Consider the following 52,705-nt stretch of genomic DNA (forward strand, 5'->3'; position numbering starts at 1 on the left):
ATATTATATCCAAAAGAATAAAATTTTTCTTCTTTTATCGATCCATTTTCATAGAAATGAATAAATGGCCCCATCGTCGTCCCTTCATGAGCAATAGCTATTTCTTTTATATTTTTATTTCTATAAAAATCTACCATTTGCCCATCTATAAATCCATTTTTATAACCTCTATACTCTTCTATTTCATTATTTTCATTCTCATCCCAAAACTCATATACCGTACCATTAACTGGTAATTTTTCATCATTTATAAGCATTAACTGCTGATCATAGAGACCACCATAGGTAACCTGATCCCATTGCAATCCATTGACTTCAGGATCAAACATAAGATCTTCCTTTGTAAGAATTTTTTGCGTTTCATACCATTCTTTAAAAATCATTTTTTTTCCTATGGTTTTGGAAGATAGCCTGATGGGCAGTTAATACCACGTAATATTGATTCGCAATGTGGACATTGAACAAAAGGAGTATCCGACAATTTAACAGAACCTGTATGAATAACATCTACTGTAATATCATCTTTTTTCGCACCAGGATCATCATTTAAAGCAGCATTTACAGCATAAATTTCAGCATGTGATCCGGCACCCTTAGTATATGTATAACCATCTAAAATGTTTTTTTCATTATTTTCTAAATTATTCATTCTCTCTAAAATATAATTATTAGATTCTTCTGGAATACTCCCTTTTTTATGGTTTATTCCTGTGTAAGTTTTTCCATTTCTCCTATTAAATGCTATAGCATGGGCTGGACCAATTTTATCTTTTATTGATTTTTTAGAATTAGACCCTAATTTTTCTTTTAATTCGTTAAGTTTTTTTATATTTTCTTTTCTTAAATCATCATCTGATATTGTATAGTAAGGTTTCTCACTTTCAAAAGGAAGACGTTTTACTGCTTCATTACAGTTATAACATTCTTCTAATGGTGCTTTCAGGGTTTCCCCGTTATCAGGAACAACAGCTATGACATCATGCTCCTGACTTATTATCGATGATGACTGACCATGAGCAATGTTCAATCCTGGTAAAGAAGACGAACCAGAAACTGTAATTTTTTTAGACAGAGCTGATGCTGGCAGAGATTTGTCGTGACCACTTGCATCCTGCATTACTCGGGTAAGATCAGCGTTTTTCTCCGTAGCAGATGATGCTGACTCTGCCTGTGGTGTAAACCATTTTGAATTATCTGCGTTATCTGAATCACCGCTCATTTCTCCAGCTCCTTCTGAAGATCGTGCCGGGCGGCGTCTCTTATAGATTTTACCAGACGCTCATCTGGTGTCATATGAGATGTACTCTCATCTCCATGCATGATATGTTTTTTAAACGCCTCATCTTTCATGAAGGCCGTGTCTCCAACGATAACGCTTCGGCAAAAAAAGATCAGACACGGCGTTGTCGTCAGTCCCCATGATGCTCCATGCCGAATTTCCTCCTCCACCAGAGTGTGCATCTCCACATCTGTCACAGAGGCTGTTTTATCGGGCCATGACGCCCGTAAATAGGTAATAAATCTTCTTATATTCTGCTCATAACGGGCATTTTCAAGCTGTGTCGTTTGTTCTGGTGAGAGGGTCAGAACACCGGGATGAGGAGCAGGCCACCTGAGATTACGCCTGACTATTTTCACCCCATCTGGCACCGCAATGAGCAGAGCATTTGCCGGACCAAAAAATCGAGCACGCTGAGCTGGGGTGAATATTGGAAAGATACGTTCTGTGACCCATGGATCCTGAAAACGAAACATAGCGGTCCTCATTTTTTGACCACTGCCATCATCAAGTGATGAGGGTATACTGACTTTGGTCAGTTTACGCAGGTGAGACCAGAAAACATGTCCGCTGATTTCTGATGTATGCCAGAATATAGCGTTGCGAATGATGCCTGGTATAGAAAGCAGATTATCCAGCTGTTTTTGTTCAGCCTGAATCAGAAAAGGACCCGTTCGTAAAATGTCAGGGTCACATGGCTCCCGGAATAACGAACCATAAATCAGACCATGAGCTTTCAATAAAGCCGGACAATCAGGATATGACGCACCTTCAATAACAGCGAAAACAGTCCCTGTTGTCAGCCATTCTGCCAGTCTGTTTTTAAGGTCTGAGAGAAGATCGCTCATTTTCGGTCAGAAAAAAAAGCTGTCTCTTTCTGAGCGGCCTGTACCGGACACAAAGCCGGAGAAACTCGACCACCACGATCTCCGATAAACACATTCAGGCTACCAGCTGTGATTACTCCACCATGCGCTGTTTTATCACCCATCCGGGCAGCAGGTTTACCATTAATAAAAACGGTAGGAGAGCCCTGAGCCACAGAATCTGACGGACCATTACAAAGTGCTGTATCGCCTGTACGGGCAGCAGGCATACCGTTAATAGTAACATCTGGAGAACCCTGTACAACAGGGCCTCCGACATGCGGCACAAGACCTGAAAATTGCGGACAGGTATGAAGGTCTGTAATACGGGCGGCGGGTTTACCTGCCATTTTCTTTCTCCCATTTCCGGAAGAAAGATTACTATCATTTAATCTTTAAATTGGAAACTTTTGCTTAAATTATTTAAGGCATTAAGCTGTGCTTCTGAGAATTTCTTCTGAACAGTCGCTATAAATGTCAGAACCTGCATATTATTCTGTATATAAATACGACGCTGTTCAGAGGGATGCTTTTCGTTTCCTATGAGAGTAGCAAGAATAAAGCATGGCCTCTCCTGAATCGTGTAAGAGCGTTTCCATAAGAGTTTAAAAAAATTCTCTTCCGTTTCAGTATTTATAATAGTACAGGCGACATAGGCTGGCAGTGTTTCGGAATCTATAAGAACGCTGCGGGTTATCATCAGACTGAACGGCTCACCATTTTCAGGCGTAATGGTCAGAACATTGATGCTTTGATCGACAAAACCAGCTGGCAGATCAAAACTTGCTTCCTGTATATGATAATCCATATTTTTCCTTTTAAATATCTGCTTTCACAGTCTCAATAAATTAACAGGCCCTGAGGCTAAGCTGATAAATAACCCGGTAAAATACTAAACAACATATTGTTGCAGCTGCTTTGCCCGCCCGATGACAGCCGGCACATCGAACCCACGTAGAGAGGCCGCAGTATGGTTGTCCCCCTCCACACCTGTTTCAATCAGGTCGCCCCAGTATAACAATCCCATCTGAGTGGTGAGAGCCAGTGTGCAGGGATTTTGATGGTGTGCCGGCACAAGCTCATATACGACTGTACCGGGGTGACACCAGGCAACATTTGCCATAGCAGCACCCAGTGAACCCACGACCATACGTGCCCGCGCAAAAAAACGCATCTGCCCGGCAACGCTTAACGTCTCTGGCCGGATAACCGTAAAACCAGCTTCCCTCATAGCGTCAGTCAGTTCAGCCTCATTTGGCATAGCCCTGTTAGACGCGCTGCCACGCTCAATAAAAATAAACAAATCACGCTCATCCGGCTTACAGCCACCGGCTTCAGCCACGAGAGTGCGATAGGCACGCGCTGAAAGAGGCGACACCGAAAAATCAGCAAGGCCTCTCACATAATCAGTATAAATAACCTGTTTAAAAGCATACTGATGACCATGATGCGTGGTGGCCTGAGGGGCATTCTCAAAACCATTCATTTTGAGCGTTTCAGCCTGCCATGGCTGCAGGTAAGGTAAAATAAAACCGCCTTTATACTGCGCCTCACGCAGGGTAAAAAAAGTCGGGACAGTATGCCTTACCCAGTGGAAAAAATTAATATCCCAGTGGTCAAAACTGGCAGCCATAACTGGCTCTTTCAGAAATTCTTTTGAAAGATCACCCGGGCGCACTGTCAGCGCTGCCACCGCATCAGGGGGCTGAAGGTAAGATGTCTCTGCAACAGGGTGGCCATTTTTGAGGAACACCATGAGAGAACGATCAAGAACAACTTTTGACAGAATATACTGACGCAGTGTCAGCGCCTTACTCTGCCAGCCATAAAAAACTGAGCGCGAACCGTCGGGCAGCACCCCACCCTCCACCATCAACGCCGGATATGATACTGGCGCCTCAAGCTCCGTCACCGCAGAAGAGGCCTGAGCGAGAGTAAGAGAAGACTGCTCTGACTGCCTTTTTAATTTCGACATTATAAATTTAAAAAATGTCATACCAGTCTTCTTTTTTCGCAATTTAAGTCAGGCTATTTCCATATCAGTAATGGTGACCATCATCATGAATTTCATCAAGGTTACCAAAACGCGTATATTCACCTTCAAAGAACAGATGCACCGTACCTGTCGGGCCATGTCTCTGCTTTTCAAGAATCAGTTCAGCTTTGTTATGAACCAGGCTCATTTTATGTTGCCAGTCATCAAGTGCCATTGAGTATTTTTCTTTAGAATCAAAAGAAACTTCCTTCGGCATACGCTGCTGAAGATAATATTCATCACGGTAAACAAACATCACGGCATCAGCATCCTGCTCAATCGAGCCTGATTCACGAAGATCTGACAGCATGGGGCGTTTATCTTCACGCGATTCAACCTGACGCGACAGCTGTGAGAGAGCAATAACCGGCACCTCAAGCTCTTTTGCTATCGCTTTCAGACCCTGTGTAATCATAGAAATTTCGAGCACACGACTTTCAGGCTTTGTCCCGACCGACGGACGCATAAGCTGAAGATAGTCAACAACTATCAGGCTCAGGCCCTTAGTGCGCTTTAGCCGGCGGCAGCGCGTACGCATGGCAGAGAGCGAAATAGCTGGTGTGTCATCAATGACCATAGGCAGGCGAGCCAGCTTCTGACTGACCCGAACAAAACTATCAAACTCTTTTTGCCTGATATCACCCCGACGGAGACGCTCACCCGAAACCTGAGCCTGCTCTGACAAAATACGGGTTGCGAGCTGCTCAGCCGACATCTCGAGGGAGAAAATAGCAACCGTACCTTTAGGCTTTGCACCTGTTGCCTCAGCTTCCTCAAGCAGGGAGCTCGCGGCAGAGAACGCCATTTTGGTCGCCAGCGCCGTTTTACCCATGGCCGGACGACCAGCGAGAATCAACAGATCAGAAGGATGAAAACCACCGGTTTTTTTATCAAAATCGACCAGACCAGAGGTCAGACCTGTAACGTGACCTTCATTCTGAAATGCTTTCTCCGCCGTCACAATAGCATCGGTCAAAGCACGACCAAACTCAACGAACCCGCCGTCCTGGCCTTTTTCTGTAGCCAGACGGAAAAGAGCCTCCTCACCAGCCGCGATCTGATCCGGGCCGGAAAGAGATGAGCTTTTACCAAATGCTTTGTTAACAACCTCTTCGCCGATATCAATCAGCTGCCGGCGAATCCAGGCATCGTAAATGGTGCGCCCGTAGTCTCCAGCATTAATGATGCCAACCATTGATGTCAGCAATTTACCCATATAGGCAATGCCACCAACCGGCTCGAGCACATCAGAGTTCACCAGCTCAGCACGCAGCGTTACCGGGTCTGCCAGCTGACCGCTTTCGATGCGGCGGGCGATGATATCAAACAACCGGCCATTTGCCTGGTTAGCAAAATGCATCCCACTCAAAAAATCAGAAACACGATCATAAGCACGGTTATTTGTCAGCAAAGCACCCAGCAATGCCTGCTCAGCCTCAATATTAGCCGGGGGGTGCCGAAGGGTAAGAGAAAGAGAAGAATCTTCAGTGGCGGTAAGCCCGGTATCTGCCTGTGCCATATTTATTGTGTCACCTCTGAACGAACTTTATTCAGCACATCATATGCCGTTATAATATGATAAAGAGAACTTGCCGGAATGGCCTTTGAAACCGGATAGGCTGCCTCATTCAGCTGATCATGCCATGTGCCAGCCGGACAGTCAGTGAAATATCGTTCAAGCAGGTTTGTAACGATACGGGCTGCCAGCCCGTCAGTATCCTGCGGATCAACCGTAAAGACTGCTCGCAGCGTTTCACCCTGAACCCACAGACGCGATGACGCTTTAAGCACTGAACCATCACGCCCCAGCGCATCACACACCAGGCCTGTCGCCGGGTCGGGACCATAGCGTTTTGCAAACTGATACAGTCTGTCAGCACGTGTTTTTGTGATAACACCTGTCAGGCGCTCATATTCTGACAACAGCCAGACCCACTCAAAATGATGGCCTGGCTCAAGCCAGTTCCCCTCATGCCCGGGCGCGGGAGCCCAGTCTGACGTGAAATATTCACCCAGTGTGCCAGTCGTTTCATCCTGTAAAAACTGACTGAACAAAGCGTACAGAGCGTGAGCCTGGGTCAGGTCTGCAATTTCACCGGTTGTTTCATACAAAGCCAGAATGGCCTCAAATAAATGCATGTGCGGGTTTTGCTGGCGTGGCTCATCACCCGCTGGCAGGGTATTAAAAAACCCACCCTGAGGGGTGCTCATATTTTCGCTGATCCAGCGTAATGCCTGACGCGCCAGAGCGAGCGCCTTACCACTTTGATCCAGCCGTTCATACCAGGCCAGAGCAAAGATAACAAAAGCAAGATCATAAAGGTCAGCCGTGGGGTCAAGAAGCTGACCTTCGGGTGTCAGGCTGCGGCCCCATTTACCCTGTTCATTATGGGCATTGCATAAAAAAGCAAAAATACCGTCGGCCCGGCTACGCCCTTCGGCCTGGCCCTGTAACGCGGCCCACGAAAATACAAAAAGCTGCCTGGCCTGCACTCTCACTCTTTTAAAAGGTGCCTGTGCTGAAACACCCTCCAGGGTCAGGCTTTCCTGCGCGCCGTACAGTGCAGGGTTCTCTGGTGTGCCATCACACCCTGCTGTCGCCCAGAAGGGCAAAGCCTCATCAAAAAGCCAGTTCGTAAAACGCTGGTGCATAATAAGCAGAGGCTCTGTTTTTTTTTCAGAAATATGCTGCATCATACACCTTTGATCCGTCCGATCGTAGCTGTTGTTGAATGCCCTTTGAGCAGATCGACCAGAACCAGACGCCCGCCGCCGGCTATTACCTCACGTGCTCCGACAACCTGCTCAGGTGTATAGTCTGCTCCCTTGACCAGTACATCAGGCTCAAGCGCCTGTATGATCTCCAGCGGGGTATCTTCATCAAAGGCTACAACAGCATCGACATGACGGATGGCAGAAATAACGCGGGCCCGTGCATCAAGTGTGTTAACCGGCCGCTCATCCCCCTTGAGACGACGAACACTCGCATCTGTATTTAAAGCGACGACAAGGCGGTCACAGGCAGCGCGTGCCTCAGCCAGAAGGTCAACGTGACCCGGGTGAATAATATCAAAACAGCCATTGGTAAAACCAACACTCAGCCCCCTGCTCTGCCATTTCTGTATCAGCGCATGCGCTGCTGAAGCAGACAGTAAATGTGGCATTTCATCCGGGCCTGACTGTTTCTCCAGCTCCTGAATGACTTCCTGTATATCTGCTGTGGCCGTACCCAGTCTGGCCACAACAACACCCGCTGCGGCATTTGCAACACGCATAGCCTGCTCAAGCGTACTGCCAGAACCTGTGACAACGGCCATGGCTGCAATAACGGTATCGCCCGCACCTGAAACGTCAAAGACTTCACGGGCACGCGTAGGCACAGACAAAACCGGGCCATTATGGCGCACCAGCATCATGCCTTTTTCAGAGCGTGTTGCGAGAATAGCATCTGCCCCGGCCGCAGCCATCACTTTACGGGCGGCGACTTCAGTCTGCTCTTCTGACGCAACAGGCAGGGCTGAAGCCGCTGCCAGTTCTTTTGCATTCGGTGTGATGCAGGTTGCCCCGCGATACAGACGGTAGTCAGGTGATTTCGGGTCAACAAACACCGGCACCTTACGCGCATGCGCCAGAGTAAAAACCTGCTGCAGCACCTGCGGGGAACACACGCCCTTACCGTAATCTGACACAACAACAGCCTGCACCTGGTCTATCCATTGTGCAATGGCAGCATTCAGCGCTTCAGCCTCTTCATTCTGCAGCGGCAGAGCACTCTCTTCATCAGCACGCACAACCTGCTGGTTAGCCGCAATAAAGCGTGTTTTACAAATAGTAGGGCGACAGGTGCTCTCAACCGTTGCATCAACAACATTAGCACGACCGGCAAGACTGTTACGCAATAACGCGCCCGCCTCATCGCGTCCGGCCAGCCCGATAAGAATAGCACGGGCACCAAGTGCTGTAACATTGCTGGCCACGTTACCCGCGCCGCCTGGCATTTCTCTTTTATTTTTCAGCAGCAACACCGGAACCGGTGCTTCCGGTGAGATCCGCTCCATACCACCGTATAAAAAACGGTCGAGCATAACATCACCAACGCAAAGCACTGAAACAGAAGAGAAATCCATAACCTATCAGACTCCAAACGTAGCCACAAAGTCTGCCAGACCCGTCTGACGACGCATGCGCAGACGACCAGCTGTCAGAACAGAGCGCGCCTCAAAAATCGCGCGGTCAAGGTCTTTATTAACGATAACATGGTCAAACTCAGACCAGTGTGAAATTTCATCCTGTGCAGCCGCCATACGACGGGCAATTTCATCAGGGTGGTCTGAAGCCCGGTTATCCAGACGTCTGCGAAGTTCTTCCAGAGAGGGGGGAAGAACAAACAGGCTGACCACATCATCCGGTAACGCCGTGCGAATTTGCTGGTGCCCCTGCCAGTCGATATCAAACACCATGTCATATCCGGCAGAAAGAGCCTCCTCTACCGGCGCACGCGGGGTGCCATAGCCACGCCCGAACACAGTTGCCCATTCGAGCAGCTCACCCGCTGCTGCCATAGTTTCAAACTGCTCCATAGAACGGAAGTGATAATGCACACCTTCTTTCTCACCCGGGCGCGGGGCGCGGGTAGTGACAGAAACAGAGTGGCGCAGCTGAGGTTCTGAGGCACGCAATGCATTTGCGATTGTTGATTTTCCGGCACCTGAGGGCGCTGAAATAACGAAACAAAGACCGCGACGCTTCATTTCTGTCCCTGCATTCGTCATTCTGTTCTGAACCATAATCCGCAAAACCCCTTAACTAAATCTGTCTGCGCAGGCACGATACAACAGTCACTGCACGAAACACAGGGGAGATAAGCAGAATACTCATTCTGTCACTAAAGGCAGATATCTGCTGAGAGTAAAAAACCTCAGAGCGGAGGTGATATACTGGTTGCAGACCCTGCTGGTGTTATTTTTGCACCCGGAACAAAGAGGCAGGGATTACTCTTATTTCGTGCGTCATTTTTATTGTGATATTATGGTGTTATATACCGGGCCACAGGCATACAGCGCTGACCGCTTACAGAGACACATCCCCTGCGCGGCAATAAAAATGATAATTGCACGCTGACAGTTTCCATAAAGCGAGTCAGTTTGTGCCCTCCAGAACAGACGGAGAAACAGAAGATATTATGACACAGCCCCTCCCTTCTCCGCACGCTTATCTGATGGAAGATTTATCAGCTGCCTCAGTACGCGAACCCGTGCCCGCCGCCCTTAAAACAATGCCGACTGACCGCGTGTTCTGGAGCCATTTTTCACCCAACCTTGGCCCGGGCGGATGGGTAACAGGCGCACTGCTGATCAGCATGGGACTGGATTTTTATACCGGTGTTCTGGCCATTATCGTGGGAAATATTATCGGCGCCCTGCCTGTAGCCTTTGCCGCCTCTATCGGACCAGAGACCGGACTCACCCAGATGGAGGCCTCACGACGGGCCCTTGGTCGCCTGGGGGTAAGACCTCCTGCCTTTCTCAACTGGATTTATTGTGTCGGGTGGGATGCCGTAAACAATGTACCCGCTGCCACAGCATTAATTGCTCTGCTCCTGGCGTGCGGCCTCTCAGCTCCCTTCTGGCTGGCACTGGGTCTGCTGGCCGCAGTGCAGATGATGGCTTCAGTTTACGGGCATCATGTCGTTCAGCTTTTACAAAAATATCTCGGTGCTCTGCTGCTTGTCACTTTTCTGATTATCGGAGGAGTCCAGATCAGCCACAGCACAGCACACCTCACAGCCACGCACCCTGTCAGCTGGCAGATTTTTTTGCTGGCAACCGGCATTCTGGTCAGCTTCAACCTGTCATGGGCCTCATACTCATCAGATTACACACGCTACCTGCCAGCCAGCACCAGCCCGACTAAAATTATCGGCCTCGCACTAACGGGGCTGCTCGGGTCTGCCATTCCATTCCAGATTCTTGGATTGCTGACTGCAAGCAGCATCGCTGAGCCATCGCCAACTGCTGTTATTGCCTCATTTCAGCATGCGATGGGGCCCGTTGGCATTGTGGCGCTGGCAGCCATTGCGCTCTCATCCATCACCGGCAACTCTTTTAACGATAATACGGCAAGCTACAGCCTCATCTCAGCCGGCCTGCATGTACCCCGCATTGCCGCTGCTGTTCTGACAGCCTCTCTGGGCTATGTTCTGGCTGTTGCGGGGGCCGGGCAGTACGCCAGCCTTTATACTGACTATCTGCTTGTCACGATGTACTGGATCGCCCCATGGATCGGCATTGTGCTGGCCGACTGGTATTTTGGAGACCGCACCCCAAAACCCGTGCCCCCTGGCTGGACCAGAGGGGCCACGATTTTTACCGTAACATCAGTGCTTACTATCGGGCTTTTTTCGACCAGCACAATTTATACCGGCCCCGTTGCGCGCTGGCTGGGCGGGGCAGATATTGGCTATTATATTGGCTTCTTTGTCGCAGCGTTATGGTACGCACTTGGTGCACGCTCACGCACCAGCTCATAAAGGCCAACAGCTGCTGCCACTGATACATTCAGGCTTTCCATATCGCCGGGCATATACAGCCCGGCAATCTCATCACAGCTCTCTCTGACCAGGCGGCGCAGGCCTTTACCTTCGGCCCCCAGGACCAGAGCCACGCGACGACCTGTCAGAGACGCACCTTCAAGCAGCCCTCCGCCGGCATCGAGCCCGATGGTCCAGAAATTTGCTTTCTGCAATGCTTCAATCGCACGCGAAATATTCACCTCACGCACTACCGGCACAACCTCAAGAGCTCCGGAGGCAGCCTTAGCCAGCACGGCTGTTTCCTCCGGGGCATTCCTGTCCTGAACCACAAGACAGGCTGCACCAAATGCTGCAGCAGAGCGCAAAATAGCCCCGACATTACGCGGATCAGTCACCTGGTCGAGCACAAGAACCGGGCCAGGCCGCTCAACAGCTTCAGCCAGAGAAAGATCAGGCAGTGTTTTAACAAGAGCAGCCACACCCTGATGCACAGCATCGGGGCCGAGCAGCTCATCTAACACTGAGCGCGCAACCAGTTCAGGCTCAGGGCGGTGTTTAACATCAGCTCCCTGTAAAATCGCGCTTTCCTGGTCAGTCAGTAATAAACGCTGAAAGACCCTGCGTGGATTGCACAACGCCGCAGAAACAGCATGTGTACCAAACAGCCAGACACACCCCGCAGGAGCGCTCCCCCCCTCTCTTGCAGAAGAATGTGCCGGTTTTGCACGACGTGACGGGCGGGCGGGACGAGTATTGCGCATCAGAACCTGTGTCTCTTTGTCATTATGCTCTGGCAGATGACAAAATAAATACCAGAAGGGAACCTGTTCTTAGCAGAAACATTATAATCCCGAAATGCTGCACCTGACACGTTCCCTGCCTTCAGCACCTGACAAAAGAACCCGGATGCCATTAAATCGCCGTTATGAGAGTGTAGCTGACACGAGAATTGGACAATTCCATCTCCCGGCTGTATCGCTTGCCGTCCTGACAGAAAAAAAATTATGGAGCGGGTCATGAACACCTCCCAGGCCCTGTCTCAGGGCGCTATTACTCTCCACCGTAATGATCTTCCTGATGATCTGACCTTTACGCACTCAATTGCCGTTGATACCGAGACAATGGGGCTTAACCCCCACCGTGACCGGCTCTGCCTTGTACAGATTTCATCAGGTGATGGCACAGCACATCTGGTGCAGCTCATTCCCGAATCTCTTGGTGGCACAGGCTATAACTGCCCCAACCTGAAAAAGCTGATGGCAAACCCTGACATCACCAAAATTATGCATTTTGCACGGTTTGACGTCGCTATTCTTCAGCATGCTCTGGGCATCAGAGTCAGCCCGGTTGTCTGCACAAAAATTGCAGCGCGTCTGGTACGCACCTTTACAGACCGTCATGGTCTTGCCGCCCTGTGTCGTGATATGCTGGGGGTCGAGCTGAGCAAACAGCAGCAGACATCTGACTGGGGCAAAACCGAACTCAGCCCTGAACAGATGACCTACGCAGCCTCTGACGTGCTGCACCTCCATGCTTTATGGGCGAAAATGGAAGAACTGCTCCGGCGCGAAAACCGCACCGAACTGGCACAAGCCTGCTTTGACTTTCTGCCGGCACGTGCTCAGCTTGATATCCTGGGCTACGAAACACCAGATATTTTCTCGCACCGTTCTTCCTGAGCCAGGTATCATCCCGGCATTCCACGCACTATATAGCAACCTGTAACAGCCAGAGGGCAAACTGACTTGCATCTCAAAACTTTTCACGCTCTGACAGCCAGCGCCATTGATGTCGTTCGTACAGAACAGGCCGGCCTGAAAGCGCTTGAAGAAGCTTTACAGGACTGCTCTGGCCTTGGCTCTGCGTTTACAGATGCCGTCACGCTGATAAGCGGGCTGACCGGGCGCCTGGTCGTAAGTGGCATTGGAAAATCAGGGCATATTGCACGTAAAATACAGGCTACTCTGTCATCAACCGGTACCCCGGCCCTGTTTGTACACCCGGCAGAAGCCTCTCATGGTGATCTGGGGATGATCCGTCCCGGGGATGCTGTTCTTGCTTTTTCCAACTCGGGAGAGACAACAGAGCTAGGCGATATTGCGGCACACACCCGCAGCAACAACCTGCCACTGCTGGCGGTAACAAGTCAGCCTGATTCAACCCTTGCCTGTGCTGCTGATATTGCTTTAATTATGCCTGCAATGAAAGAGGCATGTCCGATGGGCCTTGCTCCGACAACCAGCACCACAATACAACTTGCCTTTGGCGATGCGCTGGCTGTTGCTCTTCTGCAAAAGCGCGGCTTTACAGCCAGTGACTTTAGCTCATACCACCCTGGCGGGCGACTGGGCATGAGGTTACGCACTGTACGCGACCTGATGCGCACAGGTGATATGATGCCGCTGGGGCATCCTGACACGTCTATGCGTGATATTATTATGGAAATGACGCGCAAGGCGCTGGGCTGCATTGGCATAACAGACGAAAACGATACCCTGGTCGGGTTGATCACCGACGGAGACCTTCGTCGTGCGCTTGATCTTGACCTTGCCGTGACACAGGCAAAGGATGTGATGAACACAACCCCCCTGACAATTTCTCCTGATATCTTTGTGTCAGAAGCAGTAAGCCTCATGAACACCCGATCTCGTCCGGTCACTTCTCTTTTTGTGCTGGATGACCATAAAAAACCACTTGGCGTCGTTCATATGCACGACTTACTCAAGGCAGGTGGCCGATGACAAAACCCGTTACCCCACACCGGAGCGACTTTGCCCGTTCGGAAGAGACAACACGGCAGCAGCGCAACCAGCTTGCCTCGAACCTGAAGCGCCACAAAGCCCCGAATGAAGCTCTGCTGGCACGGCGCCGCACATTGCTGCGATGGGCTAAGTGGGTGCTGCCTGGCACAGCCCTGCTCCTGCTTGTCTCGATTGCTATATGGCCTGAAGTTGACCGCCTCATTCATGCTGGCAGTGCATCTCTGCGCGACCTGACAAAAATACACGTCGAAAACGGCAGCCTCGTTGGCGCCACCTACCGCAGCGTTGATGAACATAACCGCCCCTTTATGATTACCGCCCAGAGCGTGCATCAGATTGACCAGGAGAGAATGGATCTGGTCAGCCCGGTTGCTGATATTATAAACCAGGGGAATAACTGGGTTATTGTCAGTTCAAGAAAGGGGGTTTACATGCAACATGCTAACCTGCTTGATCTGACAGGAGAAGTAACCCTGTATCGTAATGATGGTCTCATGATTCGCAGCCCGGTCGCTGATATTAATTTAAAACAAGGCGTCATTGCCTCTGATATGTGGGTCAGGGCTGAGGGGCCGTTTGGCGTTCTGGATGCGAAGGGCTTTGTGCTGTCTCAGCATGACGGAATTGCACAGTTTCGCGGCCCCGGGCGTATCATTCTCAACGATGACCACAAAACGGACACCCCGGAAGGGAAATCCTCCTGACCATGCGCCTGCCGGTTTTTTCTGCCATAACTTTGCTGCGCCCTCTGTGCGCCGCATTTGTCATCCCGGTTTGTGTGGGAGCAGTCCTGCCTCATACAAATGCCCGGGCACAGGCCATTGATCTCTCTCACGGCGGGCAGATTACTGTCACCGCAGTCGGGGGGTTTGACTGGGACCAGAACCAGAAAAAAATTACTGCCTATAAAGACGCCCGGGCCGTACGGGGCGACGCAACGGTCACCGCAGATAAGCTTATCGCTTATTACCGGAAAAAAAGCGGCACAGATGACGCTAAAACGGGTGCAGCTCCGCTACAGACCGCACCTCAGAAAACAGCAGCGCCTCCGGCTGATGCTTCAGCCGGCCCGATGGATTCCTCAGGCTCAAACGAGATTTATCGTCTTGAAGCCATTGGTCACGTGCATATCTTTACACAGACCGATCAGGCATGGGGTGACAAAGCCGTTTATGACATGGACAAAGCCGTCCTGGTCATGACGGGAAAAAATATGAAAATGGTGACCCCGCAGGATCTCCTGACTGCCAGAGATTCAATGGAATATTACTCACAGGATCACATCTCCATCGGGCGGGGAAATGCAACTGTGACAACAAATGACCACAGGCAGATCAAAGCCGATGTTCTGGTCGGCTACAGCGCACCGGCTGATGAGCAGACAAAAGACCAGGATAAGGCAACAAAAGCTCAGAAAAGTCAGGGCGGACTGGCCGATGGCTCAGGCAAACTGAAGAAAGTTGACGCCTTTGGTCATGTATGGGTCAGAACACCGACTGAAGTCGTAACAGGCGAGCGCGGTGTTTATGTTCCTGACACCGGCATTGCCCGCATTGTAGGCAATGTTCATATCACCCGCGGCGCTAACCAGATTCAGGGTGCTGCGGCCATTATTAATCTGCATACAGGCATTGCCACTATGACCGAACAGCCCGGCAACCGGGTCAACGGTGTTGTCGTGCCAAACAGCAAAGACAGCACAGACAGGAAATAAGGATGACACAGGCACAAAGCCCATGGACATCACCCGAAGCCCCCGACGATAGTTTCCTCGGCTCTGAGTTCGTGTCTGACAACCCGCTTCACGTCCCTGGCCATGGGCTGTTTGCTCACGGCATCGGCAAATCTTATAAAAAGCGCGAAGTTGTTAAAAACGTCTCGATAGAAGTGCACCGCGGAGAAGCTGTTGGGCTTCTTGGTCCAAACGGCGCAGGTAAAACCACCAGCTTTTATATGATTGTTGGTCTGGTACAGCCAGATACCGGTTCTATTACACTTGATGGCGCGAATATTACCCAGCTGCCTATGTATCGCAGAGCACGCCTTGGCATTGGCTACCTCCCGCAGGAAGCCAGTATTTTCCGTGGCCTCAATGTTGAACAAAACATTATGGCGGCCCTGGAAGTCGTGGAGCACGACCCTGACAAACGGCAAATGATGCTGGATGGTCTGCTGGGTGAATTTGGTATTTCACACCTGCGCCGCTCCCCTTCTCTTGCGCTGTCAGGTGGTGAACGCCGGCGACTGGAGATTGCGCGTGCCCTTGCAAGTCAGCCCAATTATATCCTGCTCGATGAGCCGCTGGCTGGTATTGACCCTATTGCGGTCGGTGAGATCCGTGATCTGGTTTCACACCTGAAAGATCGTGGTATTGGCGTGCTGATTACCGATCATAACGTGCGTGAAACGCTGGAAGTTATTGACCGCGCCTATATTATGCACAGCGGACAGGTGCTCATGCAGGGTGTCCCTCATGAGATTGTCGCCAATGAAGATGTACGACGCGTTTACCTGGGGGAGAGCTTCTCGCTCTGACCTCTTCCCCTTTTTCTGTGCACTTCTGACAGAAGCAATACTGTCAGCGTGCCAGAGAAGGAACCGGCAGATGAATATCAGGTGGCGCGACCATAACGACAGGTGGCGCTGGTGGTGCCGCAGGTACTTTTACAACATGTGAAACGACCTTTGCGGGGATGATAACACGCTCCATCCGAACCGGTGGTTTTTTATGTGTAAAACTCCATACAAAAGCCCCGTAGCCAGCAACCAGCACGCACAGAACAACAACCTTAACACGCCAGCTACGACGCATTTTTGGCATATCAGCAGGCGGGTTAGACAGTAACAGCATAGCACTCACATACAAAATCGAAGAGGCACTTATCTCTATGCTGTGTGACTAAACCTGACAACCTCTTCTTTCACGCGACAGACTATTAATACTCTGCGCTCATAATTTATCAGAAATGTCATAAAAATATAGACAGACGCCGGCAACCATGGCCAAATCATAGATACGGGTGTTGCAGACTCCCTGCTCTGCAGCCTTAGCTCTGATACCAGAGGTAAAGTAGATTTTTTGCCATCAAGACAAAAAATAACTCCGGCAACAGGTTAGAAAAGGACTCACGAATGAATATTCATGTTTCCGGTAAACAGGTTACTCTTTCTGATGCACTAAAACACAGGGTTAATACCCACCTCAACACACTGACCGGCCGCTATTTTGATAAAGCGTTCGATGCTAAAGTTACTTTCAGTAAAATACGCTCGTTTTTTACGTGCGATATTAACGTCCATGCAGGACGTGGCGGTATTATCCTTCGTGGTGAAGGTGAAGGTGCTGACGCAAACGTCGCCTTTGATGATGCTGCTGAACATATTGCCAAACGACTGCGCCGCCATCACCAGCGTATAACCTCGCATACGCGTGCGGATAAGACTGAACAGCCGCCTGAAACAGGCCGCTCGTACATCCTCGATGCTGAAACCTCATTTAACGAAAGTAAGGATATCACCCCGCCATCGGAGGAAGCCTCCTTTCCGGTCATCATTGCTGAGCAGGCAACGGACATCCCTTTTCTGAGCGTAAGCGAAGCTGTTATGCGCCTTGACCTCGCCGGCTCAACACTCCTTCTGTTTCGTAACAGTAAAAATCAGGAAATTAATGTTATCTTCAGGCGCTCTGATGGTAATATTGGCTGGATTGATACAGGGCCAGCCTAATTTTTTCCCTTAAAAACGACAAAGGCCAGTGGCGTATCTTATGCCACTGGCCTTAACCGGATGTATTCTGGCATTCTTTACTGCAGCCCTGCTGTAACCATGTCGTTTTTCGAAATAATTCTCGAGGCGGCCTCAATATCATCAACGACTGAGAGCAACGCACCGTCTGCCGCATGAATAGCCCAGGCTGCATGTCCGTCTGCCGTTACAGAAGGACGCACATAAGCAACATTTGTTAACCCCATAATCAGAAACTGATGCTCTGATAAGTCATGAGTATTCAGCAGCATAGCTTGCTGATCCGGTGCCAGAACAATCTTTCCGTTATGGGTTGTGACCTTCATAATCCGCTCCATTTATTAAAATAAATTTATAAATAGCACGGTTTTGTTAACTTATCTCATCATTTTCAACTTTATGTAATATTCTTGACGACCGTTGCACAAAATCCCCGGAGGTCCGCCTCGCAGATGTCTTCTTCTGACCAGGCTGCATAATCTCAATACGCTTTACTCGCACCTCAGGCTGCGGACGGTATAAGTCTATATGCAGCAGACCATTATCAAGCCAGGCTCCCCCGGTCTCAATCCCTTCAGCAAGGACAAACGCTTTCTGGAACTGGCGCGAGGCAATGCCACGGTGCAGATAGACTTTTTCTTCTTCCTCTTCTGCCTGCCGCCCTCTTATGACAAGCTGATTATGCTCCTGCGTGATCTGCAGATCTTCCATCCGAAACCCTGCAACTGCCAGAATAATCCGCAGTTTATCAGAAGCAACCTGTTCAATATTATATGGCGGGTAACCATCACTGGCTCCCTTGCTGGCACGTTCAAGCATCTGCTCCAGATGATCGAACCCTAAAAACATAGGGGAGCCAAATACTCTGCCTGACATAAAAGCCTCCTCCCTCCTGAGCGAGACAAAGCCGGACCCAACATGGCATCCGGTCACTGCATAAAATATGGGGGGAGGATCAGAAAAACTCAAGACAAAGGCAGCTTTCAGCCGCGATGAAACTCTCAGAATATCTGTAAATCAAAAAGCAATATGAGCATTTTAAAGAAAAATGACTTATTTTCCTCTGGCATAGTCAGAAGGAGAAGGCTAAATCGGCTGATATGACACATGCGCTTCAGACTGATATCGCTATCGCCGCAACTGCAGCCGATGCGACCCCTATGCCTATTCTCATTGCCCCTCATGCTGTTCTGCGCCGCAAAACACGCGAAGTACGCCCTGAGGATATGGCTGACATTCGTCGCCTTCTGCCTGGCATGTTTTCTGCCATGTATAAAGCACCCGGCATTGGTCTGGCCGCTCCGCAGGTCGGTCTTGACCTGCGTTTTGCACTGGTTGACCTGGGTGAGCCCGAAGCCCGCGAACCTATTATTATGATTAACCCCGAAATTCTGAGCGAAACAGAAACGATGGCTGTGCGCGAGGAAGGCTGTCTGTCACTCCCCGATCAGTATGCTGAAGTTGTTCGCCCTGAAAAAGTACGGGTGCGCTGGCGCTCAGTTGATGGTGACACGATTGAACGCGAGGTTGATGACCTGATGGCAACCTGCATGCAGCATGAAATTGACCATCTTGAAGGCATTTTATTTATCGATCACCTTTCAGCTCTGCGCAAAAATATGATTATGCGCCGCCTGGCAAAACAACAAAAAGCAAAACGCTGATAACACTGACAGGGATACTCTGATTATGCGCCTCATTTTTATGGGAACACCGGAGTTCTCTGTCCCTGCCCTTCAGGCTTTGCATGATGCCGGCCATGAGATTGTTGCTGTCTACACTCAGCCGCCAAGACCGGCAGGGCGAGGCAAGGCTATCCGCCCCTCGCCTGTTCATAAAGCAGCTGATGCCTTAGGCATTCCTGTCAGGCACCCCCTCTCTTTGCGTAAGAATGAAGAAGAATGGGCTGCATTTGCGGCACTCAATGCTGATGCCGCAATCGTAGCCGCTTATGGCCTGATTCTCCCTCAGGTTATGCTTGATGCCCCCCGCCTTGGCTGCCTGAACATTCACGCCAGTCTGCTGCCGCGCTGGCGCGGTGCCTCGCCTATCCAGAGTTCTGTTCTGGCAGGCGACACAGAAAGCGGTGTCACGATTATGCAAATGGAAGCCGGGCTTGATACCGGCCCTATGCTGGTGCATGCCGCAACGCCCATCACACCGGCAACCACAGCGACAACATTACATGATGCTCTGAGTGCTCTTGGTGGTGAACTGGTCGTGTCAGTCCTGAGCAATCTGCCACAGGCAACCCCTCAGCCAGAAGACGGTGTTACCTACGCTCCCCGCCTGACAAAAGAGGATGGTCGCATTAACTGGCAGGACAGCGCCAGCGCCACAGACCGGCGTATTCGTGCCCTGACCCCCTGGCCAGGTACTTTTACCAGCACGGAAGATGGTACGATTCTTAAAATCGGGTCGGCTGAGCTTCTGGCAGATAAACAGCATTCCGCACCTCCGGGCACAGTGCTCGATGACACATTAACCATCGCCTGTGGCACCGGTGCACTGCGCCTGACACTCATACAAAAGCCTGGCGGACGTATGATGGATGCGCAAACCTTCCTGCGTGGCTTTTCCCTCCCTTCGGGCACACGCCTGGCCTGAACATACACACGCATTATAATTATGACTGAAACCAGTTCATTTACCCCTCAGGCTCATACCGGCTCTGATGACCTTAGCTCTTCCATTCAGCGCTGGGCTGTTAAAGTGGAGTATAACGGCACGGGCCTTGTTGGCTGGCAGCGCCAGACAAATGGCCCCTCGGTGCAGGAGTTTCTTGAACATGCAGCTTCCTGCATCGCAGGGAAACGAACCGTTAACAGCATTACGGCCGGACGCACTGATGCAGGCGTGCATGCTACAGGTCAGGTAGCGCATCTCGATTTTCCGGCTGATATTGCCCTAAAACCCCACCAGGTCAGGGACGGGCTAAGCTATTACCTGAAGCCGCATGCGATAGCTGTCATACAGGCTGCCCCCGTACCACCAGACTGGAGCGCGCGTTTCTCAGCGACCTGGCGTTCCTACCGCTACCGCATTCTTAATCGCCCGACACGGGCTGCTCTGGGTGCAGGTCTTTTATGGCATGTAAGAGGGCACCTCGATATTGACCTGATGCAGGAAGCAGGAAACCACCTTCTGGGTCTGCATGACTTCACCTCTTTCCGTGCTGCGGCATGCCAGGCGAACAGCCCTGTACGTTCGATTGATCATCTGCATGTCGCACGCCATGATGACGAGGTGCATGTTACGGTTAAAGCCCGCTCGTTCCTGCATCATCAGGTCAGAAACATTGTTGGCACCCTGGTTCTGACTGGCCACAAACGCTGGAAGCCAGAGCGCGTTGCTGAAGCTCTTGCTGCACGCAGACGCAGCGCTGCCGGACCAACCGCGCCACCTGATGGCCTTTACCTGACCGGAGTTGGCTATGACCCAGACCCCTTCGCCTGAGAACGATAAAACTGTTCGTATTTTTATTGATGCGGATGCCTGCCCTGTGCGTGACGAGGTCTACCGTGTAGCTGAGCGTTACGAGCTGCACACATTTGTTGTGGCAAACCAGCTTCTGGCTGTGCCTCCAACTCCGCGCATTGAGCGGGTCATCGTCTCTGAAGGCATGGATGTTGCTGACAACTGGATCGCTGACAATGTCAGAACCAATGATATCGTTATCTCAGCAGATATCCCTCTGGCAGCCCGCTGTGTCGCAAAAGGAGCCTGCACACTCGACCCGCGCGGCCGTATTCTGGATGAAAATGCCATTGGTATGGCCCTGGCCGTGCGCAACCTGATGGATGACCTTCGCTCAAACGGCGCCATCACACAGGGCGGGCGCAGTTTCGCAAAATCTGACCGCTCTGCCTTTTTGTCAGCGCTCGATACAGCTGTTGTTAAAGCCCGAAAAAATGCAGCTCTTCCGGCACAGCGGCGCCACCCGATTTCTTTTTCATAGTCCTCTGTGGCCCCGTCAATGCACACCGTACAGCGGGAAAAGCATCTGCATAAAACCGGCATATGTCAGGTCAGAGGCCGGGGGGCTGTAATAAGGTGGTAAAAACGAGCCTGCAACATGTACGGCAAGCATGGCCAGCGCGATATAGGCACAGAGCTGAGCCGCCCTTAAACCGCTGACTGCCAGAGCAACGCGCGCGATATACCACTGCACCCATAAAAAATTACCTGAAAATATCAGCAGCATAATCATCAGAAAAAGTGACGATGTCTTCAGGCCTGGAAACACCAGAATACCAAGCTGTGTCAGAATAAAAGCATCAATTACAACCGACCAGCCACACCATAAAGAGGCCACCATATAGCGCAGCCACATCTCGCCACGCTGCCAGTATTGCGCACAAAACTGAGAGACAACCAGCATCATAAGAGTGCCGCACAGATCGAGCAGAATATCACGCAGATCGTTTATTTTAGCGGGAGATACACAGACCAGAAACAGGCTGACAATATTAAACGCAAATGAGGGGGCTAACGCAGCCCACAGATCAGACTTTGTGTCACCAAAACAGGCAACACCTTCGCGCCTGCCTGTGCAGAGAAGGTACGTGCCCTGGAGGATTCTGCCTGTATTTCCTCCTTCGTCAGAACCCGCCATAATCACAAACCTCGTATTTCAGGTAACAGACAGGTAACCGCTATGCTGCTCCGGCACGATGAAAGAAGACTTTCATCAGATCATCAGGTGACGGATAATGTGGCGGCAAAATGTAAGCAACGACATACATTAACCCTGTAATAACCAGCACCGAGCCATATAACAAAGCGGCCTTAAAGCCACTGATAACCAGACCAACACGGGCAATATACCATTGCAGAACAACGTCACCAATAATACCCATCATCATGACAGCGGCGGTAAAATAGGGGTTGTCAGCAAATTCGGGGAATAAAAAATGACCCGCAACAATAACAATAACCACGCCAAATACAGCGATCCAGTTGCTCCAGGTTGCCGCAGTAATATAACGCAGCCATAAATTGCTACGCTGCCAGCGCCGCGCATAAAACTCTGACACAACAACCGGCAGCAGAATTTTACATAAAAACATTAAAACCTGGATCAGGCCTGTGATTTTTCCGGGTGAGGCCAGAACAGCAAACAGATTAATCAGCACAAATGCCAGCTGCGGTGCCAGTGCTGCACCAAAAGCATCTGTCGTGCCGGCAAAATTATTAATGCCTTCGCGCCGTCCGCTGGCCAGCAGAAACATACCCTGAATGATCTTATGCGCATTTCCCTGCCGGGTCGGCTGAGACATTATGCCAGCACCTCTTTAAGAAAAATGTGATAGATCTGCGTCAGCGTTTCCAGGTCCTGCACACTGGTGTGCTCGTCAACCTGGTGAATGCTGGCACCAACCAGACCAAACTCTACCGCCGGGCAATAACGCGCGATAAAGCGGGCGTCTGATGTCCCGCCTCCGGTATCCTGCTTCGGATCACGTCCCGTCACCTGCCTGATGGCAGAGATCAGAGCCTGTGTCTCTGCCCCCGATGGGGTCAGAAAAGATTCCCCACTGATATGAATATCTGCATGGCTCTGCGGTGCATGCTTCTGACAGACAGTGGTGATCCACCTGGCCAGTTCTGCACCGGTATGAAGGTTGTTGAAACGTATATTCAGCCGGGCCTCAGCCTTAGCCGGAATAACATTTGTTGCCGTATTGCCAACGTCCATGCTGGTGACCTGAAGGCTTGAGGCCTCAAACCATTCTGATCCCTCATCCAGTGGCCGGGCCGTCAGTTCGCCCAGCAGAGCAAGCAAACGATGCACCGGGTTATCAGCCCTGTGCGGATATGCGACATGACCCTGCACTCCTTCAACCACAATATGAGCATTGAGGCTGCCGCGCCGGCCATTTTTGATCATGTCACCGATAGCAAGAGGATTCGTTGGCTCACCAACAACACAGTAATCAGGAATGTGTCCTTCCTGCGCCATCCACTCCAGCACCTTCTGCGTGCCGTACGTTGCCCGCCCTTCTTCATCTCCTGTGATCAGAAGGCTGACCGAGCCGGGACCACCCTCACCCATACGGGATGCCGCTGCAACAAAAGCGGCAATACCACCCTTCATGTCACAGGCACCGCGGCCATAGAGCACACCATCGGCAATATGTGCAGCGTAGGGAGGGTGCGTCCACAACTCTTCTTTTCCTGGTGGCACAACATCCGTATGGCCCGCAAAACAGATATGCGGGCCTTTATCACCACGACGTGCAAAAAAATTGAACGTCTTTTCTTTCCCCTCGCCAAAGGCAAGGTGCCAGACCTTAAAACCCATCTGCTCAAGCACTGCAGCCAGAAGCGCCTGAGCTGCTCCTGTATCAGGTGATACAGATGGCTCACGGATCAGCATTTGCGTCAGAGCAACGGGGTCTGTCGTATCAGGCAGAGAGGCTTCCTCTCCGAAAGAAAAGCGCGTCATGGTGTCTCTGTGCCTTTAGTCGCGCAGCAGGTCGTTGATGGAAGTTTTAGAGCGTGTGCGCTCATCAACGCGCTTGACGATAACCGCACAGGCAAGGTGGGGGTTAGGCTTGCCATCAGCACCAGCAGGTGATGAAGGTGGCAGAGTGCCAGGCACAACCACTGAGTAAGCAGGCACACGCCCCATGAAGATCTCTCCCGTGGCACGATCAACAATTTTTGTCGACGCACCAAGGAAAACACCCATGGACAGAACTGAGCCACGTTCAACAATAACACCTTCAGCGACTTCTGAGCGTGCACCGATAAAACAGTCATCTTCAATGATAACAGGAGCAGCCTGAAGAGGCTCAAGTACACCACCAATACCTGCACCACCGCTGATATGACAGTTACGGCCGATCTGAGCACAACTGCCAACGGTTGCCCATGTATCAACCATTGTGCCGCTGCCAACGTGCGCGCCAACATTTACAAAAGAAGGCATCAGCACAGCGCCGGGAGCAATAAAAGCAGAATAGCGCACAACGGCACCCGGCACGACGCGGAAACCAGCGGCATCAAAACGAGCCTGATCCCAGCCGGCAAATTTAACCGGCACTTTATCAAAAGCCGGAGCACCCGCTGCTGCACCAGGTACAACCACACTGTCGTTAAGACGGAAAGAGAGCAGAACAGCTTTTTTCAGCCACTCATGCACAACCCAGCCACCATCTTCAGGGGCGGCAACACGCAGCTCACCGGCATCCAGTGCGGCAAGGGCTGTTTCGATTGTTTTACGGCCTGCTCCGGTCGTTGCAGAAGAGATCGTATGACGTTCTTCCCACAAAGCTTCGATTTGAGTACGCAGTGTATTGTCTGTCATGAGGCACCGTCAGAAACATAAGGAACATCAGCCAGAGCTGTCAGCCCTGACCATTAAAACGTGAGCAAGGACCATGCGGACAGAGACGAGCCCTGTCAACGCACCATCCTTTATGCCACACACGCCACGGCAGAACTGCCGGGGGCTATAAACAGCTTAAAGTTAGTCAGCTCTGATAAGAGTGCCTGAACCAGAAGTTGTAAACAGCTCGAGCAGACAGGCGTGCGGTATGCGCCCGTCAATAATAACCGCAGCCTGAGCCCCTGCCTGCACGGCCTCGATGCAGGTTTCAACTTTAGGAATCATACCGCCGGTAATAATACCGTCTGCAATTGCTTTACGCGCCTGGGTAGCAGTCAGTTCAGGAATGAGATTACCCTGCGCATCAAGCACACCTGCTACGTCTGTCAGCATAAGCAGACGTTTGGCGTGCACAGCACCAGCCACAGCACCGGCGGCTGTATCGGCATTGATGTTATAGGTCTCGCCATCCTCACCCTGCCCGACAGGGGCAATAACCGGCACCAGGCCAGAACCTGACAGGGCGTAAATCACACGCGGGTCAACTTTAACAGGCTCACCAACAAAGCCGAGGTCAAGCACACGCTCGCTCTTTGTCACGGGGTCATATACTGTACGCTGATGCTTGCGGGCAGTAATGAGGTTGCCATCTTTACCTGATATGCCAACAGCCATAGCACCGGCGCGGCTGATCAGCCCGGCTACCTCTTTATTGACTGAGCCGGACAGAACCATCTCGATCACGTTAACCATGCTGGCATCAGTGACACGCAGACCATTAACAAAAGTTGACTGAATGCCCAGCTGGGTCAGCATATTGTTAATCTGCGGGCCACCGCCATGCACAACGACCGGGTTAATGCCAACCAGTTTTAACAAAGCAATGTCACGACCAAATGTCTGCGCCAGGTCAGAATTGCCCATGGCATGACCGCCATATTTTATGACAATCGTATCACCGGCATAGCGACGAAGGTAAGGGAGTGCCCCGGCAAGAACAGCGGCCTCCTGGTGAGGCCCCATGGAGGCATTGTTGGCACTGGTCATAACGGCAAAAGTCCTGCTGCTAAATCTGCCAGATGGCTTCAGGTTAACGGGAGAGCGAACTCGGCAAGCTCGGCGCGCAGCTCTTCAATACCCGTACCTTTTTCACTGCTGGTAACAGCCAGAAAGGGGCAGGCTGCAGGGTGGCGCTTCACCTGCTCCTGCAGGGCGTTGTGTTTAGCACTCAGCGCCTGTGGTTTAAGAGCATCGCATTTGGTCATCACGATCTGAAAACTGACAGCCGCTTTATCAAGCAGCTTCATCATATCAGTATCGTGCTTTTTCAGTTCAACACGGGCATCCAGCAGCAGCATAACCCGGCGCAAACCAGGCCTGCCACGCAGATACTCAAACATCATCTCCTGCCAGTCTTCTTTCACTGACTTCGCAGCTTTTGCGTAGCCATAACCGGGCATATCAACCAGCATCAGTCTCTCAGCAAGATTAAAGAAGTTGAGCTGCTTTGTGCGCCCTGGCTCTGAAGATGCACGGGCCAGAGCCTTACGACCGGTCAGCGCATTAATAAGGCTCGATTTACCGACATTCGAGCGGCCGGCAAAAGCAATTTCAGGCAAAGTCTGCGGCGGGAGCTGCCCCAGTTTCTGAGCACCAAAAATAAACTCACACGGGCCGGCAAACAGACGCCGCCCCTCCTCAAGGGCGGCATCAATCTGAGCCTGATCTGTCAGTTCACGGAAGGTCGTCGAAGCCTGAAGCATTATTTGTTACTCAGCGCAGCTTTTTTGGCATCAGCTGCTTTAAACCCGCGCATAATGATGACCTGCTGCAGAGCTGTAAGCAGGTTGCTCCAGCTATAGTAGATCACAAGGCCAACGGGCTGGTGTGCCATAAAGAACGTAAACACCAGAGGAATGAAAGTCATAACCTTCTGCTGTGCCGGGTCCATGTTCGTTGAACTGGCACTGATTTTCTGCATCAGGAACATGGTTGCACCATAAATGATGGGCCATGCACCAAGAGAGAGAATAGCAAAAATATGTGACGGGTCGAAGGGCAGCAGACCAAACAGATTAAACACGTTGGTCGGGTCAGGTGCAGAGAGGTCTTTAATCCAGCCAAAGAAGGGCGCCTGACGCATCTCAATGGTCACATACAGGTCTTTATACAGACACCAGAACACAGGCGCCTGGATAAACAGAGGCAGGAACCCGCCGAAAAGATTAACACCCTCCTCACGGTACAGTGCCATGATGTGCTGCTGCATCACCATCGGGTCTTCTTTGTAACGTGCTTTAATCTGGTCAACTTTTGGCTTCAGGCGGCTTGTCTTCCAGGTCATGCGCATCTGTTTGACGGTCAGCGGCAGGAAGGCAACCTTAACAATCACGGTAAAGGTCAGCAGAGCCAGGCCAAAATTACCCATAATTGAATACAGCCAGTCGAGCACCTTAAACACCGGCAGGGTCAGGAAAGAGAGCCAGCCAAAATCCACCGCTTTCCAGAACATGGGGATATGCAGCATCTTCTGATAATGATCGAGGAGGCTGTATTCTTTTGCACCGGCAAAGAGATGTGCTTCGGTCCCCGCTGTCTGCCCGGCAGCCACTGCCACAGGGGCAACGTTGGTAAAGCCAACCTGATAGGTCGTGCTGGCAGCCTGATAGTCATATGTACCAACGACCTGAGCTGCCTGGTCAGGCACAATCGCCATCAGCCAGTATTTATCGGTAATACCGGCCCAGCCACCTTTACCCTGATGGCTCCAGGCAATGTTATTAGGTGGTACACTGTCCTGACGCAGGGATTTATATGACCCTTCGTTCAGGCGGTCATCAATAACGGAGATCGGCCCTTCGTGCACCAGCATCCCGCCATTAGTTTCGGGGGTATAGCCACGGTTAACACGATAAAACGGATAAAGCGAAACCGCCTGCGCTGTATTATTATGCACATGCTGACTAACCGTGAACATAAAGTTACGATCAATCGCCAGCACGATATCAAACACAAAGCCCTGACCGTTATCCCACGTCAGTGTAACCGGATGTGTCGCATCAAGATGGGGCTGATCAGCTTTCCAGACGGTATTAGCGTCTGGCAGAGCAATTTTGACATCTTCAGGGGCGCGCCAGCCAAAATCAATATAATCAGGACGGGCCGTGCCAGTCTGGCTCAGCACACGTACATCAGGACTGTCTGGTTTTGTTGTTTCGCGGTACGCCTTGAGAACGAGGTCATCAAGACGGGCACCTCTGAGATTGAGGCTTCCCTGAACAGCAGGAGCGTCAATTGTCAGGCGGATATCGGCCTGAGCAGCATCGGAACTTTCGGCAGGTCTGGCAGCTGCGCCTGATGTGGCAGCGGCTCCGCCGGCAGGGGCGTTAAGAGCCTGCGTTGCAGCAACCGGCACAGGCTGCTGTTTAGGGGCTTGCGGGAAGAAATAATCAAACCCGATAAGGACAATAGCTGACAGAAATGTTGCCAGTATGAGACGACGTGTATCCATTCTCTGGCCAGCAGGCCCCCTTGTAGCAAGCAAAAAAAATAGCAGCACACTGCCTGCGAGCCGGGAAACCTGAAAAGACAAACCATAAAAAAACGGAAATCAGGCACAACAGGCCTGAAAAACTTTAAGAACCGTTTTTGCCTGCTCTGGCTTTTCTGTCGGCCTCAGACAGACATACCCCCAGTGCCTTACGAAAATCTGTGATCAGAGCCGTGAAAGGCCTGTCTCTTGTCCCTGCACGACCAATCAGAACGAGGTCAAGACCGTTGAGTGAGGTTTCTGCCTCGACGATTCTCACAACTTCGCGCAGACGACGACGCACTCTGTTACGCACAACAGCGTTGCCGACTTTTTTGGTAACTGTGTACCCCACACGGGCAGCCCCCGAATCAGCACGCCTGAAGAGCTGAAGAACAAGGCCTGGCACCGGGCTTTTACATCCACGCGCAGCCAGAAAAAGAAACTCTTTGCGCTTTTTAAGGCCCTGAGACTGAAGAGGTCCGTCTTCAGCCTGCTCAAGGTTTCTTCCCTGGTCTGTGACCATGGACAACCCCTCAGCCCTTAGGCAGAAAGACGTTTACGGCCTTTTGAGCGACGGTTAGCGATAACTTTACGACCACCAACTGTTGCCATACGTGAACGAAAACCATGGCGACGCTTGCGAACGAGCCGTGAAGGCTGATAGGTGCGCTTCATTGCGGCACTCCCTCTGATAAATTAATTGTCAGACAGATAGATAAAACTACCTGCCCCTGTAAAGGGCGGCTTATAATGACCTGAAAGCCAGCCGTCAATCGTTGCCAGAGTCTCTCGGATAATCATAACCAACAAGAAGGCTATTCCTGATGCCACAGTCTGACACCATCCAAACCGCCAGCAAAAAACTAAAGCATGATATTAAAAATATTATTGCCCCTGCCCTGCTGAGTGTTGAGCTGCTCGAAACCCACCAGGACTCTCAGGTGCAACAGGCTGCAAACACGATTAACAGCTCGCTTGAACGACTGTTATCACGCCTGAAGCAGGACCCGGCTGCATAAGCAGCCGGAGCCGGAACTTACCGCTGGATAAGTTCTATTTTATAACCATCGGGGTCTTCAACAAAGGCGATAATGGTCGTGCCAAATTTTACCGGCCCGGCCTCACGGGTTACTTTTCCGCCACCCGCACGCACGGCATCAGCTACCGCTGCAACGTCTGAAACACCAACGGCAAAATGACCAAAGCCGGTACCAACGTCATAGCCGTCATCCTGCCCCCAGTTATAGGTAAGCTCAATTTCAGCCTGCCCTGCGGTATTGTCAGCATAGCCAATAAACACAAGCGTATATTTGCCCTCTGGCACCTCACGCCGGCGTAGCTCATGCATACCGAGTAATTTATAAAATGCGAGGCTTTTGTCGAGGTTGCGCACACGCACCATTGTATGCAGATAACTGGCCATTAGACTTCTCTCCCGCCGATAACAAAATAATATCTCATACTAGCAGGCGTCACCTGACACACAAACCGATGAAGGCGCGAGCAAAGTCACAAATCAGGGAATAAAACGCTCAGGTTCAACGGCTATCAGAAAAAGTCCGCTCTTATCAGCTTCCGCTACGCAGTTTTCAGGATCAGTTAGCAGTGTGTGTGCTGCCTCAAAGGCGATACCCCGCAAACCGGCCTGCGCTGCGAGCCGCACAGTAACCGGGCCAATCGTTGGCATGTCAGCACGTTTATCCTGACCTGGCTTTAAAAGCTTAACCAGTACACCGCCCTCTCCGGGCTGCTTACATAGCCCCGCACGTTCCAGCATACGGTCTGTGCCCTCCATGGCCTCAACCGTCAGAACCACGCCATTCTGCACAACGCATCCCTGCCCGATATCCAGCCGCCCCAGAGCCTGCACTACTTTTATGCCATGCGCGATATCAGCCCTGGCAATATCATCAGGCCGAATCTGCCCCAGTACTCCGGGCTCAGAAACAGACTGCGGCAAAAATTCGTGAGCACCACGAACCCGAAAGCCCTCCTCCCCCAGAATACGAACGAGGGAGGCCAGAAGGCCATCATCACCAGAAAAAAGAGAACGACCCAGACGGGCAAGAATACGCACCCCCTCAGAATCGGGATACAGACTCCGTAATGACGGGCGACGCACAGGGCCTATAAGAACAAGATCACCGCACTTATGCTCTCTGAGCAAAGAGAGCATCTGACCCGCCGCACCCAGCCTTACAATCTGGTGCGGCCAGGGCGCTATCGTCTCAGGCTCTGCGAAGCCCTCGAAACCAAGAATGAACACCGAGCCGCCTCTGGCCACAACAGCTTCAGCAACTCTGGCAGGCAATGGCCCGCCACCGGCCAGAATGCCTACAGTTTGCGACGACTGCAGTGTCAGGCTCCCTCTGTTTCTGCTGCGCTGTAATCACCTCGTGCAACCCGTACAAGACCACGCTTGCTCGGGCTGTCAATAAAGGTCAGAACCTCCTGAATGCGTGGGTCAGAAGAGTAATCCCTGCGCACACGCTCAAGACGTTCAGCAAATGTCCCTTCCTCAGGCCCTTTAGGATAAAGAGTGAGAAATGCACGGCGCATCTGATGAATTTCAGGCTGACTGACACCATGGCGGCGCAGCCATATCCAGTGCAGACCAACCAGCCTGGCCCGGTTTCCCAGCACACTGCCATAGGGGATAACGTCAGCTTCCACGCCTGCAACGCCACCAACCAGAGCAGCATGACCGATACGGACAAACTGATGAATGGCTGCGGAGCCCATAATGCGGGCATCATCCTCAACAACGACATGACCACCCATCACAACGTTATTGACGATAATCACACGATTCCCGACCTGGCAGTCATGAGCAACATGCGCGTTCGCCATAATCAGCACATCGTCCCCGACATGCGTCACGCCACAACCGGTAGCTGTGCCACGGTGAATCGTCACGTGTTCACGCACAACAGTACGTGCACCAACCTCACAACGGGTTGGCTCATCATTATACTTCAGGTCCTGCGGTGCCATGCCTACCGTAGAGAACGGGTAGTAGCGTGACCCGACACCAAGACGTGTATGGCCATCAACCACAACGTGCGAAATCAGCTCAACGTCATCATCAATAACGACATTGGCTCCGACAGAACACCATGGCCCAACCTTAACTCCACGCCCGATGCGGGCGCCAGGAGCAATAATGGCAGTTGGATGGATTACTGCCCCACTGCCTTCTTCCACCTTATGCAATACCTCAGTTCCTTCCATAACTGCACTCTCGTCCTTCGGTGAAAAAGACAAAAACAAACAGACAAATCACGCTTTTTTATGGCAAACTATTTTTCACAGGCATTTACTTAAAAGCGTCCCTTACAGGCAGAACGCTCAGTCCATGATCATAGCGCTGAATGTTGCCTCAGCTACAATTTTTCCATCTACGGTTGCAGACCCAAAAAACTTCCACACACTACCGCGGCGGCGCTGCTTGGCAACGTGCAGGCGAATCTGATCTCCGGGACCAACGGGGCTACGGAATTTGGCACCTTCAACGGTCATAAAATAGACAAGCTTGCCCTCAAAACTATCACCAAGAGAAAGGACAACAAGAGTGGCTGCTGTCTGAGCCATAGCTTCAATAATCAGGACACCAGGCATCACCGGGCGCGCCGGGAAGTGCCCCTGAAAGAAAGGCTCATTAACAGTTACGCATTTAATACCTGTTGCTTCCTCACCAAGGACAATATCGACCATTTTATCGATAAGCAAAAAAGGATAGCGGTGAGGTATAGCCTGCTTAATACGATTAACGTCTATCTCTTTAATTATCTGCTCTTCCTGCTGCATTACTTCCATTATCTTAACACCCTGATTTTAATTTAATCTTATCTGATAGAATTATCCGGTTAGTCTTTTTTATCATCTTTATCGGCCGAACTCTCAGACGAACCCGGCTTCTTTTTAGCTATTCTTCGCAAAACAGCAACATTCTGAAAGAATTCTTTGAAAGGCATTGCAGGACTACCAATCACATCAGCCTTACTTTTTACGTCAGACATCACACCGCACTGCGCACCTACACGCGCTTTTTCACCAATGCGGATATGCCCGATAAGGCCTGCCTGAGCAGCAATTGTAACAAAATCTTCAAGAATAGTAGAGCCGGAAATACCGGCCTGGGCCACCACTATACAGCACCGGCCCATTTGCACATTATGGCCAATCTGCACCAGGTTATCGAGACGGGAGCCCGCGCCAATAACGGTGTTATTAACCGAACCACGGTCAATAGTCGTATTTGCACCGATTTCAACATCATTACCGAGCACAACCAGACCAAGCTGCGGCACAGTTTCAAAACCCTGAGGCCCCACAGCGAAACCAAACCCATCCTGACCAATGCGTGCGCCTGGCAGAATAATAACTCTGTCACCCACAACGACATGCGATAATGTAACGTGACCGCCAATCCGGCACTCTTCACCCAGTGTCACACTCTGTTCAATGACAGTATGGGCACCAATAACAGAACCGGCCCCGATTTTTACGTTTTCGCCAATCATGGCGAAGGGACCGACTTCGCAGGTGGGATGAATGTCAGCTGTTGACGCAACACAGGCTGAGGGGTGAACCCCCGCTCTGGCCGGATGCCTGGGATGAAACATGCGGGCAACACGCGACCAGGCCAGATATGGCTCTGACGTAATCAGCGCAGCACAATGTGGCGGAACTTTATCAGCAAAAGCAGGCGCAACGATGACCAGCCCGGCTGAGGTGTTTTCAAGTAACGTCGCATAACGCCGGTTATCAAGAAAACTGATTTCATCAGAACCGGCACTTTGCAACGGTGCTATGCCTTTGAACCCTTCGGCTGGCAGAGCACGTCCGTCAGCCGGAGGAACAAAAGTAGCCTGAGCAGCCTGAGCGACTGCCTGCGCATCAAAAGGGCCTGACCGAAGGAAAAAACGTGGATTAGCCGGCCCCGCAGCTAAAGAATTTTCGGCATTCATAAGAATTAATGAGTCTTTGCCGCAGAAGGGTTAAACGCAGGTGCAGGACCCGCTGCCGGTGCCTGTGCATCACTATTAGCCGTTGTTGGCATTTTCCCTGATTTAGCAAGCACTTCCGGGTCGACGTCAGCAGCAGGAATGAAAACAGATGACATAATAGTATTCAGCTGTTTAGCCACCTCATTGGTAATATCCTGGCCATCTACATGCAGAGCTACCTGCTCATTATGAAGAATCAGGTTCATACCACGCGATGTTGCTACTTTCTGAATAACCTGAACCAGCTCGCGCTCTATCTGCCCGAGGGAAACCTGAGCGGCCTCCTGAATGATGCGGTTACGATTACGGAAAGCCTGCTGAGCTTTCATAACGCGTGTTTGCAGGCTGCGCTCGCGAGACTGGATCTGATCAGAGGTCAGTGACTTTGCCTGCGCCTGAAGCTTCTGCTGCTCATCACGCCAGCCAGCCTGCTCTTTCTGAACATCACGGGCCAGGGCATCACGACGCGCACCCAGAATATGCTCTACCTGTGCTGCGGCCATTGACTGCTGCATAACGCCAGGAACACTGATCACGCCGATAACGGCCTGAGGAGGAGCGACACCTTTTGGCAGGTCAGGCGCGTTTGGAATAGTTGGGAGAGGCAGAACGGGAGGGGTCTGCGATTCCTCACCACCACTCTCTTCAGGAGCATCAGGCTGAGGCGCTTCGTGAACCTGACGAGGTGCCGGAGCAGGCTTTGGCTGTGCACTCTTTGGCACAAACCATCCGCCACCTGAACTCTGTGCCTGCGCATCTGATAGAAAAGCAGCTGAACATGACAGAAAAACGGCTCCCAAAAGGGCTTTTCTGCTAAAATAAACCATCATTACCTCAGAATTGCTGACCAAAACCAAAACGAATAAGCTGCGTACGGTCGTTATGACTGCGCATGATAGGAACACCAAGGTCGATATTAAGCAGACCGAAGGGGCTCTTCCACGAGAAACCGGCACCCGCACTGACACGAGGCAATGGTCTGTCACCCGAAATACCCTGATACGGGTCACTCCAGGGATGCGACAAGTTACGTTTTACACGCAGGCCCCAGAGACTACCTGTATCAACGAAGGTACGTCCCATCACGCCCATTGCAGACAGAAACGGCATCGGGAAATTAAGCTGAGCTGAAGCGTTGTAAATATAACGCCCGCCCAGGAGATCCTCACCCGGATAAGCGCCATAACCTTTGCTTCGCGGACCGGCACCACCATCAAGGAAGCCGCGAAGGTTCTGACCACCCAGATAGAAGTTATCAATGATATCATGGCGCCCGTTACCCCAGTCACCCATGTAACCGGCACCGGCACGCAGGACAATCGTCCAGTCATGGCTGTTCGTCAGGTCATCAAGCGGAATATAATATGAGGCATTAACTTTAACACGCCCATATTTTTCATCCCCGCCCAGACCAGCAAAATCTCCGCCAAGTGATACCATATAACCATTATGCGGGTTCATACGGTTATCACGCCGGTCATAAACCAGGTTCGTACCGATCTGAGACAGAAGAGAGTTACCCTTCTGGTCGATCACGTACAGGGAGGGCTGATACCAGCCACCGCCGGCAAGGCCAACGTGACGGCGTGTCAGCGTATAATTCCATGACTGTGAGAGGTAGCGATTATACGCATACCCCATACGCAGGGTAATACCGACACGACTTTCAGAGTAGTTCTGGTACGTCTGATACTTGTTCTGAATACCGAAAATATCGACACCAGCAACAAGGTTACGACCAAGAAAAGCCGGGTTTGTAACAGAAAGATCAACCTGCCTCTGCCACTGCGACATTGTGCCGGAGAGACCGGCATCAACGCCTGTACCAAGCAGATTGTGCTGTTTAAGACCAATATTACCAATCACACCGACGTCAGTTGAATAACCGCCACCAAGAGAAAATTCACCTGTTGGCTTTTCAACGACATTAACTGCGACGTTGGTTTTATCCTGCGCTGAGCCCGGCGTATCCTGAACGTCTACACTTTTAAAGAAGCCAAGATCCTGAACCGATTCTTTAGCATATTTTTTGTAGCTCGGTGTGTAGGGATCACCCTCAGCAAAAGGCATCTGACGACGAATAACGCTGTCTTCGGTAATGGTGTTACCGTTAATATCGAGACGCTCAATATAACGACGCGGCCCCTCACTCACATCAAACAACAGGTTCACAACACCCTTTTCAGGGTTACGTGCGATAACCGGCCTGACCATAGCAAAGGGGTGACCTTCAGCCTGGAGAGTTTCCTCCATATCTGTGGCGTTATCCTGCACAGCCTTGCCATCGTACCACTGATGAGCAAACAGCTCGACATATTTTCGCAGGGACTTTGCCGGCACATGACGCAGGCTTGAGCGAATATCGACTTTACCCAGACGGTAACGCTGCCCCTCATCCATGGTATAGGTTACATAAAATGACTTACGGTCAGGAGAAAGCTCGCCTGATACGTCTTTCATCTGAAAATCAACATAGCCATTGCTGAGATAAAAACGCCGCAGAAGCTCCGCATCGTATTTCAGACGCTCAGGATTATATTCATCTGCTGAAGACATAAACCTGAACCAGGCCGTCTCTTTTGAGGAAACAATACCGGCCAGACGGAGGTCGCCATATGCCTTATTACCAACAAATGCAATTTTGCGAATAAGGGTCTGCGGTCCTTCCGTTATATGGAAAACCACATCCACGCGGTTATGTGACAGCCTGACAATCTGTGGCGTGACGACGGCAGCGTAACGCGCCTTCTCCGCATACACATCGAGAATTTTCTGACGGTCATCAGCTGCAGTTTCCGCCGAGAAAACAGCACGCGGACGCAAAGCGATAACCTTTCGCAGGTCTTCCTCTTTGGCTGCACTGTTACCTTCAAACACAATGCGGTTGACGATCGGATTCTCAACCAGGTTAACCTTCAGAACATTGCCCTCACGACGAAGGCGGACATCCTTAAACAGACCTGTCGCAAACAGTGTTTTAAGCGAACGGTCAAGGTCATCCTGAGAGAAGTAATCCCCGGACTGAACAACCATGTAAGAAAGGACTGTGTTGGTTTCGATGCGCGAATTACCGGTAATATCGATATGTTCGATAACATCGTGCGATCCGGGAGAAACTCCCGAAACACTACCACTGACGTATCCTGGCGAAGATGACACCTTACGCTGACCTGCAGAAACAGCCGAAGACTGCCGCGCAGAGCTGGCAGGAGCGTCTGCAGCCATGGCGTATCTCTGCACCAGCAGAAAAGGCACCATACATACAGAGACAAAGAGAGCTGAACGCTTACCCGTCAAAATCTGCTTTCCTCCACAGTCGGGGTCGTTGCACAGCCAGGAACCCATCTTTCATTAATATTGCTCTGCCCTCTGTATGGAGTATCCGATATCACTATCATGACGCAAGTGTTTCCATTTGCGCGATAACAAACTTCAACTCACAAACGATGTTATCCACTTAAACAATCCAAAGCTGGAAAGGTCATTAAACGTCGAAAAAAGAAAAAGAGCAGCAACAGCGGCCAGACCAAACTGAAAACAAACTTCCTGCACTTTAACCGGCACAGGGCGTCCTCTGACCGCCTCAACAATGTAAAATATTAGTTTACCACCATCAAGCACCGGTATCGGAAAGAGATTGATAAGCCCGAGATTAACAGAAAGCAAAGCCATAAACGGTAGTAAACTGGCAAATCCATACTGCGCAACCTGCCCTGAAAGCTGGGCAATTTTAAGCGGCCCGCCAAGCTCTCTGGCACTATGCTGCCCGGTAAGAATCATCCACAGTCCGCGAACTGTCTCCTTCGTCATAGACCACGTCTCTTTTATGCCAGCAATTACAGCCTGAGGCAACGCAAGCGGCGGGGTCTTTTCGACCATAAAGCCAACACCCAGAAGACCATGAGCGGAACCACCTGATTTTGCCGTGCCTGAACCAATTGTAACCGGCACTTCGAGTTTATTACCGTCACGTGTAACGCTCAGAGTCGTTTTAAGACCAGGAGATACTGAAACCTCCTCCTGAATAGCCGCAACGCTGTCAAGCGAATGACCACCAATGCCAGTAATCACGTCACCTTTTTCAAGGCCTGCATCGGCTGCGGCACTGTGAGGCAGTATTGTCGATACATGATTAGTGATTCTGGGCATGCCTGTAACGCTGTACAAACACGCAAGCAGAACAATAGAAAGCAAAAAGTTAAAGAGTGGCCCCGCCACAATGACTGCTGCACGCGACCATACTGATTTTTCATGAAATGTTTTACCAGGAATCCAGGCAGCCCTCTCTTCGGGGGTGGCGGTCTCAGGGTTCATCATTCCATGAGGCAGCACGTAACCGCCAAAAGGCAGGCAGCATATACGCCACTCTGTACCGCTGCGATCAGCCCAGCGCACCAGAGCGGGACCAAAACCTATAGAGAAAATCTCTACATGAATGCCACGCCAGCGTGCTGCCAGATAATGCCCGAACTCATGAATGGTGACCAGAACACCGAGTACAAAGACGAAGGCGATAATCGCCCGAAGAGAGTCATGTATCATAATAAAATCAATATCACTCCTGCTAACCCGGGTTCAGGCAGCCAGCGTTGATGTCAAATTCCGGGCCTCATGACGTGCCTGAGCGTCCCAGTGCAGAACGGCATCGAGTGTATCTGCCGGCGGAGCACCAAGCTTCTCCATCACCTTCTCCACAAGACGCGCAATATCAAGAAAACCAATTGTCTTATTTAAAAATGCATCAACTGCAATTTCATTCGCAGCTGAAAGAATAGCAGGTGCAGCACCACCTGAGCGTAACGCCTGACGCGCCAGACGCAAAGCAGGAAAACGCTGCTCATCAGGGGCACTGAACTCAAGTGTTGCATAAGCAGCCAGGTCGAGCCTTGACGATGTGGTTGCCATCCGTTCAGGCCAGGCCAGAGTATGCGCTATAGGAATGCGCATATCGGCTGATCCCATCTGCGCAATCAGGCTGCCATCGGTGTATTGTACCATACCATGCACAACAGACTGCGGATGCACCAGAACATCAATCTGACTTTCGGGCAGGTTAAAAATTCTTGCAGCCTCAATCACCTCAAGGCCTTTATTAAACATTGTAGCCGAATCGATGCTGATCTTAGCACCCATGCTCCAGGTCGGGTGCTTCAGAGCCTGCCCGGGTGTTGCGGCTTCCATCTCAGCAAGAGAAGACTTGCGAAATGGCCCCCCTGAAGCGGTGAGAATAATTTTCTCAACCTGAGATACCTGCCGGTCGGCCATAGACTGATAAACAGCGTTATGCTCAGAATCGACAGGCAGCAGCGTTGCTCCGGCCTCAGCAACTGCGCGAAGCATCACATCACCCGCACAGACCAGAGCCTCTTTGTTAGCCAGCGCGACTGAGCGGCCATTTTTAACCGCAGCCAGAACCGGCTCAAGGCCCGCAGCCCCTGTAATGGCAGCCATTGTCCAGTCAGCGGGCAGAGCTGCCGCATCAATCACCGCCTGCCGCCCGCAGGCAATTTTTACAGACGAGCCAGAGAGCAGACTGCGCAGCTCATCAAACGCTGCTTCATCAGCGACAACGGCCAGTTCTGCATTGAGACTGAGCGCCTGTTCTGCCAGCTTTTTAGCATTCCTGCCGCCGACAAGAGCACGAACGCGATAACGGTCACGCGCCTGCTCAAGCAGATCAACAGTTGAACACCCAATGCTGCCGGTGCTTCCCAGAACAGTTACAGTTCTCATTTTTATCTATCTCTTATAGCTGAAGAAAACGGCTCTATGCTGACGACTGACCTACATGTGGAGTATAGTTGTCAGAGCGGTTAATACAGCATGCAAATCCGCTGTCCAGAACGGACGAGGCAAAGTCACACACAAAGAAAACAGGGCCGCAGCCGGTGCCGCGAAAATAAGACCGTCAAACCTGTCGAGCAGCCCGCCATGACCAGGCAGAATACTGCCCGAATCTTTCACCCCGATTTTGCGCTTCACACCACTTTCAGCCAAATCTCCGATCTGCCCTACAACAGCAAGAACACCAGCACAAAATAAAGCTGAGCCCGTAGCAGGGTAATCAGAGGCAGAAGCGATCAGGAACCCTGTCAGTAAAGCTGCCAGCAAGCCGCCAGCAGAGCCCGACCAGGTTTTACCAGGAGAAATGCGCGGGGCCAGTTTAGGGCCGCCAAGCATACGTCCGGTCAGATAGGCACCGCTGTCACTGGCGACCACGACACCGATAACAAACAGCACAGGCAAAGCCCCGCCAAGACGCAGCCACAACAAGGCATTACAGGCCACAACAATCACGCACATAATGGCGCACAGAGGCAGACCAAAAATAAGAGAAGAAAGACAAAAAAGCGGGAAAGCGTTCCAGTGGCCAGTCACGGCAGCAATCCAGGCGCAGGCGGCCCACAACACATAAAGCCCGCCACGCCACGACCGGGGCGAAACCTTGAAAAGCGTTGCAGCCTCAGCCGCCATCCCTGCGGTCATGGCAGCAACCATGATCTTATAGGGCCAGTCACCGGCCCATATACAAAAAGCACCAACAGCCCCAAGCATAATGCCTGAGAGTGTACGAACTTTTAAGTCACGCCAGGCGTTACTTTTTTCAGCACTCATGCTGACGGCCTGACACCAAAGCGGCGCTCACGGCGGGCATAATGATCTAACACAGCAGCAAAGTGCCTTTCATTAAAGTCTGGCCAGAACACGTCCAGAAACACCAGCTCTGCATATGCACTCTGCCACAGTAAAAAATTTGAAAGGCGATACTCCCCGCTTGTCCTTACGACAACATCAGGATCGGGGACGCCTGACGTCCACAAATGTTGTGAAAACTCTAATTCTGTAATCTGCTCCGCTGCCATTTCACCACGCTGAACGGACAGTGCCAGACGCTGAGCAGCCTGAACGATATCCCCCCGCCCACCGTAAGACAGCGCAAGCAAAAGGGTAATGCGCGTATTTTTACTGGTTAATTTCTCAGCACGATCCAGCTCGACCCTCAGGCCAGAATCAAAACGCGATAAATCACCAATAAAACGTATTCTGACCCCTTCCTGATGCAGGCCTGCAATTTTATGCCGCAGGTAATAACGCATCAGGCTGGTAAGGTCAGAAACCTCCTGCGGTTCGCGCGACCAGTTTTCGGAAGAAAACGCATATAATGTCAGATAATCCACACCGCGGGCCACAGCAGCACGCAGGCAACGGGTTACTGCCTCTGCCCCGGCTTTATGCCCGGCCAGACGTGGCAGACCCCGCTCTGCAGCCCACCGGCCGTTTCCATCCATGATGACCGCAACATGCGTCGGAACAGAGACTTTTTCTTTTTCACGTGTTTTTTCGGCTGACATCACGGCTTTTAATCTGATCGCGCTTGCACATTAAACCTGTTTGATCTCACGATCCTTATCAGCCAGCATGTCATCAACTTTTTTAACATACTGATCCGTCAGTTTCTGGATCGCATCAGACCAGACCTTAACATCGTCCTGGCTGATATCGCCTTTTTTCTCACTGGCTTTCGATTTATCCATGCCGTCGCGGCGTACACCACGCACCGCAATCTTGGCACCTTCAGCATAACGAGCTGCTGCACGAGCCAGCTCATGACGACGCTCTTCCGTCAGCTGGGGAATGGGCACACGCACAATCTGACCATCAGCGGCAGGGTTAAGCCCCAGACCAGAATCACGAATTGCGCGCTCCACAGCAGCAACGGCACCGCGATCCCACACCTGTACAGTCAGCATACGTGCTTCTGGCACCGCAATCGACCCAACCTGTGTCAGCGGCACTTCGCTGCCATAAACCTCAACTCTTACAGGCTCAAGAAGAGCCGGGCTGGCACGACCGGAGCGCAGGCCGGCAAAATCACGTCGCAGGCTCTCCAGCGCGCCGTCCATCCGGCGGGTCAGGTCTTCGGTCAGAGCATTCAGTTCAGACACGGTTTTCTCCTCCGTTTAGCAGGCAGCCGAAGCTGCCTTTATTATATCAGGTCGCACCTCAGAACAGGCAGCAGCCTGTCAGGATGCCTCAATAATCTTTGTAAAGGGGCCTTCGCCACGCATAACACGAGCGAAAGACCCGGCTTCACCAATATTAAAAACAATAATAGGCAGCTTATTCTCACGTGACAGGCTGATTGCAGCCGCGTCCATCACGTTGAGATCATGCGCAAGCACATCCATATAGCTCAGCTGATCATAGCGCTTTGCTGACGGATCTTTTTTCGGATCTGCAGAATAAACGCCATCAACCTGCGTACCTTTAAGCAGCACATCGCATTCCATCTCGGCAGCACGCAGCGCAGCGGCTGTATCTGTCGTGAAGAAGGGGTTCCCTGTGCCGGCGGCAAAGATAACAACGCGCCCTTTTTCCATATGCCTTACGGCACGGCGACGGATGTAGGGTTCTGCGATAGAAGACATATCAATAGCTGACATCACGCGGGTTGGCAGCTCTTCACGCTCAAGCGCATTCTGCAAAAGCAATGCGTTAATAACTGTTGCCAGCATGCCCGCGTAGTCACCCTGCGCGCGGTCCATCCCTTTTGCAGCAGCAGCAACACCACGAAAAATATTGCCACCACCAACAACCAGACACACCTCAACACCGCTGTGCACAACGGCGGCAACATCTGAAGCAATACGCTCTACAGTTTTCTGATCAACCCCAAAGGCACCGCCGCCCATCAGGGCCTCACCCGAAACTTTGAGCAGGACACGTTTACGATCTGGCTTTTCGCCTGTTAACATTGTCATTTGCCCTCGACCATTCCTGAGAAATTCCGGCCCGGCGCATAACCGGGCCTGTGTGGCTCTTTCTTATCCTTCATGAGCGTATGCCACAAGCGGTCATGGGTTCTTTATGGCACGTCATCCAGGCCAATAGCACGCAAACGCGCGCGCTCTTCATCCCAGCCTGAACGCTCTTTCACATTCAGGAAGAGATGGCAGGGGCGTTCAAGAAGTTCAGAAAGCTGCCGGCGGGCACGTTCGCCGATCTGACGAATTTTCTGGCCACGCTCACCAATCAGAATCGCTTTATGCCCGGTACGCGACACATAAATAACGGCATCAATACGTACTGAACCATCAGGGCGCTCTTTGTAGCTTTCGGTTTCAACTGTGGCACCATAAGGCACTTCTTCATGCGTTTGCAGAAAAACCTGTTCGCGTACAATTTCAGCAGCAAGAAGACGATCAGGCAGATCTGTCAGATCATCTTCAGGGTAGAGATAAGGCCCCTCAGGCAGGGTCTCTGCCAGGCGATCGAGCAGATCATCAACCCCCTGCCCTGAACGGGCACTGACCATAAACACATGCTCAACCGGCAGTTTTTCTGTCACTGCTGCTGTCAGAGGCAACAAAGCCTGGCGCTGCACCAGGTCCGTTTTATTCAAAACCAGCCAGACTTTACGTTTTGTCTCTGCGAGGCGTGCAATAATTTCCTGCACAGCCTCTGTCAGGCCAGATTTTGCATCAATCAGCAACATGGTGATGTCAGCATCTTCCGCACCGGTCCAGGCAGCGGCAACCATAGCCCGGTCAAGCTTACGACGCGGACGAAAAATTCCGGGAGTATCAACCAGAAGAATCTGCGTTTTTTCACGCATAAGAATGCCCAGAACCCTGAAGCGGGTTGTCTGAGCTTTCGGGCTGACAATAGACAGTTTTACCCCCGCCATACAGTTAAGCAGGGTCGATTTTCCGGCGTTTGGTGCACCAACCAGAGCAGCAAAACCACAACGTGTTACATCAGCCATTTTTTTTACCTTCCAGCTGCTCAAGCAGGCTTGCTGCGGCTGCGCTCTCCGCCGCCCGCTTGCTGCCTGCCCGACCTGACCCGCTCTGGCCACCAGCTTCAACTTCAACAACAAAAGAAGGAGCGTGTGACGGCCCTTCTGCAACAACAACCTTATAAACAGGCAAAGCCTGACCTCTGGCCAGAACCCATTCCTGCAAAGCTGTTTTGGGGTCTTTGGGCGGACGGGCCTGCGCTTCCAGCAGGGAAGACCAGCCTTTGCGCACAATTTTACGCGCAGGAGACAAGCCGCCATCAAGGAAAACAGCACCCAGAACAGCTTCCATAGCATCAGCCAGAACGCTGGCTGTTGCCTGAACACCAGCACGCGCCTCGTGCGCGGCAACACTCAGACTGTCTGTCAGCTCAAAAGCACCAGCGACCTCAACCAGCATAGTACGTGACACCAGATGAGCAAGACGGGCCCCCAAAGCTCCTTCCTGCTCGCCGGGGTACCGCTCCAGAAGCCACTCAGCCATCAGCAGCCCCAGAACACGGTCGCCTATAAACTCAAGGCGCTCATTGGAGCCGACGCCTTTAAGTTTCTGACCACGCCTGCGGCCACCGGCGTTCTGATAAGCTGCAGAACGATGGGTGAGTGCCTCAAAAAGCAGCTCCGGTTTTTTAAAAATATACCCAAGGCGCTGTTGTAAAGCGTCAATGGGGGGCTGCGGCACAAGGCCGCCAGCAACAGATGTCACGTCAAACTCCGAAATAAATGTGCCCAGCGAATTTCCGCCGGCCAATGCCAGAACTGCCAGGCCGGGGCGATGCTATCAAACGAGAAGAAGATGAATTTAGCCTGACCAACGAGATTTTGCATTGGCACAAAACCGAGATCATGCGGGTCATCACCCATAAAGCGGCTGTCGGCACTGTTATCGCGGTTATCACCCATCATGAACAGATGCCCTGGCGGCACAACATATTCAGGCGTGTTGTTCTGCGCTCCCTGATCCGTCAGCTTCAGCACAGAGTGCTTTACGGCGGGACGACCATCACTGCCGGGCAGAATCTCTTCACAGACCTGACCATTTTCCGGCTCATGCGTTTCATCCACAGCAACATAAGGGTGCGGATCAATACAGGGCACCAGCTGGTCATTAAGGTAAAGCTGCCCCCCGGTCACGCGGATCCGGTCGCCGGGGAGGCCAATAACGCGCTTGATATAATCGATTGACGTATCTTTAGTGAAACGAAAAACCGCCACATCTCCCCGATGCGGCACTGCGCCCCATATACGACCATTAAATAAATCGAGGTTCATCGGAAAAGAATAACGTGAGTAGCCGTAACTATATTTACTCACAAAAATATAATCACCAACCTGGAGAGTCGGGATCATTGAACCGGACGGAATGAAAAACGACTGAAACACAAAAGTACGCAGCACAAGCACGACAATAAAGGCCGTACCAAGCGTGCGCACATACTCCATGACAACCTGAGCCGTTGTTTTTGTCTCACCTTCTTTGTTTTCGGAAGGCTGATGTTCCGGCATATTCATGATCTGACGTTTTCCTGTCTTAATGCTCTTTTGTTATCGGGCGCGACGAAATAATCACCTCAGCAAAAGCATAGGGCGGCTCGTCTGTCATACTCAGCAGAATATGTGGCTCATGTCCTTCAGGGATTAACGTCATCAGACGTTTACGGGCGGCACCATAAAGTTTGAGCGTTGGCTGACCTGATGGCAGATTATCAACAGCGATAAGGCTATGTGCCACACCCATAGCAAACCCGGTACCAAGAGCCTTGGAACAGGCCTCTTTCGCTGCCCAGCGCTTGGCATAGGCGCCGATACGCGCATGACCGGAACGCCCTTCAGCACGCTCCCGCTCTGCCGTCGTAAACACCCGATCGAGAAAACGCTGACCAAAGCGGTCAATCACCCCCTCAATGCGGCGCATGTCGCATAAATCGACCCCGGCGGCAATAATCGTCATGGTCCACCTTCTTTCACAGGCATGATTATGAACGTGCCCTGTCAGCCTGTGTCACACCTGAAGCAGCACGCAACCCGCCAATAACCGAAGAAAGATGTCTCAGATCACGAACCTCGACATCAACCAGAATTTCCATAAAATCAAGCTGACGGTTCACGATCTTCAGATTGACGATAGAAGCATCATATTTAGAAACTGTGTTCGTAACTGTTGCCAGAACCGAAGAGACATTTTCAGCAATAAGACTGATACGCCCGACACGCATGGTGCTGGCACCCCCCCGGTCCATGGCGTCATAATCCCAGTCAACATCAAGAAAACGCTCAGGGGTTGCCGCAAAATTTTCCAGCGTCTGACATACTTTGGTATGCACGGTCACACCACGCCCGGTTGCCACGACGCCCACAATCCGATCACCCGGGAGAGGATGGCAACAGGCGGCAAAATGTACTGCTATACCCGCACCCAGACCGACGAGAGGAATATTACCATCAGCGCGCTTCTTCTGGTTGCCGCTGGTTCCCGCCATAAGGCGTGGCCCTGCTGTCCCCAGAACACCAGGGAGCCCGGGCACCATACGCGGAGCACGTACTGCACGCCTTAACTCAGGATAGGTGGCATAAACAACATCACGCGCACCAATACTATTGTTGCCAACGGCAACATAAAGGTCATGCAGGCTGTTTTGTTTAAGAGTTTTAAGAACCGGCTCAAGAATTTTCTCTGAACCGTCAACACCTTCCTGCCTGAAAGCCTTAGCTAGGGCAGAACGCCCGGCATCAAGATATGTCTGCCTTTGCTGCGCTGCCACATAACGACGAATGCGCGCACGCGCTTTGCCAGTAACAACAAACCGCTCCCACGAGGGGGATGGTGCCCCCCCGCGTGCGGTCATAATTTCAACCTGATCGCCATTTTGCAGCTCATAGCGCAGTGGCATCAGGCGGCCATTCACCCTGGCCCCGACACAACTATCGCCAATCTGGCTGTGTACAGCATAGGCGAAGTCAACCGGCGTTGCGCCCCGCGGCAGAGAGATCAGCTGACCTTTGGGTGAGAAACAAAAAACCTGATCCTGGTACAGCTCAAGCTTGGTGTTTTCCAGGAACTCATCAGGAGCTGAAGAGGCTTCAAGAATTTCAAGAAGATCCTGCACCCAGCGCGGCCGCCTGAAACCAGGAGAGCCTTCTGTATTTTCACCACTACCGTCTTTATAAGCCCAGTGCGCTGCCACACCGTTTTCAGCAATATCATGCATTGCAGCGGTACGAATCTGCACTTCGATTTTCTGGTTGCGCGGCGAGCGCAGCGTCACACCTGTATGGATACTCTGATATCCGTTGACCTTAGGTGTGGAGATATAATCTTTAAAACGCCCGGCAATGACCGAATATGCAGCGTGCACTGCCCCCAGCGCCATATAACAGTCTTCACGCGTGTCAACGATCACGCGGAATGCCATGATGTCGGAAAGCTGCTCAAACGCCACATTACGGCGCTGCATCTTATCCCATATCGAGTAAGGCGATTTTTCACGTCCCGCGACATGAACATTCTTCAGGCCAGCATCGTGGCACAGGCGCAAAAGTTCACGCCTGACATCCTCAATGACATCAGCCCCCTGCCCGCGCAGATAATTCAGGCGGGCTCTCAGTGTTGCATCGACCTCAGGCTCAATCTGCGCGAAAGACAGATTCTGAAGCTCGGTTTTAACCCGGTCCATACCGATACGCTCAGCAAGTGGCGCATAAATATCAAGGGTTTCACGGGCAATACGCTGCCTGCGATCAACGCGCTCCACAAAATGCAGCGTACGCATATTGTGCAGGCGATCGGCCAGCTTCACCAAAAGGACACGAATATCCTTCGACATAGCCAGCACAAGTTTACGAAAATTTTCAGCCTGCTTGGTACGGTCCGACTGCAGCTCAAGCCGTGTCAGCTTGGTTACACCGTCAACCAGCTCAGAAACTGTATCACCAAACTCTGCCCGGAGCTGTTCCTGCGTGACACCGGTATCTTCAACCGTATCATGCAGCAAAGCTGTTATTACTGAGGACACATCAAGCCGGAAACCGGCGAGAATCATCGCAACAGCGAGAGGATGGGTTATATAAGGGTCACCATTATCACGAAGCTGACCCTCATGCGCTTTCTGCGCAACATCAAAGGCCCGCCTGATGGACTCAAGGTCGGCATCAGGGGCATAACCCCGAACGACAGAAAGCAGTTTATCGCAGGTGACAGGCTTTGCGTCTTTTACCGACACATTCGTGCCGTGAGCGGCTGGCGGAGCTTCAGCTATAACTCCACCGCCCCCGACATTCTGATTGCCACTGCCGGCCTGCGTCACTCAGCTCTCTTACCGGCGCCCGCGCCCGCTCAGAGCTGCCTCAACAGCACTGGCGTCGTCATGCGCCTCTTCCTCAGGAGAAATCTCCTGAAGGCCGAAAATATTCTGCTCAGTGGGAACAAGATCCTGCACTTCTTCATCAACAGGCTCAGGCTCAGGCTCACGCGTCTGAGAACGGATCAGGTCGTTACGCAGCTGTGGCAGCGGCACAGCATCCTGAGCGATTTCACGCAAAGCAACTACCGGGTTCTTATCATTGTCACGATCAACAATAAGCTCTTCACCGCGGGAGATATTGCGGGCACGCTGTGCTGCGTACAACACCAGCTCAAAACGATTTGGAACTTTTTCTACGCAGTCTTCAACAGTCACGCGGGCCATTGTGAAGAGCCTCCTGACACTAGCACTTTAAAAAACAGAGGAACCTTCTTAGCGCATTATGCAAGCCTAAGAAAAGACCCCTTTCAGACAATTCTTCTGATTTCCTGCTCAGAAACCTGCTGAACCAGCTTTTTTATCCCGACACCACTCACGGGGTGCACCCAGTCAGGCGCAACATCACAAAGGGGCATCATAACAAAAGCACGCTCATGCGCTCTGGGATGCGGTAAAATAAGCACCGGATCATCCTGACACAGATCACCATAAGCAATGATATCGAGATCGAGCGTGCGCGCCGCATTAGCAACGGAACGCTGACGACCAAAATCCTGCTCCACTCCCTGCAAAACATGCAGCAGCTCATAAGAACCCAGAGTTGTCAGCAGACGGACAACACCATTGACATAAGGGGGCTGCCCTGATGGCGGAACAGGCGCACTTTCATACCATGATGAAACCTGAATATCCTCAACACCGGCAACCTGTTTCAGAACCCCTGCCGCCTCCTGGCACGCAGATAACGGACTCCCCTGAGCTGAAGGCAGATTAGCACCCACCGCAACCAAAGCTGTTACAAGCTTTTTTTCAGGTTTTATTTTCAACTATATTCCCCTGCAGCAGGTTGTCAGATAATCTCCGCTTCCCTTATATTAATAAAACAACTGACACGGGAATTTTTAACTAATTTTAACAATTTTACATTTCGTTAATAATTATGAGGATATACTCTCTTATGAACCTGAAGAAAGACGAAAAGACGTGTCTGTTTATTGACGGATCAAGTCTTTATTCAACCTCCAGAAGTCTTGGTTTCGACATTGATTACAAAAAACTTCTCGATTTTTTTGCTACAAAAACACACGTTGTTCGTGCTTATTATTATGCAGCTATTCTCGACACAGAAGATTATTCTCCCCTGAAGCCTCTCACCGACTGGCTCTCATACAACGGATACTTTCTGGTCACCAAAGCTGCGCGCGAATTCACTGACAGCACGGGCAAGCGCCGCGTTAAGGGAAACATGGAAATAGAAATCGCTGTCGATATGATGGAGATGGCTCCACATATTGATCATGCGATTCTCTTTACCGGAGATTCAGACTTCCGCAGAGTTGTTGAGGCCGTTCAGCGCCAGGGCACACGGGTTTCCGTTGTTTCCTCAATGCGCTCAACCCCTCCCCTTATCGGTGACGACCTGCGCCGACAGGCTGACCAGTTCCTTGAGCTGGCAACTTTAGGCGCAAGCTTTACACGCCGCAGAGCACCCGAAGCCCAGGCACCACAAATGCCATCACCAGCTGCAGCCGCTCCACGCTCTAACGCTCCGATACGCCATCCCGCAGATCAGATGAGCGAACCTGATGAAGGCGATCTTCTCGCCTGAAATCATTGCTGTTTTCAGATTTTATACATAGCGTAGGAATGTTTATTGCTGTAATAAACATTCCTGTCAGCATTTAAACTTTCCTGACCAAAAATAAAAAAACCTTCTTGTGAACACACCCACTCTATTTGTCTGTTTATAAGAAAAACATAAATGCGGACGCTGCCTTTAAACAACGCAGCCGCTCTAAACAGCCGGAGTCTACAGTATGCCTAAATGTTCTGAGACCAGATCAAACCTGATCTCTCTGCTTCGTGGCGTTGAACACTTCAACTCTGAAGTTTTTCCTGCAAAAGAATCTCTGTTCTCCGACCTGGCCAGCGGCCAGTCACCCGGCACCCTTTTTATCACCTGCGCAGATAGTCGTATTCATCCCAACCTGATTACTCAGACAGAACCAGGCGATCTGTTCATTCTGCGTAATATTGGCAATATCGTTCCTGCTTATGGCGAAATGCTCGGAGGCGTCTCCTCTGCCATTGAGTATGCCGCCCTGGGCCTTGGCGTAAACTCCATCATTATCTGCGGCCACTCTGACTGCGGCGCCATGAAAGCACTGCTGCCAGCGAACCAGGCCAGCCTGGAAAAAATGCCAACTGTTAAATCATGGTTGCGCAATGCTGAAGCAGCTGCAGCAGCGGCTCTGAACGATTTTACAGCTGAAGATGCCGGTCCTGCAATCGTAAGGTCACTGGCAGAGCATAATGTCCTGCTTCAGCTGGCACATCTGCGCACACACCCAGCGGTCGCAGCAAGGCTTGCACGTAACACTCTGATTCTTCAGGGCTGGTTTTATGATATCGGATCAGGCGAAGTCAGCATCCTTGATGAAAAAACACGCCGGACAACCTCTGTAGCCGAGGCCCTTAAAGAGCTTGAGCTCTCAGCCGAGACACAGGCCTGAACGCCCTCTGCGCTGAAGCAGACGAGAATAATGCCCGCCACTCCTCACCTGTGGCGGGCATTTTTTATGCCCGCACGTGGCCGCCTCTGTCATGCAATGGCCCTTTGCTTAATCAGCCCGCTACTCATAACGCGACCATGTTTAGCCGAAACGCAGCTTAAAATAGCGACATGGAACATGGACTGGCTCATCGATGAGACCTCTCCCCAGGCTCAGACTGCCCCGCCCGACATTCCTCATCGCACGCCAGATGATTTTTATGCTCTGTCAGATTATGCACAGCATCTCAACGCAGATATTATCGCTTTTCAGGAAACCGATAATAAAGATACCGCAACCAGGGTTTTTTCTGAATTACGCTACACTATTCTTATGACGCACGATGATATTCTGCAGCGTACTGGTATAGCTTTAAATAAAAATCTTCACATAACCCGCCACCCTGACCTGACGGAGTTAAGCACAGCAGGCGTAAACACCCGGCACCTGCTGCGAAGCGGGCTGGATATTACAGTACAAAGCGATCATTCTGCCCTGCGCTTACTGGTTATCCACCTGAAAGCAGGGTGCTCATATTACCCGATGACTGAAAAAAAACACAGCTGCCCGACACTCATCAAACAATTCTCTATTTTACAGAAATGGATAGCGCAGCGACAGGCCAGCCATGAAGCCTTTCTTATTCTGGGTGACTTTAACCGCCGCCTGACAAAAGCAGATCCGTTATTTCTCAAACTTTCACAGTCAGGACCCCTGATGCTGACAACATCAGGTTTTGCGACCCCCTGCGAAGGGGGAAGATATTTTATTGATCATCTGATCGCCGGTGGAGATGCTATATCCTGGATTGCGCCAGGAAGCCTGAAGGTCATGCTTTATAAACCCGACGAACAGGCCCTGACATCTGATCACTGCCCCGTCTCAGTAAAGCTTATAATACCATAAAAAAACCACCCCTTTCACAAGGAGTGGTTTTCAAATTTTTAACCCATAGTGTCACAGAAAAATCAGCTGACACCAGCAGCCTGACGCTGCCCGCGGCCACCGTAGCGACGCTGTCCGGATGCCCCTGCATCAGAACGATGGTTCGTCGGACGACGGGCACCACCACCATTACGTGACGGACCACCCCGGCCACGACCACCCCCGCCAAGGACAGGAGGACGCATGGTAGAAGCCTCAGCCTCTTCAGAGTGCCACGGATGATCACGCACAACCGGCACCGGCTTGCCAATTGTTTTTTCTATATCACGCAGCCAGGCACGCTGCTCTGCATCACAGAATGAAAGAGCCCAGCCTTCACGCCCGGCACGCGCTGTACGGCCGATACGGTGCACATAGCTCTCAGGAATATTAGGCAGATCATAATTGAAAACGTGGCTGACTTCATCCACGTCGATACCGCGCGCTGCAATATCCGTTGCAACCAGCACCTGCACTGCACCACTACGGAAACCCTTCATAGCCCGCTCACGCGCACCCTGAGATTTGTTACCGTGTATTGCTTCTGAGCTGATGCCATATTTATTAAGAAACTCAGAAACTTTATTGGCTTCGTGCTTCATCAGCGTAAAGACAACCGCACGCACCACCTTAGGTGACTTGACCAGCTCAAGCAAAGCCTCGCGCTTATCATCACCATTGATAAACATAACAGCCTGCTGAATACGATCAACCGTACTTGAAGGAGGCGTAACCTCTGCTTTAGCAGGGTTATTCAGCAATGAACCTGCAAGATCAGAAATGCTGCGCGGCATTGTTGCAGAGAACAGAAGCGTCTGCCTCTTTTCTGGCAGATACGTCATGATACGACGGATATCACGGACAAAGCCCATATCAAGCATACGGTCAGCTTCGTCGAGCACCAGAACTTCCAGCGCAGACAGGTCAATATGACCCTGGCCGATCAGATCGAGCAGACGACCAGGAGCTGCGACCAGCACATCAACCCCACGGCGCATGACCTCAACCTGACGCCCCTGACCAACACCGCCAAACACAACAGCCTGAGAGCATTTCATATAACGTGAATAGGCTTTAAAGCTGTCACTGATCTGAGAAACCAGCTCACGCGTTGGCGCCAGAACCAGAACCCGGGCCTGCCTGGACTGAGACTGCTTTGGGTTTTTGTGAAGATATTCAAGGATAGGCAGCGAAAAGGCTGCTGTTTTACCCGTACCAGTCTGAGCGAGCCCGAGAAGATCGCGCCCCTGCAAAAGATAAGGGATAGACTGCGCCTGAATAGGGGTAGGTTTATCGTAACCCTCGTCAGCCAGAGCCTTCAGTATAGGCGTTGCAAGTTGCAGATCAGAAAAAGTAGTCATCAGAGTCAAATCCCTCTGTGCTGTCTGAATAACAATGTTAGTCAGCTTTTCAGCAGCACCACTTTCTTCAGATGATACGTCCAGTAACGATCAACTCTCTGACCAGCACGCATCAACGAAGGCTTTTAATAAAAAATTAGCGCAACAGTTAATGATTTAATTAAAATGATTAACTGCGCCTCCTTCCCCATGATATAAGGGGATTTTCTGGCTCCTGCAAGCAGACAGTACCATTATGGTCCTAACTGGAAGTGCCATCAGACCTTCCAGATTACAGTTTCATATAAGTTACAGCTTATCGTATAATTCTTGTTTTCTTATTGATATAAAATACTTTTCTAATTTCTTTTCCCGTAACATTACTTAACAGAAATACAATACTACCCACTTAAATTTAATAAAATTTAATATAATATAAGAGATTTTCGTAAATATTACTGACAAACAATAAAAACTATAAAAATAAAATAAATTAATAAAATTATAAGTAATTATTGTCCATCATACTGAACAATAA

At 51.2% G+C, this 52,705-nt stretch carries 59 protein-coding genes; 15 read left to right on the plus strand and 44 right to left on the minus strand.

Annotation, left to right across the window (positions count from 1 at the left end; all coding sequences use genetic code 11):
- From HK25_RS07600 to gmk, 10 genes are all read right to left on the minus strand, one after another.
- Window positions 1-383, minus strand: a 383-nt coding sequence (locus HK25_RS07600; protein WP_198945966.1) for a hypothetical protein, incomplete at its 3' end; no start/stop codon positions are given.
- Between the two features lie 8 nt (window positions 384-391).
- Window positions 392-1,219, minus strand: coding sequence for a YwqJ-related putative deaminase (locus HK25_RS07605; protein ID WP_086635848.1), 828 nt, complete (start codon window positions 1,217-1,219; stop codon window positions 392-394).
- A complete protein-coding gene (locus HK25_RS07610; protein WP_086635849.1) occupies window positions 1,216-2,127 on the minus strand; it encodes a DUF4123 domain-containing protein in 912 nt (303 codons plus the stop codon). The genes HK25_RS07605 and HK25_RS07610 overlap by 4 nt, the downstream gene beginning before the upstream one ends.
- Window positions 2,124-2,495 carry a PAAR domain-containing protein gene (locus HK25_RS07615; protein ID WP_086553343.1) on the minus strand — a complete coding sequence of 124 codons (372 nt, stop codon included), beginning with the start codon at window positions 2,493-2,495 and terminating at the stop codon, window positions 2,124-2,126. Before HK25_RS07615 ends, HK25_RS07610 begins: the two co-directional genes overlap by 4 nt.
- A 38-nt stretch (window positions 2,496-2,533) precedes the next feature.
- A complete protein-coding gene (locus HK25_RS07620) occupies window positions 2,534-2,953 on the minus strand; it encodes a DcrB-related protein (protein WP_086635850.1) in 420 nt (139 codons plus the stop codon).
- Between the two features lie 84 nt (window positions 2,954-3,037).
- Window positions 3,038-4,141, minus strand: a complete 1,104-nt coding sequence (locus HK25_RS07625; protein ID WP_086635851.1) for a DUF563 domain-containing protein — start codon at window positions 4,139-4,141, stop codon at window positions 3,038-3,040.
- A 43-nt stretch (window positions 4,142-4,184) separates the two neighbouring features.
- On the minus strand, window positions 4,185-5,699 hold the full coding sequence (locus HK25_RS07630) for a replicative DNA helicase (RefSeq protein ID WP_086553346.1): 1,515 nt from the start codon (window positions 5,697-5,699) through the stop codon (window positions 4,185-4,187).
- Between the two features lie 2 nt (window positions 5,700-5,701).
- On the minus strand, window positions 5,702-6,877 hold the full coding sequence (locus HK25_RS07635; protein ID WP_086635852.1) for an AGE family epimerase/isomerase: 1,176 nt from the start codon (window positions 6,875-6,877) through the stop codon (window positions 5,702-5,704).
- The gene (rfaE1, locus tag HK25_RS07640) at window positions 6,874-8,307 is read right to left on the minus strand and encodes a D-glycero-beta-D-manno-heptose-7-phosphate kinase (protein ID WP_086635853.1); all 1,434 of its coding nucleotides are present in this window, start codon (window positions 8,305-8,307) and stop codon (window positions 6,874-6,876) included. Before rfaE1 ends, HK25_RS07635 begins: the two co-directional genes overlap by 4 nt.
- A gap of 6 nt (window positions 8,308-8,313) precedes the next feature.
- Complete coding sequence (gene gmk / locus HK25_RS07645) at window positions 8,314-8,967, minus strand: guanylate kinase (protein WP_086553349.1); 654 nt, start codon at window positions 8,965-8,967, stop codon at window positions 8,314-8,316.
- 395 nt (window positions 8,968-9,362) lie between these two features.
- Here gmk and HK25_RS07650 point away from each other — a divergent pair, with 395 nt between their 5' ends.
- Window positions 9,363-10,709, plus strand: coding sequence for a cytosine permease (locus HK25_RS07650; RefSeq protein ID WP_086635876.1), 1,347 nt, complete (start codon window positions 9,363-9,365; stop codon window positions 10,707-10,709).
- Here the strand turns inward: HK25_RS07650 and rlmB are convergent.
- Complete coding sequence (rlmB, locus tag HK25_RS07655) at window positions 10,643-11,473, minus strand: 23S rRNA (guanosine(2251)-2'-O)-methyltransferase RlmB (protein ID WP_086553351.1); 831 nt, start codon at window positions 11,471-11,473, stop codon at window positions 10,643-10,645. The two genes, HK25_RS07650 and rlmB, sit on opposite strands and share 67 nt — an antisense overlap.
- A gap of 255 nt (window positions 11,474-11,728) precedes the next feature.
- Between rlmB and HK25_RS07665 the strand changes: the two genes are divergently transcribed.
- From HK25_RS07665 to lptB, 5 genes are all read left to right on the plus strand, one after another.
- On the plus strand, window positions 11,729-12,391 hold the full coding sequence (locus HK25_RS07665; RefSeq protein WP_086635855.1) for a ribonuclease D: 663 nt from the start codon (window positions 11,729-11,731) through the stop codon (window positions 12,389-12,391).
- A gap of 66 nt (window positions 12,392-12,457) precedes the next feature.
- Complete coding sequence (locus HK25_RS07670) at window positions 12,458-13,453, plus strand: SIS domain-containing protein (protein ID WP_086635856.1); 996 nt, start codon at window positions 12,458-12,460, stop codon at window positions 13,451-13,453.
- Entirely contained in the window at window positions 13,450-14,178 is a 729-nt protein-coding gene (gene lptC / locus HK25_RS07675) for an LPS export ABC transporter periplasmic protein LptC (protein WP_086635857.1), read from the plus strand. Before HK25_RS07670 ends, lptC begins: the two co-directional genes overlap by 4 nt.
- A 2-nt stretch (window positions 14,179-14,180) precedes the next feature.
- On the plus strand, window positions 14,181-15,188 hold the full coding sequence (locus HK25_RS07680) for an LptA/OstA family protein (RefSeq protein ID WP_086635858.1): 1,008 nt from the start codon (window positions 14,181-14,183) through the stop codon (window positions 15,186-15,188).
- 2 nt (window positions 15,189-15,190) lie between these two features.
- On the plus strand, window positions 15,191-16,009 hold the full coding sequence (lptB, locus tag HK25_RS07685) for an LPS export ABC transporter ATP-binding protein (RefSeq protein WP_143216333.1): 819 nt from the start codon (window positions 15,191-15,193) through the stop codon (window positions 16,007-16,009).
- A gap of 43 nt (window positions 16,010-16,052) precedes the next feature.
- Here the strand turns inward: lptB and HK25_RS07690 are convergent, their stop codons facing one another.
- A complete protein-coding gene (locus HK25_RS07690; protein WP_143216334.1) occupies window positions 16,053-16,325 on the minus strand; it encodes a hypothetical protein in 273 nt (90 codons plus the stop codon).
- Window positions 16,326-16,606: 281 nt separating this feature from the next.
- Between HK25_RS07690 and hpf the strand changes: the two genes are divergently transcribed.
- A complete protein-coding gene (hpf, locus tag HK25_RS07695) occupies window positions 16,607-17,200 on the plus strand; it encodes a ribosome hibernation-promoting factor, HPF/YfiA family (RefSeq protein WP_086635859.1) in 594 nt (197 codons plus the stop codon).
- Window positions 17,201-17,277: 77 nt separating this feature from the next.
- On the opposite strand, the gene HK25_RS07700 is transcribed toward hpf, so the two are convergent.
- Window positions 17,278-17,544, minus strand: a complete 267-nt coding sequence (locus tag HK25_RS07700) for a hypothetical protein (protein WP_086635860.1) — start codon at window positions 17,542-17,544, stop codon at window positions 17,278-17,280.
- 46 nt (window positions 17,545-17,590) lie between these two features.
- On the minus strand, window positions 17,591-18,094 hold the full coding sequence (locus HK25_RS07705; protein WP_086553358.1) for an Hsp20 family protein: 504 nt from the start codon (window positions 18,092-18,094) through the stop codon (window positions 17,591-17,593).
- A gap of 224 nt (window positions 18,095-18,318) precedes the next feature.
- Here HK25_RS07705 and def point away from each other — a divergent pair, with 224 nt between their 5' ends.
- From def to HK25_RS07725, 4 genes are read left to right on the plus strand one after another with little or no spacing between them, the layout of a single operon-like run.
- Window positions 18,319-18,882 (plus strand): peptide deformylase, encoded by a 564-nt coding sequence (gene def, locus HK25_RS07710; RefSeq protein ID WP_086635861.1) that lies wholly within the window; start codon window positions 18,319-18,321, stop codon window positions 18,880-18,882.
- Window positions 18,883-18,907: 25 nt separating this feature from the next.
- Complete coding sequence (gene fmt / locus HK25_RS07715) at window positions 18,908-19,825, plus strand: methionyl-tRNA formyltransferase (protein ID WP_086635862.1); 918 nt, start codon at window positions 18,908-18,910, stop codon at window positions 19,823-19,825.
- A gap of 21 nt (window positions 19,826-19,846) precedes the next feature.
- A complete protein-coding gene (gene truA / locus HK25_RS07720) occupies window positions 19,847-20,674 on the plus strand; it encodes a tRNA pseudouridine(38-40) synthase TruA (RefSeq protein WP_086635863.1) in 828 nt (275 codons plus the stop codon).
- Window positions 20,652-21,176 carry a YaiI/YqxD family protein gene (locus tag HK25_RS07725; RefSeq protein ID WP_086635864.1) on the plus strand — a complete coding sequence of 175 codons (525 nt, stop codon included), beginning with the start codon at window positions 20,652-20,654 and terminating at the stop codon, window positions 21,174-21,176. Before truA ends, HK25_RS07725 begins: the two co-directional genes overlap by 23 nt.
- 15 nt (window positions 21,177-21,191) lie before the next feature.
- On the opposite strand, the gene HK25_RS07730 is transcribed toward HK25_RS07725, so the two are convergent.
- The 9 genes from HK25_RS07730 to rpmH all read right to left on the minus strand — a co-directional run bounded on the left by HK25_RS07730 (window position 21,192) and on the right by rpmH (window position 28,758).
- Window positions 21,192-21,833: a hypothetical protein gene (locus HK25_RS07730; RefSeq protein WP_086635865.1), complete on the minus strand. Its 642-nt coding sequence runs from the start codon at window positions 21,831-21,833 to the stop codon at window positions 21,192-21,194.
- Window positions 21,834-21,873: 40 nt separating this feature from the next.
- Window positions 21,874-22,497, minus strand: a complete 624-nt coding sequence (locus HK25_RS07735; protein WP_086635866.1) for a hypothetical protein — start codon at window positions 22,495-22,497, stop codon at window positions 21,874-21,876.
- Window positions 22,497-23,666, minus strand: coding sequence for a succinyl-diaminopimelate desuccinylase (gene dapE / locus HK25_RS07740; protein ID WP_086553365.1), 1,170 nt, complete (start codon window positions 23,664-23,666; stop codon window positions 22,497-22,499). The genes HK25_RS07735 and dapE overlap by 1 nt, the downstream gene beginning before the upstream one ends.
- A gap of 15 nt (window positions 23,667-23,681) precedes the next feature.
- Window positions 23,682-24,530 (minus strand): 2,3,4,5-tetrahydropyridine-2,6-dicarboxylate N-succinyltransferase, encoded by an 849-nt coding sequence (gene dapD / locus HK25_RS07745; protein ID WP_086553366.1) that lies wholly within the window; start codon window positions 24,528-24,530, stop codon window positions 23,682-23,684.
- Window positions 24,531-24,692: 162 nt separating this feature from the next.
- A complete protein-coding gene (gene argB / locus HK25_RS07750) occupies window positions 24,693-25,598 on the minus strand; it encodes an acetylglutamate kinase (protein ID WP_086553367.1) in 906 nt (301 codons plus the stop codon).
- Between the two features lie 38 nt (window positions 25,599-25,636).
- Window positions 25,637-26,314: a ribosome biogenesis GTP-binding protein YihA/YsxC gene (gene yihA / locus HK25_RS07755; protein ID WP_086553368.1), complete on the minus strand. Its 678-nt coding sequence runs from the start codon at window positions 26,312-26,314 to the stop codon at window positions 25,637-25,639.
- Complete coding sequence (gene yidC, locus HK25_RS07760) at window positions 26,314-28,062, minus strand: membrane protein insertase YidC (RefSeq protein ID WP_086553472.1); 1,749 nt, start codon at window positions 28,060-28,062, stop codon at window positions 26,314-26,316. The genes yihA and yidC overlap by 1 nt, the downstream gene beginning before the upstream one ends.
- 124 nt (window positions 28,063-28,186) lie before the next feature.
- On the minus strand, window positions 28,187-28,606 hold the full coding sequence (gene rnpA / locus HK25_RS07765; RefSeq protein ID WP_086553369.1) for a ribonuclease P protein component: 420 nt from the start codon (window positions 28,604-28,606) through the stop codon (window positions 28,187-28,189).
- 17 nt (window positions 28,607-28,623) lie between these two features.
- On the minus strand, window positions 28,624-28,758 hold the full coding sequence (rpmH, locus tag HK25_RS07770; protein ID WP_081773530.1) for a 50S ribosomal protein L34: 135 nt from the start codon (window positions 28,756-28,758) through the stop codon (window positions 28,624-28,626).
- A gap of 149 nt (window positions 28,759-28,907) precedes the next feature.
- Here rpmH and HK25_RS07775 point away from each other — a divergent pair, with 149 nt between their 5' ends.
- On the plus strand, window positions 28,908-29,102 hold the full coding sequence (locus HK25_RS07775; RefSeq protein WP_086553370.1) for a HAMP domain-containing histidine kinase: 195 nt from the start codon (window positions 28,908-28,910) through the stop codon (window positions 29,100-29,102).
- Window positions 29,103-29,119: 17 nt separating this feature from the next.
- On the opposite strand, the gene gloA is transcribed toward HK25_RS07775, so the two are convergent.
- The 20 genes from gloA to folK all read right to left on the minus strand — a co-directional run bounded on the left by gloA (window position 29,120) and on the right by folK (window position 48,178).
- Window positions 29,120-29,506 carry a lactoylglutathione lyase gene (gloA, locus tag HK25_RS07780; RefSeq protein ID WP_086635867.1) on the minus strand — a complete coding sequence of 129 codons (387 nt, stop codon included), beginning with the start codon at window positions 29,504-29,506 and terminating at the stop codon, window positions 29,120-29,122.
- Between the two features lie 93 nt (window positions 29,507-29,599).
- Window positions 29,600-30,439 carry an LpxI family protein gene (locus HK25_RS07785; protein WP_086635868.1) on the minus strand — a complete coding sequence of 280 codons (840 nt, stop codon included), beginning with the start codon at window positions 30,437-30,439 and terminating at the stop codon, window positions 29,600-29,602.
- A 2-nt stretch (window positions 30,440-30,441) separates the two neighbouring features.
- Window positions 30,442-31,314 (minus strand): acyl-ACP--UDP-N-acetylglucosamine O-acyltransferase, encoded by an 873-nt coding sequence (lpxA, locus tag HK25_RS07790; protein ID WP_086553373.1) that lies wholly within the window; start codon window positions 31,312-31,314, stop codon window positions 30,442-30,444.
- A 117-nt stretch (window positions 31,315-31,431) separates the two neighbouring features.
- Entirely contained in the window at window positions 31,432-31,899 is a 468-nt protein-coding gene (fabZ, locus tag HK25_RS07795; protein ID WP_086553374.1) for a 3-hydroxyacyl-ACP dehydratase FabZ, read from the minus strand.
- 50 nt (window positions 31,900-31,949) lie between these two features.
- Complete coding sequence (gene lpxD, locus HK25_RS07800; protein WP_086635869.1) at window positions 31,950-33,053, minus strand: UDP-3-O-(3-hydroxymyristoyl)glucosamine N-acyltransferase; 1,104 nt, start codon at window positions 33,051-33,053, stop codon at window positions 31,950-31,952.
- A gap of 5 nt (window positions 33,054-33,058) precedes the next feature.
- On the minus strand, window positions 33,059-33,922 hold the full coding sequence (locus HK25_RS07805) for an OmpH family outer membrane protein (protein WP_086553376.1): 864 nt from the start codon (window positions 33,920-33,922) through the stop codon (window positions 33,059-33,061).
- Window positions 33,923-33,926: 4 nt separating this feature from the next.
- A complete protein-coding gene (gene bamA, locus HK25_RS07810; RefSeq protein ID WP_086553377.1) occupies window positions 33,927-36,437 on the minus strand; it encodes an outer membrane protein assembly factor BamA in 2,511 nt (836 codons plus the stop codon).
- An 87-nt stretch (window positions 36,438-36,524) separates the two neighbouring features.
- Entirely contained in the window at window positions 36,525-37,634 is a 1,110-nt protein-coding gene (rseP, locus tag HK25_RS07815; protein WP_173559468.1) for an RIP metalloprotease RseP, read from the minus strand.
- Window positions 37,635-37,667: 33 nt separating this feature from the next.
- Complete coding sequence (gene dxr, locus HK25_RS07820; RefSeq protein WP_086635870.1) at window positions 37,668-38,825, minus strand: 1-deoxy-D-xylulose-5-phosphate reductoisomerase; 1,158 nt, start codon at window positions 38,823-38,825, stop codon at window positions 37,668-37,670.
- A 51-nt stretch (window positions 38,826-38,876) separates the two neighbouring features.
- A complete protein-coding gene (locus HK25_RS07825) occupies window positions 38,877-39,707 on the minus strand; it encodes a phosphatidate cytidylyltransferase (protein WP_086635871.1) in 831 nt (276 codons plus the stop codon).
- The gene (gene uppS, locus HK25_RS07830) at window positions 39,704-40,444 is read right to left on the minus strand and encodes a polyprenyl diphosphate synthase (protein WP_086635872.1); all 741 of its coding nucleotides are present in this window, start codon (window positions 40,442-40,444) and stop codon (window positions 39,704-39,706) included. The genes HK25_RS07825 and uppS overlap by 4 nt, the downstream gene beginning before the upstream one ends.
- Window positions 40,445-40,474: 30 nt before the next feature.
- Window positions 40,475-40,996: a ribosome recycling factor gene (gene frr, locus HK25_RS07835; protein WP_212333936.1), complete on the minus strand. Its 522-nt coding sequence runs from the start codon at window positions 40,994-40,996 to the stop codon at window positions 40,475-40,477.
- Between the two features lie 120 nt (window positions 40,997-41,116).
- Entirely contained in the window at window positions 41,117-41,854 is a 738-nt protein-coding gene (gene pyrH, locus HK25_RS07840; RefSeq protein WP_086553382.1) for a UMP kinase, read from the minus strand.
- Between the two features lie 104 nt (window positions 41,855-41,958).
- Window positions 41,959-42,858, minus strand: a complete 900-nt coding sequence (gene era, locus HK25_RS07845; RefSeq protein ID WP_086553383.1) for a GTPase Era — start codon at window positions 42,856-42,858, stop codon at window positions 41,959-41,961.
- A complete protein-coding gene (gene rnc / locus HK25_RS07850) occupies window positions 42,851-43,597 on the minus strand; it encodes a ribonuclease III (protein ID WP_233127746.1) in 747 nt (248 codons plus the stop codon). The genes era and rnc overlap by 8 nt, the downstream gene beginning before the upstream one ends.
- Complete coding sequence (lepB, locus tag HK25_RS07855) at window positions 43,594-44,403, minus strand: signal peptidase I (protein ID WP_369822897.1); 810 nt, start codon at window positions 44,401-44,403, stop codon at window positions 43,594-43,596. The genes rnc and lepB overlap by 4 nt, the downstream gene beginning before the upstream one ends.
- 19 nt (window positions 44,404-44,422) lie before the next feature.
- The gene (acpS, locus tag HK25_RS07860; protein WP_086553384.1) at window positions 44,423-44,842 is read right to left on the minus strand and encodes a holo-ACP synthase; all 420 of its coding nucleotides are present in this window, start codon (window positions 44,840-44,842) and stop codon (window positions 44,423-44,425) included.
- A gap of 25 nt (window positions 44,843-44,867) precedes the next feature.
- Window positions 44,868-47,111, minus strand: a complete 2,244-nt coding sequence (locus HK25_RS07865) for a bifunctional (p)ppGpp synthetase/guanosine-3',5'-bis(diphosphate) 3'-pyrophosphohydrolase (RefSeq protein ID WP_233127749.1) — start codon at window positions 47,109-47,111, stop codon at window positions 44,868-44,870.
- Between the two features lie 93 nt (window positions 47,112-47,204).
- Window positions 47,205-47,576 (minus strand): DNA-directed RNA polymerase subunit omega, encoded by a 372-nt coding sequence (gene rpoZ / locus HK25_RS07870; protein ID WP_086553385.1) that lies wholly within the window; start codon window positions 47,574-47,576, stop codon window positions 47,205-47,207.
- A gap of 83 nt (window positions 47,577-47,659) precedes the next feature.
- On the minus strand, window positions 47,660-48,178 hold the full coding sequence (folK, locus tag HK25_RS07875; protein WP_233127747.1) for a 2-amino-4-hydroxy-6-hydroxymethyldihydropteridine diphosphokinase: 519 nt from the start codon (window positions 48,176-48,178) through the stop codon (window positions 47,660-47,662).
- Between the two features lie 131 nt (window positions 48,179-48,309).
- Between folK and HK25_RS07880 the strand changes: the two genes are divergently transcribed.
- The 3 genes from HK25_RS07880 to HK25_RS07890 all read left to right on the plus strand — a co-directional run bounded on the left by HK25_RS07880 (window position 48,310) and on the right by HK25_RS07890 (window position 50,809).
- Window positions 48,310-48,960: an NYN domain-containing protein gene (locus HK25_RS07880; protein ID WP_086635873.1), complete on the plus strand. Its 651-nt coding sequence runs from the start codon at window positions 48,310-48,312 to the stop codon at window positions 48,958-48,960.
- 208 nt (window positions 48,961-49,168) lie between these two features.
- Window positions 49,169-49,864, plus strand: a complete 696-nt coding sequence (locus tag HK25_RS07885) for a carbonic anhydrase (RefSeq protein ID WP_086635874.1) — start codon at window positions 49,169-49,171, stop codon at window positions 49,862-49,864.
- A gap of 30 nt (window positions 49,865-49,894) precedes the next feature.
- The gene (locus HK25_RS07890) at window positions 49,895-50,809 is read left to right on the plus strand and encodes an endonuclease/exonuclease/phosphatase family protein (protein WP_233127748.1); all 915 of its coding nucleotides are present in this window, start codon (window positions 49,895-49,897) and stop codon (window positions 50,807-50,809) included.
- 62 nt (window positions 50,810-50,871) lie between these two features.
- Here HK25_RS07890 and HK25_RS07895 read toward each other — a convergent pair whose 3' ends face one another.
- Complete coding sequence (locus HK25_RS07895) at window positions 50,872-52,188, minus strand: DEAD/DEAH box helicase (RefSeq protein WP_086635875.1); 1,317 nt, start codon at window positions 52,186-52,188, stop codon at window positions 50,872-50,874.
- Window positions 52,189-52,705: the final 517 nt, after the last annotated feature.

Source organism: Acetobacter sp. DsW_059 (assembly GCF_002153695.1).
GTDB classification, from domain to species: domain Bacteria; phylum Pseudomonadota; class Alphaproteobacteria; order Acetobacterales; family Acetobacteraceae; genus Acetobacter; species Acetobacter thailandicus.

Excerpts from the sequence above, each read along its gene's own strand:
- uppS (WP_086635872.1), bottom strand. The coding sequence starts at position 40,444 with ATGTCAGCCGAAAAAACACGTGAAAAAGAAAAAGTCTCTGTTCCGACG.
- HK25_RS07705 (WP_086553358.1), bottom strand. The coding sequence starts at position 18,094 with ATGTCAGGCAGAGTATTTGGCTCCCCTATGTTTTTAGGGTTCGATCAT.
- rnpA (WP_086553369.1), bottom strand. The coding sequence starts at position 28,606 with ATGGTCACAGACCAGGGAAGAAACCTTGAGCAGGCTGAAGACGGACCT.
- yihA (WP_086553368.1), bottom strand. The coding sequence starts at position 26,314 with ATGCTTCAGGCTTCGACGACCTTCCGTGAACTGACAGATCAGGCTCAG.
- HK25_RS07880 (WP_086635873.1), top strand. The coding sequence starts at position 48,310 with ATGAACCTGAAGAAAGACGAAAAGACGTGTCTGTTTATTGACGGATCA.
- HK25_RS07700 (WP_086635860.1), bottom strand. The coding sequence starts at position 17,544 with ATGAAGGTCACAACCCATAACGGAAAGATTGTTCTGGCACCGGATCAG.
- lptB (WP_143216333.1), top strand. The coding sequence starts at position 15,191 with ATGACACAGGCACAAAGCCCATGGACATCACCCGAAGCCCCCGACGAT.
- acpS (WP_086553384.1), bottom strand. The coding sequence starts at position 44,842 with ATGACGATTATTGCCGCCGGGGTCGATTTATGCGACATGCGCCGCATT.
- HK25_RS07680 (WP_086635858.1), top strand. The coding sequence starts at position 14,181 with ATGCGCCTGCCGGTTTTTTCTGCCATAACTTTGCTGCGCCCTCTGTGC.
- def (WP_086635861.1), top strand. The coding sequence starts at position 18,319 with ATGACACATGCGCTTCAGACTGATATCGCTATCGCCGCAACTGCAGCC.
- HK25_RS07805 (WP_086553376.1), bottom strand. The coding sequence starts at position 33,922 with ATGATGGTTTATTTTAGCAGAAAAGCCCTTTTGGGAGCCGTTTTTCTG.
- HK25_RS07620 (WP_086635850.1), bottom strand. The coding sequence starts at position 2,953 with ATGGATTATCATATACAGGAAGCAAGTTTTGATCTGCCAGCTGGTTTT.
- dapD (WP_086553366.1), bottom strand. The coding sequence starts at position 24,530 with ATGACAGACAATACACTGCGTACTCAAATCGAAGCTTTGTGGGAAGAA.
- HK25_RS07630 (WP_086553346.1), bottom strand. The coding sequence starts at position 5,699 with ATGGCACAGGCAGATACCGGGCTTACCGCCACTGAAGATTCTTCTCTT.
- HK25_RS07650 (WP_086635876.1), top strand. The coding sequence starts at position 9,363 with ATGACACAGCCCCTCCCTTCTCCGCACGCTTATCTGATGGAAGATTTA.
- HK25_RS07825 (WP_086635871.1), bottom strand. The coding sequence starts at position 39,707 with ATGAGTGCTGAAAAAAGTAACGCCTGGCGTGACTTAAAAGTTCGTACA.
- lptC (WP_086635857.1), top strand. The coding sequence starts at position 13,450 with ATGACAAAACCCGTTACCCCACACCGGAGCGACTTTGCCCGTTCGGAA.
- yidC (WP_086553472.1), bottom strand. The coding sequence starts at position 28,062 with ATGGATACACGTCGTCTCATACTGGCAACATTTCTGTCAGCTATTGTC.
- dxr (WP_086635870.1), bottom strand. The coding sequence starts at position 38,825 with ATGAGAACTGTAACTGTTCTGGGAAGCACCGGCAGCATTGGGTGTTCA.
- rfaE1 (WP_086635853.1), bottom strand. The coding sequence starts at position 8,307 with ATGGATTTCTCTTCTGTTTCAGTGCTTTGCGTTGGTGATGTTATGCTC.
- rpoZ (WP_086553385.1), bottom strand. The coding sequence starts at position 47,576 with ATGGCCCGCGTGACTGTTGAAGACTGCGTAGAAAAAGTTCCAAATCGT.
- HK25_RS07625 (WP_086635851.1), bottom strand. The coding sequence starts at position 4,141 with ATGACATTTTTTAAATTTATAATGTCGAAATTAAAAAGGCAGTCAGAG.
- gloA (WP_086635867.1), bottom strand. The coding sequence starts at position 29,506 with ATGGCCAGTTATCTGCATACAATGGTGCGTGTGCGCAACCTCGACAAA.
- frr (WP_212333936.1), bottom strand. The coding sequence starts at position 40,996 with ATGGACGGCGCGCTGGAGAGCCTGCGACGTGATTTTGCCGGCCTGCGC.
- HK25_RS07610 (WP_086635849.1), bottom strand. The coding sequence starts at position 2,127 with ATGAGCGATCTTCTCTCAGACCTTAAAAACAGACTGGCAGAATGGCTG.
- HK25_RS07885 (WP_086635874.1), top strand. The coding sequence starts at position 49,169 with ATGCCTAAATGTTCTGAGACCAGATCAAACCTGATCTCTCTGCTTCGT.
- HK25_RS07895 (WP_086635875.1), bottom strand. The coding sequence starts at position 52,188 with ATGACTACTTTTTCTGATCTGCAACTTGCAACGCCTATACTGAAGGCT.
- argB (WP_086553367.1), bottom strand. The coding sequence starts at position 25,598 with ATGACCAGTGCCAACAATGCCTCCATGGGGCCTCACCAGGAGGCCGCT.
- lepB (WP_369822897.1), bottom strand. The coding sequence starts at position 44,403 with ATGAATATGCCGGAACATCAGCCTTCCGAAAACAAAGAAGGTGAGACA.
- HK25_RS07890 (WP_233127748.1), top strand. The coding sequence starts at position 49,895 with ATGCCCGCCACTCCTCACCTGTGGCGGGCATTTTTTATGCCCGCACGT.
- bamA (WP_086553377.1), bottom strand. The coding sequence starts at position 36,437 with ATGGGTTCCTGGCTGTGCAACGACCCCGACTGTGGAGGAAAGCAGATT.
- gmk (WP_086553349.1), bottom strand. The coding sequence starts at position 8,967 with ATGGTTCAGAACAGAATGACGAATGCAGGGACAGAAATGAAGCGTCGC.
- fmt (WP_086635862.1), top strand. The coding sequence starts at position 18,908 with ATGCGCCTCATTTTTATGGGAACACCGGAGTTCTCTGTCCCTGCCCTT.
- HK25_RS07690 (WP_143216334.1), bottom strand. The coding sequence starts at position 16,325 with ATGCTGTTACTGTCTAACCCGCCTGCTGATATGCCAAAAATGCGTCGT.
- HK25_RS07635 (WP_086635852.1), bottom strand. The coding sequence starts at position 6,877 with ATGATGCAGCATATTTCTGAAAAAAAAACAGAGCCTCTGCTTATTATG.
- fabZ (WP_086553374.1), bottom strand. The coding sequence starts at position 31,899 with ATGGAAGTAATGCAGCAGGAAGAGCAGATAATTAAAGAGATAGACGTT.
- lpxA (WP_086553373.1), bottom strand. The coding sequence starts at position 31,314 with ATGGAAGGAACTGAGGTATTGCATAAGGTGGAAGAAGGCAGTGGGGCA.
- era (WP_086553383.1), bottom strand. The coding sequence starts at position 42,858 with ATGGCTGATGTAACACGTTGTGGTTTTGCTGCTCTGGTTGGTGCACCA.
- HK25_RS07735 (WP_086635866.1), bottom strand. The coding sequence starts at position 22,497 with ATGTCTCAGCCGACCCGGCAGGGAAATGCGCATAAGATCATTCAGGGT.
- lpxD (WP_086635869.1), bottom strand. The coding sequence starts at position 33,053 with ATGAATGCCGAAAATTCTTTAGCTGCGGGGCCGGCTAATCCACGTTTT.
- truA (WP_086635863.1), top strand. The coding sequence starts at position 19,847 with ATGACTGAAACCAGTTCATTTACCCCTCAGGCTCATACCGGCTCTGAT.
- rseP (WP_173559468.1), bottom strand. The coding sequence starts at position 37,634 with ATGATACATGACTCTCTTCGGGCGATTATCGCCTTCGTCTTTGTACTC.
- rlmB (WP_086553351.1), bottom strand. The coding sequence starts at position 11,473 with ATGCGCAATACTCGTCCCGCCCGCCCGTCACGTCGTGCAAAACCGGCA.
- hpf (WP_086635859.1), top strand. The coding sequence starts at position 16,607 with ATGAATATTCATGTTTCCGGTAAACAGGTTACTCTTTCTGATGCACTA.
- HK25_RS07615 (WP_086553343.1), bottom strand. The coding sequence starts at position 2,495 with ATGGCAGGTAAACCCGCCGCCCGTATTACAGACCTTCATACCTGTCCG.
- HK25_RS07605 (WP_086635848.1), bottom strand. The coding sequence starts at position 1,219 with ATGAGCGGTGATTCAGATAACGCAGATAATTCAAAATGGTTTACACCA.
- HK25_RS07775 (WP_086553370.1), top strand. The coding sequence starts at position 28,908 with ATGCCACAGTCTGACACCATCCAAACCGCCAGCAAAAAACTAAAGCAT.
- dapE (WP_086553365.1), bottom strand. The coding sequence starts at position 23,666 with ATGACGCGCTTTTCTTTCGGAGAGGAAGCCTCTCTGCCTGATACGACA.
- pyrH (WP_086553382.1), bottom strand. The coding sequence starts at position 41,854 with ATGACAATGTTAACAGGCGAAAAGCCAGATCGTAAACGTGTCCTGCTC.
- HK25_RS07665 (WP_086635855.1), top strand. The coding sequence starts at position 11,729 with ATGAACACCTCCCAGGCCCTGTCTCAGGGCGCTATTACTCTCCACCGT.
- HK25_RS07730 (WP_086635865.1), bottom strand. The coding sequence starts at position 21,833 with ATGGCGGGTTCTGACGAAGGAGGAAATACAGGCAGAATCCTCCAGGGC.
- rpmH (WP_081773530.1), bottom strand. The coding sequence starts at position 28,758 with ATGAAGCGCACCTATCAGCCTTCACGGCTCGTTCGCAAGCGTCGCCAT.
- HK25_RS07725 (WP_086635864.1), top strand. The coding sequence starts at position 20,652 with ATGACCCAGACCCCTTCGCCTGAGAACGATAAAACTGTTCGTATTTTT.